Origin of the sequence: Nocardia nova NBRC 15556 (assembly GCF_001613005.1) — a bacterium.
Lineage (GTDB): Bacteria > Actinomycetota > Actinomycetes > Mycobacteriales > Mycobacteriaceae > Nocardia > Nocardia nova.
The window spans coordinates 1-57,671 of the sequence record NZ_BDBN01000065.1 but is presented as its reverse complement, the minus strand read 5'-3'; the positions used below and the strand labels follow the sequence as shown (position 1 = coordinate 57,671).

Genomic DNA, 57,671 nt, shown 5'->3' with positions numbered 1-57,671 from the left:
GAAAGGAGTCTCCCGTGATCGGAACGCGCACGCGGCGAATGGATTCGAGCCGGTGGAGACAATCGTGGTGGACGTTCCCGGCCACCGCCGCCGCCGCGACGGCCGGCTCGGCGGCGACCACGACCGGCTCGCAGTGGTATCAGCGCCTGGAGAAGCCACCTTTCCAGCCGCCGCCCGCGGTCTTCCCGGTCGCGTGGACAACCCTCTACGTCGATATCGCCGCCACGACCGCCCGGGCGCTCAACCGCGCCGATCCGGCCCAGCAGCGACGCCTCCGCACCGCCCTGCTGCTCAACCTGACCCTCAATGCGAGCTGGAGCTGGGTGTTCTTCCGCGCACACCGTCTCGGCGCGGCCACGGCCGTGGCGGCCGCCCTGACGCTGAGCAGTGCCGATCTCACCCGCCGCACGGCCGAGGTGGACCGTGCAGGCCTCCTGCTGGCGGCCTATCCGGCGTGGTGCGGCTTCGCCACCGTGCTGAGCGGTGCCCTCTGGCGCCGCAACCGCGCCGGGTGAGACGCGCCGGGAGCTCAGGGACCTCAGATCTTTCGATCGTGATCGGCCCAATAGGGCGCTCGCAGTTCGCGTTTGAGGATTTTGCCGCTGGCATTGCGAGGCAGCGCGTCGACGAAACGGAATTGCCTGGGGCATTTGTATCCGGCCAGATGTTCGCGGCAGAACCGCTGGATGTCGTCGGCGTCACCGTCGGAGACGAGGATCGCGAGCACCGATTCGCCCCAGACCTCGTCGGGTACCCCGATGATCGCCGCGTCGGTGACGGAGGGATGTGCCAGCAGGACCCGCTCGACCTCGGGTCCGTACACGTTCTCGCCACCGGTGATGATCATGTCCTTGAGCCGGTCCTCGACGTAGAGGTAGCCGTCGGAGTCGACCCGGCCGATATCGCCGGTGCGGACCCAGCCGTCCACGATGGTCTCCGCGGTGGCGTCGGGGCGGTTCAGATATCCGGTCATGCGCTGGTCGGTGTACAACCAGATTTCACCCTCCTCGCCGACGGGAACCTCGGCGCCGGTGGTGATGTCGGCGATGCGGACAGTGACGCCGGGTACCGGCCGTCCTGCCGACAGCAGGCGCCGGTCCGCATTCGGCCCGCGATGGTCGCCGGGGTCCAGCGTGGTGGCCACGCCGGATACCTCGGTTTGCCCGTAGACCTGGACGAAGCGCACGTCGGGGAGGGCGTCGAGGGTTCGGCGCAGGAGTGGGAGCGGCATGGGCGCGGCGCCGTAGCCGAGGTAGCGCAGCTGCGACAACGCGTCGACGGCCGCATCGCCCGCGGCGAGGAATCCGGCGATCACCGGCGGCACGAAGAACGTGTGCGTCGCCCCGGCCAGCAGTGCGGTGATCAGCGCGGCGGGTGTGGGTTCGCGCGTCATGATGCTGTGTACGCCCGCGCGGATGCCGAACAGTGCGTAGCAGACGCCGCCGACGTGGAACATCGGCATCGCGACCAGATTCCGGTCGCCGTCGGTGAACGGGAACTTGGTTCCGACGCAGACGGTATGGCCGACGAGTGCACGCTGGCTCAGCAGGACGCCTTTGGGCCGGCCGGTGGTGCCGGAGCTGTAGATCACCAGCGCGACATCCGATTCCGTTGCCGCCGTGCCGAGTTCGGCATCACCGCTCGCGGCGGCGAGGAAGTCCTCGTACTCGTCGTCGATGGTGATGATGCGTTCCAGCCGGTGCGCCGCGCCACGTGCCTGCTCGGCAGTCGTGCGGAGTTCGCTGCCCGAGAAGAGAATTCGTGCCTCGCTGTCGTCGAGGACGTACGCCAGTTCGTCGCCCGCCAGGCGCCAGTTGAAGATGGCGAGCCCGGCGCCCAGTGCGGCTGCAGCGAACAGCAACTCGAGCCCGGCCGGATGGTTCTTGTCCAGGAAACCGATGCGGTCACCACGGCCGATTCCGGCGGCGGCCAGACCACGGGCGGCGCGGTCGATGCGGTCGTTCCACTGTGCCCAGGTCCAGCGCTGGTCGCCGTAGTCGATCGCGATCCCTTCGGGCCGTTCGGCCGCCCATCCGGTGACGAAGTCTCGCAGCAATTCCGGTGTGCCGGAGCCGGTTCGGCTGATGTGCATATGCGCCTCGGTGCTGGTGGCCAACTGATCGCCCTTTCGCTTCCCGGGTCTCGTCACGAGGACGGAAGTAGCCCGTTCGACAGAACTAGTCCACTTGGACTAGTAGCATGATGGGTGATTCAGTTCACACCTGTCAATGCCCCGAATTCGATAGGAAGCGACCGTGCCGGACCGAACACGAGGAGAACGCGCTCGCGCGGCGGTGATCGACGCGGCGATCACGCTGCTGACGACCGGCGGATACACAGCCCTGACCACCCGTGCCGTGCAGGAGACCAGCGGGCTGTCTCGCGGATCGATGCTGCACCAGTTCCGGACCCGGGAGGATCTGCTGGCCGCGACGGTCGAGGAACTCGTCGCCCGGCGCGCCGCGCGGGCCGAGGAGATGATCGCGAAGTTTCGCGCCGAACCGCCCGGGGATCGCTTGACCGCCGCCATCGTCGCGGTGCGAGAACTGTTCTCGGGCCCCGATTTTCTGGCCGAGATGGAGTTGTGGGCGGCGGCCCGCACCAATCCCACGCTGCACGAGACCCTGGTTCCGGTCGTGGAGCGCATCGGCGGCCGGCTGCGTGAGCAACTGGCCGAATTGTTCGGCGCTGAATTGGCCGCCCATCCCGACTATCCCAAGGTGTCGATGCTGACGGTCGAGGTCGCCCGCGGCCTGGCATTCAGCGCCCCTATTCGCCGCGGCCACGGCGACCCGATACTGCTCGAGTACTGGTGCGCCGCTGCCGCCACCATGCTCGGCCGCCCCGCTCCCGGCACCCCGCATCGCGATTACCGGGTTGTCGTCTGAAATGTGCGGCGGCCGAAGTGGCCGATGGGGGTCGAACCTGTTGTGCCGCCAAATGTTTCGAGATTCGCCGGCGAGTAGTTATCCGAAGAGCCGGCGATGGTCGCGAACGAACTGCTCGAAGCTTCTCGGCGCGTCACCGGTCAGGTCGGTAACGGTCGACAGCACCGAATCGGCTCCGCCGTCGCCGTAGACGGTGCTCACCCGGACCAAGGCTTCTGCCATGAATGCCGGAACGCCGGCGGCGAGCAGGCCGTCACGTGCTTCCGTCGCGGTCAGTGCGTGGTATCGCACGGGCTTGCGCAGAACATCCGAGAAGACGTCGGCCACCTCGTCGTAGGTGAGAGCGCGGGGACCGGTGAGGGCATAGATCCGGCCGTCGTGGCCGCCGGTGGTGAGGACATGTGCGGCGACACCGGCAACGTCACGGGCGTCGACGTAGCTGATGGGCGCCGAACCTCCCGGGCGTGCGATCACTCCGTGCTCGGCGATCGACGCCGCCATCTGCGCGAAGTTCTGCATGAAGAAGTTCGGCCGCAAGAAGGTCCACCGCAATCCGGAGCGTTCGATGGCCTCCTCCACCGGCCGATGCAGGTCGGCGAGGGGAGTGAGGCGTTCGTCGGCCCGCCACAAAGACACCTTGACGACCCGTTCGACGCCGGCTCTGTACGCCTCTTCGACCAGGGCGAGTTCGTCCCGAGTCTGCGTCGCGGTAGTGGCGGTGACCAGGAAGAGGGTGCCGACGCCCGCCATCGCGGCGGGCAGGGTGGCAGGGCGCGTGTAGTCGACGGTGACCGCGTCGTGGCCCGATTCCCTCATCGCGGCGGTGCGTGCGGGATCCCGGTAGGCCGCGCGAACGGGTGCACCCGCCGCGAGCAACGCGGCCACCACGCCCGAGCCGATTCTGCCCGATGCGCCCGTGATCAGCACCGGACGGCCGGATTGCGGCGATAAGGCCGGAAACGGCGCCGAGGGCTCTGTTCCGGTGCGGGGTTGGTTCACATGCCGGACGTTACCGAGAGCCACCGACAAGAATCCGAACGCAGACAGTGACTTTCACCTGGTTCGGCCGAGACCGCAGTCACGCTGATCGGCTCGTCCGCAGTCCCGACCGGTGTCAGCGCAGCGCCGCCGCGAGGTAGGGAGCGGTTGCGCTGTGCGGATCGGTGGCCGCCTCGGCCGGGGTGCCGGTGGTGACGACGCGACCGCCCTCGTTGCCGGCGCCGGGGCCGAGGTCGATGACATGGTCGGCCTGGACCACCACACGCATGTCCAGTTCGGCGACCACGACCGTATTGCCCGCGTCCACCAGTTTCTGCAGGTGCAGCATCAGCCGGTCGGTATCGGCCGGATGTAATCCCGAGGTGGGTTCGTCGAGGAGGTACAGGGCGTCGCCGCGATGTGCGCGCTGCAGTTCGGTGGCGAGTTTGACCCGTTGGGCCTCGCCACCGGACAGTTCGGTCGCCGGCTGCCCCAGCCGGAGGTAGCCCAGTCCGACGTCGTCCAACACGGTCAGTGAGCGGAGGATGTCGGTGTCACCCTCGAAGAACGCCCGCGCCTCGTCGACGCTCATCTCGAGAACCTCGGCGATATTGCGGCCGTGCCAAGTGATTTCGAGTGTGCTCGCTTGATAGCGGGTGCCGTGGCAGTCCGGGCACGGAGTGTAAACGCTGGGCAGGAAGAGCAATTCGACCATCACCCAGCCTTCGCCCTCACAGGTGGGGCACCGCCCGGAGGCGACGTTGAACGAGAATCGGCCCGCGTTGTAGCGTCGGCGCCGCGCCTTCGGTGTGGCGGCGAAACGGCGGCGGATGTGGTCGAACATTCCGGTGTAGGTGGCGACGTTCGATCGGGGAGTGCGCCCGATCGGCTTCTGATCGATGCACACCACACGGCGAAGATCGCCGACTCCGCCGAGGATCGTGCCGTCGACGGCCTGCGAGTCGTCCGACAGCAGCAGATCGTCTCCGGTGTCGTCGGCGGGCGCGCCGACCGGGTGCCCCAGGTACTCACCTATGAGAGCCGGTAGCGCCTGACTGACCAGGCTCGACTTCCCGGAGCCGGACACGCCTGTGACAGCGGTCAGGCACTGCAGCGGAAACGACACCGACACGTCGCGTAAATTGTTGCGGCGCACCTTCTTCAGTCGCACCCATTCCTCCGCGCGCCGCGGCGGCCGGGGTGCGGGCCGTTCGTGACCGAACAGGTAGCGCCGGGTCGCGGATTCGCCGACCTCGGCCAAGCCTTCGGGCGGTCCGCTGTGCAGAATCCGGCCGCCGTTCTCGCCGGCGCCGGGCCCGAGATCGATCAGCCAGTCGGCGGCGCGAACGATGTCGAGTGAATGCTCGACGACGAAAACGCTGTTGCCGCGCCGCTTCAGACCCTCCAGGATGACCAGCAGGGCGTCGCGGTCGCGCGGGTGCAGCCCTGCCGACGGTTCGTCGAGGACGTACACGACTCCGAAGAGCTGTGAGGACAGTTGCGTCGCCAGCCGCACGCGCTGCAATTCGCCGGACGACAGGGTCGGTGTGCTGCGGTCCAAAGACAGATAGCCCAGGCCCAGGTCGGTGACGGGCCGCAGCCGTTCCAGCAGTTCGGCGACCAAACGCTGTGCGGCAGCGCGCTTTTCGACCGACATGTTCGGCGTGCTGCGCACGTCCGGGGCTGCATCGTGTGCCGAACCTCCGGCCGCGACACGCTTGTCGACCGCCGCTCGGCGGGTCGTCTCGTCGAGTACGGCGTCGGAGCCGGTTCCGGTCGGGTGCCAGTTCTCGGCGAGGACCGACGACAACAGTTCGGCGAGGCGGCCCAGGGGAAGGGCGGAGAATTCGGCGATGTCGAGCCCTTCGAACGTCACCGACAGGGCTTCCGGTTTGAGCAGTTTGCCGTCGCAGGTGGGGCACACCGCACTGCTGATGAACCGGGACACCCGCTTCTTCACCGAGGCGCTCTTGGTGTTCGCGAAGGTGTCGAGGACATACCGGCGCGCGCCGGTGAACGTGCCCTGGTAGCTGGGCTCCATCTGCTGTTTCAGCGCACGCCGCGTCTGTGCCGGAGTGAAGCCCGCGTACACCGGCACCGTGGGGTGCTCGTCGGTGTAGAGGATCCAGTCGCGGTCCTTCTTCGGCAGATCTCGCCACGGCCGGTCGACGTCGTATCCGAGCGAGACCAGGATGTCGCGGAGGTTCTGACCGTGCCACGCCGGTGGCCAGGAGGCGATAGCTCGTTCCCGGATCGTCAGCGACGGATCGGGCACCATCAGCTTCTCGGGCACCTCGTACACGCGGCCGATTCCGTGACAGGTGGGACACGCTCCTTGAACGGTGTTCGGCGAGAAGTCCTCGGCGTAGAGCATCGGTTGCTTCGCGGGGTAGTTGCCGGCTCGTGAATACAGCATGCGGACCAGGCTGGACAACGTCGTCACACTGCCGACGGAGGAGCGGGCGCTACCGCCGGCGCGGTGTTGCTGCAGAGCGACCGCCGGCGGCATCCCCTCGATCGAATCGACGTCGGGTACGCCCACCTGATCGATGAGGCGGCGCGCGTACGGGGCCACCGACTCCAGATACCGGCGCTGGGATTCCGCGAACAACGTGCCGAAAGCCAACGACGATTTCCCCGAGCCCGAGACGCCGGTGAATACCACCAGCGCGTCACGGGGAATGTCGACATCGACGTCGGCGAGATTGTGCTCTCGTGCGCCACGCACCTGGACGCAGTCGGGAACGGCGATGGGCGGGTCCCCAACGGGCGCTGGCTTCGCGGGAGAACCTGCCATAACACCTGGCCTCACGTTGACGGGATCGATCCCGTGCCGAAGAGTGCTTCGATCTGTGCCGGATACCCGCGTCCGGCTGCTTTTATCCTGCAACTCGCCCGCACCGAAGTGTAAATGGAAACACCCTCGGTAATGACGACGGTGCCCTCACAGCAAACGCTGTGAGGGCACCGTCGCGTAGTCCGGCAGCGGATTTACTTGTTACTTGCTCGGCGCCGGCTTGAACGGGGCGTTGATGGTGGCGAAGTACTGGATCGCGGCGCCGATGGCGACCGGGGCGGTGATGAAGATCTGTCCGGCGAGCACGCCCAGGAAGCCGACGGCGGCGGCGCCGGCGACACATCCGCCGAGCGGGCCGAGGCCGAACAGGGTGGCCAGCGCACCGGTGGCGACGAGGCCGATGGCAGCGCCCGCGACGCAGCCGATGACCGCGCCACCGATGGCACCGGTGAGGGCACCGATGGTGGCACCGGTGCCGATGGTGTCCTTCAGCCGGTTGAACGCGGCGGTCTCGCGGTCGTAGGGGGTCTTCCAGGGAGCGGAGTCCTCGAAGGGCAGGGCGACCGGCTTGTAGACCGCGTGCTGCAGATCCAGCTGAGGGGTCAGGGTGGCGGTGTTGCCGGAGATGTCGGCGGCGATCGGGAACTCGAAGTCGTTGACCCGGAAGTTCAGCGGGGTGCCGGCGAGTACGGTGCCGTTGGCGGCCTTGATCTTCAGCATGCCGTCTTCGTTGACGATCGAGCCACTGTCGGTCTTGATGACCGCTTTGCTGTCGTCGACGACGCTGGCCTTGTAGTGGACGCTTTCGGGCGCGGCGGGGGCGGCGGGGTCTGCGTTCGCGGTACCGGCCGCGACGCCGACGGCGGCGACCAGCATGGCGGCGGTCGCGGCGAATTTCCTCATCATCATTTTTTGCGGAACCTCGAGACAGAGTGGTTCAGGGACGAAGGAATCACAGACCAGGCCAGCTAACGGATAGTGAACGCCCGGAGTTCATTCATTCAGTTCCTGTTCACCACGTTCGCCCGGCTGTCGGCAGGACAACTGAAACCTTCAGTGCGAGTGATGCTTTCTTGCGAGGCTCGCAATGGAGCGAAACTAGGCTGAACTGCCGTTTGTGGCTGTTATCACAGACTTTTCCCAGGATGACGCCCACATCTTTCGGCGATTTCCTCCGGTGGTCACCTGCGTTGTCTCGTGACTCGAGCGACAATGTGCCCATGGCCGTCCCCGACGAACCCACGACATGGCGTCGCTGACCCGCCCCGGCTCGCGGTCTCGTGAGCGCGACGAACGGCGCGATGCGGTCGAGCGGCGGGTGCTCTCCGCTGTGGACCGGCTGCTGGATACCGGCGTCACCTACACCGAACTTCCGGTGGCCCGGATCGCCGCCGAGGCCGACATCGCCCGCTCCACCTTCTATCGCTATTTCCCCGACAAGAGCCGGCTGCTGATCCGGATGGCTGACCTCGCCACCGACGATCAGTTCCGGACGGCCGAACTGTGGTGGGCCGCAGACCATCTCGACGGAGAGGCGGGGGTCGTCACGGCCATGCGGCTGATGATCGCGGGCACCCGGGCACACCATCGCGTCCTGCGCGCGCTCACCGAGGTGGCGGGCTACGACCGCGATGTGGGCCGCTACTGGCAGGAGCGGGTCCAGCGCTTCACCGAAATCGTCCGCGGGCGGCTGGACCGGGAGCGCGCGGCGGGCCGGATTTCCGCCGATCTGGAGGTCGAGGCCACCGCCATCGCCCTGACCTGCATGGTCGAGCGTGCCATCGACTTCACCTTCGCGGCCGGGAATCCGGTGGACGACGAACAGTTGGCCCGAGCGCTGGGGCGGGCGATCTGGCAGACGGTCTACGGCTCGTGAGCGAGTTGTCGACACATCTGGAGTCCTTGCTGGGCGTACCGGTGGTGTCCGAGCGCACCGCCGGACGCGGGCATGCCTGGACCTTGTATCGCGTGCGGCTCGCCGACGGCCGCGATGCCTTCGTGAAAAGTGCTGTGGGCGAACCGGGTTCGACCGCGGACCATGCCTTGACCGCTGAGGCCGCGGGCCTGCGCTGGTTGCGCGAGGCCGACGCCGCGGACCTGATCCCGCAGGTATCGGCCGCCGACGAGCGCACTCTGGTATTGCCGTGGTTGAGTTCGGTGACGCCCAGCCGTGCTGCCGCAGAGCAGTTCGGTGCAGCGCTTGCCGAACTGCACGCGCACACCGTCGACCGGTACGGCGCGCCATGGGCGGGCTGTATCGCCACGGTTCCGCAGGACAACGCGATGGTCGCGGGGGAGTGGGGGCCCTGGTACGCCCGGTATCGACTGCAACCGCTGTTGCCCGCCGCCGCATCCGTTCTGGGACGCGACGGAACTCGGCTCGTCGAGCGGGTGATCGGCGGGATCGGCGATCTGGCCGGCCCAGCGGAGCCGCCGTGCCGCATTCACGGCGATCTGTGGTCGGGCAATGTGCTGTGGACCGAGCGCGGTGTGCGGCTCATCGACCCGGCCGCCCACGGCGGTCATCGCGAGACGGACCTGGCCATGTTGCGGCTGTTCGGCGCGCCGCATCTCGGCCACATCCTGGGGGCATACCGGGAGCGCTTCCCCCTCGCGCCCGGCGCGGAACAGCGGATCGCACTGCATCAGCTGTATCCGTTGCTGGTGCATGTCGTGCTGTTCGGTGGGGGATACCGGGAACAAGCCATCGCTGCCGCGGAAGAGGCACTGTCCGCACTGTGAAAGCCTGTGCGCGGCAGCCTCTTCGGAGGCGGCCGGTGAGCGGGGCCGGCGTGGTCGGCGGCAACGAACATATTGCTATGGACGTATGCGCATCTACACATGTAAAGTCGCCATGTCGTATCTCGTCGACACACGCTGCTCACCGTCCATAACCACAGCCTCGAGGACTGGCTACGGTCGGGCGATGGAGTTGCGGAGGATTCACCACGCGGCGATCATCGCGTCGGACTATCAGAGATCGAAAACGTTCTATACCGAGGTGCTAGGGCTGCGGGTGGTGGCGGAGCACTACCGGGTCGAACGGCGTTCGTGGAAGCTCGATCTCGCACTGCCGGACGGCGCCCAACTGGAGCTCTTCTCGTTCCCGGATCCGCCGACACGGCCGTCGCGGCCCGAGGCGTGCGGGCTGCGTCATCTCGCCTTCGTCGTCGAAGACGTCGCCGCGGGCCTGGCGGAGCTGCGGGGGAGGGGAGTGGTCGTGGAGGAGGTCCGGGTCGACGAATTCACCGGTCGCCGTTTCGGTTTCTTCTTCGACCCGGACGACTTGCCGCTGGAGTTGTACGAGGCCTGAATCCGTTTCCGTCCTCGGGGTCGAATGCCCCGGCGCTCGAGGAGGTGGCGGCCGGCATTGCGGCGCAATAAAACAATATGTGATGGAGATATGCGCATCTAACTATGTGTATCGTTGAAGCGCGCCGCAGACTTCCAGCTCACGTAACAGAAACTGAAGACAGCACAAGACGACCGAGGCCTATTCGTACGCCCGAGATGAGGGGTTGTCCGCCGGGTGCAGGCGGCTGCCATACGATGACCGGATGACCACAGTGTTGCTCAACACATCAGCCGGGGACATCACCCTCGAATTGGACGAGACGAAGGCGCCGCAAACGGTCGCGAACTTCGTGGACTACGTCAAGTCCGGCCACTACGACGGGACAATCTTCCACCGTGTGATTCCGGGTTTCATGGTGCAGGGCGGCGGTCTGACCGCCGATATGCAGCAGAAGCCGGCGCCCAACCGGGTGCAGAACGAGGCCAAGAACGGGCTGCGCAACGACAAGTACACCGTCGCGATGGCGCGTACGGCGGATCCGCATTCGGCCAGTGCCCAGTTCTTCATCAACACCGCCGACAACGACTTCCTGAACTACCCGGGTCAGGACGGCTGGGGCTACGCGGTCTTCGGGCGGGTCGTCGACGGTAACGCCGTCGTGGATTCGATCGAGGGTGTCCGCACGGGCTCCAAGGCCGGGCATCAGGATGTGCCGGTCGAGCCGATCACGATCGTTTCGGCTCAGCTGGCCTGATCGGCAGGGCGCGCGCCCCGCATATCCCGTCCGCTCAGCACCGCGGTAGCGGTGCCGATGGCCGGTGGTGCGGGGCGCCGCCATGTGCGGGGTGGTTCGTCAGACCAGCCGGTGTCCGCCTTCGACGTGCAGGACTTCGCCGGTCATGAAGTCGTTGTCGAGGACGGCGTGGAACGCGGCCGCGATATCGGCGGGACGGCCGACGCGGCCGGCGGGCAGTCGCGCGGCCATCGCGGTGAGCCGGGCGTGTTTGTCGGGGCCGGCGAAGTCGTCCCAGATCGGGGTGTCGACCCAGCCGGGGGAGACGGCGTTGACCCGGATCGGAGCCAATTCCAGCGCCAGCGCTCGGACCAGGCCCTCCAGAGCGGCATTGGCGGTGGCCACGACCGAGCCGCCGGGTGCGGGACGGTAGGCCGCGATTCCGGAGGTGACGGTGATGGAGTTACGGACGCGATCTGCCGCGTACTTGGCGACCAGCCACGGCCCGAGCACTTTGATGTCGAGGACGGTCCGCGCGTCGCGCGCGGGCAGCTCGGTGAGCGGGCCGTATCCGTGGCGCATGTCGGCGGCGGTGACGACGATGTGATCGACCGCGCCTACGGTGTCGAAAAGTGCTGCGATGGAAGCGTCTTCGGCGATGTCGACGCGCTGTGAGCGGAGCTGGTCAGGATAGCCGAGCCCTGCGGTCGCGGCGGTCAGGCGGTCGGTGTCGCGGGCGGCGATGGTGACTCGATGTCCGGCTGCCAGGAGTCGTTCGGCCAGGGCGAGGCCCATGCCGGAGCTGCCGCCGATGACGAGGGTGTGGGTGGTGTCGGTCATGCATCCACCGTGCGGCGTGGCGAGTGCGGCAGGGAGACCGGCTGTGGCCTGGTCCTGGCGGGGCTACCCCGGCGTGGCTGGGAAGCGGGCACACTGGATGAGTGAGTGATCGTCGTGCCCTGGGAGAGTTCCTGCGTGCGCGCCGCGCGCGGGTGCAGCCGTCGGAGGTGGGTCTGCCGCCGGGCACGCGGCGGCGGCAGACGGCGGGCCTGCGCCGCGAGGAGGTCGCGGCGCTGGCGGGGCTGAGCGTGGACTATTACATCAGGCTGGAACAGGGCCGCGACCGCAATCCGAGCCCGGAAGTGCTGGCGGCGCTGGCCTCGGCGTTGCTGCTGAATGCCGACGAGGCGGCTCATCTGCACCGGGTGGCGCGGCTGGCGGGGGCGCGCTCGGCGGTCACGGCGGCGCCGGTGGAGGTGGCCGGGCGGGGCATGGTGTTGCTGCTCGAATCGGTGCGTCCCACACCGGCTTTCGTCCTGGATCAGGTGAGCAACTTGCTGGCGGCGAATCCGGAGGGGTTGCGGTTGCTGTGGGGTATCGAGCAGTGGGAGCCGAGGCGCCGCAATCTGATTCGGTACGTGTTCACGCATCCGGCGGCGCGGACGGTGTTCGAGGATTGGACGGGGATGGCGCGCGATTGTGTGGCGCATCTGCGGGTGGTGCAGGGCGCGGGATCGCATCCGGTGGAGCTGGCGGCGCTGACGGCCGAATTGTGCGCGGCGACCGCGGATTTCAAGGCGTTGTGGGCGCATTACGATGTGCGGGCCAAGCGCGGTACGCGGCGGATGTTCCGGCATCCGGCGGTGGGCCGGATGGAGTTGACCTCGGAGATTCTGACCGCGGCGGACGGGCAGCGGTTCGTCGCGTTCCAGGCCGAGCCGGGCAGCCCGGACCGCGACGCGGTGACGCTGTTAGGGCTGGTGGGTGATGACGTACCAGAGCGCGGCGAGGGTGCCGAGCACGAACAGTGGTGAGATCACCCAGGTTTCGACCTTGTTGCCGGTGCGGTCGATGATCGGGATGCGGGTGCGGATGTCGAGTGGCCAGAACAGCCGGCAGCCGCGGTCGGTGAGGCAGTCGCCGATGAGGTGGGCGAGGGCCCCGAGGCCGACGGAGAACGGCAGCCAGGCGGGTTTGTCGGAGATCCACTGGTCCATGGCGAAGGTGCCGGCGACGGCGAGTACGGCGATGGTGGCGTAGGAGCGCAGCCCTTCGCCGGGCGGGCAGAGATTCAGCGCGCGGACGGCGAGGGCGAGCAGGAAGAAGACCAGGCCGAGGGTGAACCAGCGGCCGATCCAATGTTCGCCGGCCCAGGTGCCGTAGGTGACGGCCGCGACGAAGGCCAGGGAGTGGGTGGCGTGGCGGTGCCCGCCGGAGACGGTGGAGATGATCTTGCAGGCGGTGTGCGTGATCGGTCCGAGCGCATGCGAGATGGTGCCGCTGGGGTGGTCGGCGTCGGGCAGCAGGGCGGCGCCGGCCGTGAGGAACGTTCCCATCAGCAGGTCGACGGTGCCGAGGTGGCCGATCTGCGCGGCGGGGAAGGTGAGAATCGAAAGTGGTAGCGCGGCAGCGGCTCCCGCCCACGCGAGCGCACCACTGGTCGCATGTGAATGTCCTAGCACCGCCTCGAGATTAGACGATCTTGGTCGGGTGACCGCAGCCGGTCAGGAGTGGGGGTGGGGGTCGAGGATGCGGTCGAGGGCGTTGAGGTCGGATTCGAGTAGGTAGAAGGTGCGCAGGGTGATGAGGAAGGCGAAAAGCCCTCCGACACAGAGCCCGACGATGGGGCCGATGACGGTCTGCTGTTGGTCGGGGGTGAGGAATACGAGGCCGGCGGGGACGCCGATGAGTGGGACGCAGGCGGCGACGCCGAGGTAGATGCGGCTGCGGTGCACCATGCGGCGCAGCATGGCGGCGTCGGCGGGGGTGGTGCCGCCGGCGGCGACCAGGCCCGGGTAGTACCAGCGCAGGACGAAGTAGGTGACGGGGAAGTAGGTGTAGACGACGGCGACGCAGGCGGCGACGAGGTTGCAGGCGATGAGGCTGGTGGTGATGCCGGCGGATACGTCGCCGAGGGTGTGCAGTTTGACGAGGAAGACGCCCAGTGCGGCAAGCCATCCCGCGAAGGTGGCCACGGCGATGCGGTCGCCGCAGGCGAGGGTGTCGGCGCGGGCGCGGGCGAGGGTGGCGGCGTCGAATTGCCTGCCGCGGCGTAATCCGTTGGGTACCACGAACACCGAGCGGCACCAGTACATGAGGGCGGCGATGGCGATCGGGTAGGCGATGGCGATCATGACGATGCCCAGGCGCACCATCTGGTGGGCGGCGTCGGCGCCGAGGGCGTCGCGGATGAGTCGCAGGTTGTGGGAGCCGAGGTAGAGCCCGGCGAGCAGGTGGCCGAGCAGGCTGGAGAGGGTGACGACGGGCATGGGGCGCATGCGCAGGCGGGCGCGCAGGCTGTGGGTGGGCGGGTCGACGAGGTCGCGGGCGGCGCGGTCCTGGCTGAGGTCGAGTTGCTGGGCGAGGTCGGCGCCGGTGGCGTAGCGGTCCGCGGGGTCGGGTGCGAGGCAGGTGAGCAGGGCGTGGCGCAGCAGGGCGGGGGTGTCGGGTGGGAGGTCGGCTTCGAAGTGGTCGGCGATGGGTGTGCGGCGCCGGTCGATCATGGCTTGCAGGGATTCTTCGGTTTCGCCGGCGTCGTGGCCGTCGTCGAAGGGGAGGCGGCCGGTGAGCAGTTCCCACAGGACGACGGCGAGGGCGTAGAGGTCGGCGCGGGTGTCCAGGTCGGCGGCGGTGGTGTCGAGGTTGGGGTGGCAGGCCTCGAGTTGTTCGGGGGCCATGTAGGGCAGGGAGCCGCCGAAGTAGGCGACGGGGTTGGCGCCGGGCAGGTGGCGGCTGAAGCTGATGTTGAAGTCGGCGAGTTTGGGTTGGCCGTCGGCGGTGAGGAGCACGTTGGCGGGTTTGAGGTCGCGGTGCAGGATGCCGCGGTGGTTGGCGTAGTCGAGGGCGGCGGCGAGGCGGCTGCCGAGCCAGGCGACGGTTTCGGGCCAGCTGAGCCGGGCGAGTTCGGATCGGGTGGGCGAGGGCTGGGGTTCGAGGACGCCGCCGGTGGTGGTGGCGGCGTCGATGGCTTCGAGCAGGAGTGTGCCGTCGCGTTGGGCGGGTGGTGTGCGGCGCAGCATGCGCAGGACGCCGAGCAGGGTGCCACCGGGCACGTACTGCATGTACATGAGTTTGAGGCGCTGGTCGGTGATCTGGCGCTGGTCGAAGACGCGCACGATGTGGTCGTGGTCGAGTTGAGCGAGGGTTTGTGGTTCGCTGCCGCGGTCGTGGGAGATCTTGACGGCGACGAGGCGGCCCATGGAGCGTTGGCGTGCGAGGAAGACGCGGGCGAACGCGCCTTGGCCGAGGGGGAGCAGCAGGTCGAAGTCGTCGACGGTCGCGCCGGGGTTGATGGTGTCGAGTGCGTCGAGGGCGGTGGGGTCGGCGAGCATGGTGGTGCGCAGTCCGGGTGCCGAGGGGGGTAGGTCCTCGAATCCTTCGGTGATGCGGGCCATCTGGATGGGGTAGTCCTGTTCGTATTCGCCGAGGTCGACGGCGTGGTGGTCGCGACGGCTGCGGGCGTTGATCTCTTCGTAGACCAGGTCGGGGGGCAGGGGCGCGGCGGCGAGTTCGGGGAATTGTTCGCGGTAGTCGGCCAGTCGCGGTGCGTCGGTGTCGCGTTGCCAGCGTTCGTGCAGGTCGACCTTGATGAGTTCGATGAGTGCGGAGCGGCGCAGCGCGGGTTCGGCGGGCAGGTGGGCCGACAGATCGGGTGGTTCGCCGGAGGTTTGCCATTGCTGGGCGAAGCGGGCGACGAGCGACGTCAGCGCGGTCTGCGTTGCGGTGGCGCGGTCGGCACCGGGGTCGGGTGCGGTCGCGCCGAGGTTGTCGGTCATCCCTCGCTCGCTTCGAAATCGGTGGTACCCGGGCCCGGGCCCGAGAATAGGTGAATCCTCCCATGAATTCTGGGGAACGTGCCGATGCCGTTACGTTATACGGGATTTCGTGCCTACCGTGCGGTGCTGGGAAGCCGGTCGGCTGCGGCGGGGGAATATCGCCGGGGCCGGGTCGGCGGGCTCGCCGGCCGGGGTGGTCGCGGCGTCGTCGCGTGGGCGGGCGGGGTCCGGCGGTGCGATGGTGGATTAGCTCGGGGGTTGTTCGCGGGGGCGGTGGATTACGGCCCGGCGCTGGCATTAGTGGATTGAAGCGAGATAGGCTCCGGGGGATTGTCGAAGGAGCCGAGTGGCCGGATCGGTCGCTCTCGTCGAAAGGGGTCCGCCGTGTCGGTGCCGGCCGCGGTGAAATCCGAGATCCAGACCATCGGGGGCGCGTTCATGTTCTCCCGCGAGGCCAAGGCGTTCGGTGGCACCACCGGCGTGGACGGCTTCATCGGCCCGTATACGCGCGGCCGCGGCGGGGTGCTCGGCGAGGTGGATGCCGATGTGGTGACCGCGGCGTTCGGGTTCTTCGAGCGGGAAACCGTTCGGGCGGCCTGGGATTCGGTGGCGATGGCGCCCGCGCAGGCCGCGGCCGGATATCTGGCGGCGTGCCAGGGTTTCGGTCGCCGCAAACTCGCCGGATTCGATGGCTGCGACCGGTTGGCCGAATTGCTGCGGGTGGTGACCGATGCCGCCGATGTGGCGGGGGTGAGCCTGTTCGCGGGCTGGCGGGCGTTGCCGCTCGCCGACGATGCCGCCGGTCGGGTGTTGCAGTTGATCCATTGTCTGCGTGAGCTGCGGGGCGGCCTGCATCTGATGGCGGTGCGGGCCAGTGGGCTGTCGCCGTTCGAGGCGGTGCTGATCGGTGGCTCGCCGCGTACCGACGGGCCCACCCAGGCGCGGCTGTTCGGGTGGGGTGAACGGGTCGACGTCACCGAGGTGAGCTCGGCGATGCGGCAGCGCTGGGATGCGGCCGAGGCGCTGACCGACGAGCTGATCGCCCCGGCCTTCGCGGCGTTGGACGACACGGCGGGCAAGGAGCTGGTCGAGCTGCTGCGCGGAGCGCAGGCCACCGTCTTCGCGCGGTAGTCGCCGCCGTCCGGGCGCCATACTGCCGTAAGCTATTGGTATGGCGGAGACGAAGAAGGTGACGATCTCGGTCCCCAAGGATGATGTGTCCACCTTGGAGCGCTGGAAGGCGTCGGGGCGGATCGATAATCTGTCCGCCTACGTGTCGGCCGCGTTGCGGGATCGGATGGATCGCGATATTTCGCTGGATGCCATCGAGTCCAGTTTCGGTGGCGTGCCGCCGCTCGAGCTGGTGAATCAGGCCCGGCGTGTGCAGGGCCTGCCGCCGCTGTCGGCGGAGGATCTGGATCGGCGAAGCGCCGGCGCCGCGTGAGCCCGGCCGCACTGGGCGGCGTGGTGTTCGACACCGCCGCCGTGGTGGGCTGGACGCGGCGGCTGCCGTACGTGCACGCGGTGGCATGGGCGACGGCCGAGGCCGGTCATACCATCGTGGTGCCCGCGGCGGTGGCGGCGGCGGGGCAGGCGCTGATCCGGCCGGATCGGCTCGATATTCTCGCGGTGTTGCTGGAGCTGCCGCACACCGTGGTGACCGGACTGGACACCGGCGCGGCCTCCCGGGTGGCGGCGTTGCTGGCCGGACGTTCCGATGCCGATGGGCTGGTGGCCGCCGGACACGCCGCCAGTGAGGCGGTCTCTCGCAATTGGCCGTGTTTGACCGCTCGGCCGGATATGTTGCGACGCATCGACCATCAGGTGCTGGTCGATCCGCTGCCCTGACCGACCGCGGCCGCGGCTGCCGTGCGACGACGAGGAGAGGACCGCGACCATGTCAACGGCCCTGAGCCCCCGGATTTCCCGGCTGCGCCAGCTGATCGATCATCCCGCGACCGGTGCCGCCGAACGCGAGGCCGCCCAGCGCATGCTCGACCGCATCCTGGCCAAGCATCCGCAGGCGGCGGGACCGCGGGGCGATCGTGATTACGGTCCCCGCTATCACCGGGTCGGGCGGCACGCCACGTTGGCGAGCATTGCCGAAATGATCAGTCAGGACATCGTTTTCGCGCAGATCTTCAGCATGCCGCAGCATCGTGCGGAGCTCGCCGAACGTTCGCCGATCCGGGACGCTCCCATCGAGATCTCCTACTCGGTCGCCACCCCGTACGTCGGCAAGATCATCGTCACCATCGAGGGTGTGCCGCGGGAGTGGGGTTGGGTCAGCGACTGCGGCATCGACAATCCGAGCCCGGCGCTGCAGGAGCTGGCCGACGAACTGGCCGAGATAATGAACGCCTACAACCACGACGGCAGCGATATCGGCAAACGCTTCTTCGCGTGTGTGCGGGTGCCCGAGCGGACCCTGATCTGGTGACCGGCTAGCCCGGCGCCCGGGCGGTCCCGTGTACGAAAGGTGTTGCGGCGCTGCGTAACGCCTCGATCACGGCCGCGTTCGGCGGGGTGAGCGGGGCCGGTGTGCGGACCAGCGACAGGCGGCGCAGTTCGGTGGCGGCGCGGGCGTGGGAGCCGGTGACGACGCGCAGCGTGATCACCTCCGGCGGCAGCGCCGGGAACAGGCCCGAGGGGACGGTGGTCACGCCGCAGCCGGCGGCGACGAGGGCGAGTTTGGCGAGCCAGTCACGGGCGCGGTGTGCGATGTGGGGGCGGCCGGGCAACCCCGGCCACACTCCCAGCAGCGGTTCGGTGGTGGCGGCGGGGCTCGCGATCCACACGGCGTCGACGAGTTCGTCGACGGTGACGGTGGTGCGCCCGGCGAAGCGGCCGGTGGCGGGGGCGGCGACGAGCAGTTCCACCTCGCCGAGTTGTTCGACGATCAGCCGCGGTAGTTCGGTGTCGGGTGGCCGGTGCGGCGGCCGCGAGGTGATCACGGCGAGATCGAGGCTGCCGGCGCGGATGGCGCGGACCAGCGCCGGCGTGGTGCCCTCGCGGGTGGACACCTCGAGTGCGGGGTGGGTGCGTCGCAGCGCGGCCAGCGCGGTGGGTACGAGTACCGCGCCCGCGCTGATGAGGCTGCCCAGCCGTACCCGCTGGACGAGATCGCGGTCGTCGAGGTCGCGTCGCGCGGCCTCCAGCGCGTCCAGCACGACCCGTGCGTGGCGCAGCAGCGTCAGCCCGGCCGGGGTGAGGTGGACGCCGGTGCGGTGGCGTTCGAACAGGGGTTTTCCGGCCTCGCGTTCGAGGGCCGCGGCTTGGCGTGAGATGCCGGATTGGGTATAGCCGAGGGCGGCGGCCGCGGCGGTGAACGATCCGCGTTCGGCGACCTCGGCCAGCACCCGCAGTCCGGCCGGTGACAGATCCATGACCGTCCGGCATACCAGATATGCCGGACTTTCGCTGGTGGCATGGCCGGATCGCGTCCTACGTTGGCGAAGAAGAGATTCGGAACCGGAGGAGTGGGCGATGCGTGCGGCGATGTTGGAACAGTTCGGGCAGCCGTTGACGGTGACGACTGTGCCCGATCCGGTGGCCGGGCCGGGTGAGGTGCTGGTGGATGTGCTCGCTACCTGTGTTTTGCCGTATGCGGCAGAGGTTTTCGGCGGTGTGCGCGACTATCCGCTGGAGCCGCCGGTGATTCCGGGAATGGGCGGGGTCGGGCGGGTGGTGTCGGCCGGTCCGGATGCGACCCGGCTGCGGCCCGGGGACCTGGTGTGGTGTGATCCGACGGTGCGTTCCCGCGACGACGCGCGCACTCCCGACATCACGTTGCAGGGCTGGAGTTCGCGTGGTCCGGGCGGGCTGCGATTGTCGCGATACTTTCATCACGGGTCGTTCGCGGAGCGCATGGTCGTGCCGACGGAGAACGCCGTGCCGCTCGGTGACGTCGACGGCGAGGACGTGGCCGGCTGGGCGTCGCTGGCGGTGCCGCTGGTTCCGTACGGGGGTCTGCTGGCGGCGGATCTGCGTGCCGGGGAAACATTGCTGGTGAGCGGGGCGACCGGCAATTTCGGGGGTGCGGCGGTGGCGGTGGGGCTTGCCATGGGCGCGAGCCGGGTAGTGGCTCCCGGCCGCAACCGCGCGGCTGCGACCCGGTTGCGGGACCTGTTCGGAGACCGTGTGCGCCCGGTCGAGCTGACCGGCGACGCGGAGGTGGATCGGCAGGCGATGGTGGCCGCGGGCGGGGGACCGGTGGATGTGGTGCTCGATATTCTGCCGCCCGCGGCGGACACGCGCGTGGTGCGGACCGCGGCGATGACGGTGCGGGAGTTCGGGCGTGTCGTGCTCATGGGCGGGGTGGGGATGCTCGGCGGATCCGATCTGGCGCTGCCGTATCCGTGGCTGATGCGCAACAGTGTGACGGTGCGGGGTCAGTGGATGTGCCCGCGCACCGCTGTTGCGGGGTTGATCGAGCTGGTGCGGTGCGGGCTGCTCGATCTCTCGGTGGAAACGGTCACCACGTTCGGATTGGACGACGTCGCGGCGGCGGTCGAGCACGCCGCGGCCCATCCCGCGGCGTTCGATCGCACGGTGGTGCTGCCGCAGCGACGCTCACCACTGCCGAGGTAGGTAATACGCGGGTATTATGGTGGCTGCGTGGAGTACGCATGGTGGATCGGAATCCACTCGTTCCTGGATCGTGCCGAGGTGGCGCCCTGGGAGGTGATGGAGGTGCTGTATTCGTCGCGGCGCTGGCCGCGCCCGGCCCGCACCCCGGAAGGGTTGCCCGTCACGACCGTGTGGGGCCGCACCGACGCGGGCCGTCCACTGGTGGTGATGCTGCGGATGCGGCCGTCGCCGGAGTCGGCCGGCACCTGGGAGATCGTGATGGCCGCGCAGATGCGCCCGCAGCAGCTCGAGGAGTACACCGCATGGGAGGCGAACCGATGACCGACAAGCACATCTTCGAACCGAAGCCCGGCGCCGACCCGCAGGCGGTCGTGGACGGTTTGGTGTTCGACGACTCCGCCGCGTCGCCCGCGCTGCCGCCGACCGGCGAGGAGATCGAACGCGGGATGGTCACCACCTCCTTGAAACTGCCGAAGGATCTGCGTGACCGGATCCGGGAGGCGGCCGCCGAACACTGCATCACCCCCTCGATGCTGATTCGCCAGTACATCGAGATGGGGTTGCTCGCCGAACAACCCGGCCGGATGATCCCGCTGTCGGATGCGATCCGGGTGCTGAGCAGTCTGCGTCCCTCGGCCTGAGCCCGGTTACCCGAGTTCGGTGGCGGCCCACAGGTCGTAACCGTGACCGCCGGCCTCGGGCGGGCCCGCCACGATGCGGTGGGTGCGCGTGCCGTCGGGTCCGCGTTCGGCGCGCAGGAACAGGTCGCCGGGGTGCGCCTCGGCGTGGCGGGTGCGCGCGTAGTCGTAGAGGTGGGTGACGAACACGACCTTCACTCCGGCCTCGGTGAGCGCCCGCAGCAGGGGCCCGGCGATACGGCCGGCGTCGCGTTCGCCGGTGGAGGCGAACGCCTCGTTGCACAGCAGCAGTCCGCGCGGCCCGATCCGGTCGATCACCGCGTTCATCCGGACCAGTTCGTCGGCGAGTTTGCCGTAGGACAGGGTGTGGTCCTCGTCGCCGACGAAATGGGTGAACACTCCGTCGCGGACGTCGGCGGCGAATTCTTCGGCGAGGACGAACATTCCGGCCTGCATCATCAGCTGCGCGGCGCCGAGGCTGCGCAGGAACGTGGATTTGCCGCCGTTGTTGGCGCCGGTGACGATCAGCAGCGATCGCCCGTCGGCGGCGAGGTCGCTGCCCGCCACGCTCGCGGGTTCCGGGCCCAGCGCCAGGGTGATGTCGCGCAGCCCGCGGCAGCGTAGCCGCGTCGTGCCGGACGGGTGGGGGTGCGGCAGGCAGTAGGGGATCGCGATGCGGTCGAGGCGCTCTCGCAGGATCAGGCAGCCGAGGTAGAAGGCGGTCTCTTCGCGTAACCGCAGGAAGAAGGCGTGCAGCCGGTCGGCGGTAGCGGCGACCACGTCCGCGAGTTCTGCCAGCGCGTGGTCCTTCAGCTGCATCACCGGATCGGCCTCGGCATCGCCGTCGGCGATCGCTTCGAAAACGCTTGTGCTGCGGGGGAATCCGAATCGTGGCCGGCGTGCGGGTGGCCGGTGGACCACGACATCGGTGATCTTGTTGCCGGTGCCCAGGCCCGCCTCGATGTCGACGCCGTGGTCGAAGCGCAGCACGCTCAGCTCGTCGCGCACCGCTCGCAGGTAGGTGTCGTCGAACTGTTTCGTCGTCGCGATCAGGTCGGTCCAGCCCGCGGCGGTGAGGCGGTCGCCGTCGCGTTCGAGCAGGGTGCGCAGCCGGCGCAGCTGCTCGAGCTGTGCGGTGAACGGTGGCAGGGTCAGAACCAGTGTGCCGTTGGCGCGCCGGCGTGCCGCCGATGTCCAGCGCCGCACCGACGTCGCGGCGGCGGCGATGTCGTGGACGGCGCGCACGAGGTCGGGGTGGGCGCAGCAGTCGGTGAGCACGGCGTGGCGGTGTGTGATCACGGCCGGATCCGCCGGGGTCGCGGTGATGACTGCCCGGACCGTGTCGGCGATCGCCGGGTCGCGCTCGGCGATGGTGTCGATCAGTGCGGAGATGCCCAGATCCGCGACAGCGGTGTTGCCGAGCGCGGCCGGTGCGGGTGCGGTGTCGGCGGGGAACAGCAGCCGGACCCTCATCGCGCCAGCCTCGCGGCCACCGCGTGGTAGCCGAGTCCGTAGCGTTGGGCGAGTTCGGTGGCGTAGGCGTTGCCGTCGGCGGGGCGGCGCACGATGCGGTAGGTGCGGTGTGCTCGGTCGGCCGGGTCGGTCGATGCCACCATCGACACCACCTCGGGTCCGGCGTCGGCGAGGTCGTCGAAGAAGCTCACCCACACCCCCCAGGCGCCGAGCCGCACGATGTGGGCCAGGACCTCGCCGGCGATGCGCGCGCCGTCGTGTGTGGTGGTCGTGGAGAAACTCTCGTTGAGCACGACCAGGGTGTCCGCGCTCGTGGTCCGCAGGATTTCGCGCATGGAGCGCAGGTCCGCCAGCAGCCTTCCGTCCGGGTCGCCGGCGTGTTCGGCGCGTTCGAAGTGGGTGTGGATGCGATCGGGCAGCGGCAGCCGCGCCGCCTGCGCGGGGACCGGGCCGCCGAGCGCGGCGAAGTACACCAGTTGCCCGATCGCGCGCGCGAAGGTCGTCTTCCCGCCCTGATTGGGGCCGGTCACCACCGTCATTCGTTCCGGGGGTTCGAGGCGGAAATCGTTGCACACCAGCGGGTTCGGTGAGCGGGTAGCGAAGGCGAGGTCGTAGGCACACTCGGCGTGGATCGGTTCGCCGGGTGCGGCGATCTCGGGCAGGCACAGACTGCGGCCGGTGCCGGCGGCGCGGTGGGCGAACCGGCGGTAGCGCAGATAGAACTGCATGCCTCGATCGAATTCGGTCACCTCGGGGGCGGTGAAATCTCGATGGCGGGTGGCGAATTCGGCCAGTCGCTCGAACGGCGCCGGGTACAGGTCGGCGACCCGGTCGAGGATATGTTCCTCGGTCTGGTTCATGTCCGGCCACTCCGGTTGCGGGTGTGGGTCGCGGCGGTGTGGTGCGCCGAAGCGGGCGAGCAGTCGCGTCACGGCGGCGGTGTAGTCGGGTGCGGGGCGTGCGGGGCTCACCTCGAGGGTGCGGTCGACGATCCGCAGCCGGTACCGCACGCGGGCCAGCGCGGCTCGTACGGTGTCGATGTCGTGGGCCAGTGTGCGCAGATCCGCACCGGCGCAATAGGTGTCGAGGTAGGTGCGCCACCGCAGCAGTGCCCGCGATCGCAGTGGCAGCCGTGCGGTCGCCGCGTGCAGTGCGGTGACCGCGGCCACGTAGCCGGCGGCGGCGTCGAGGTGGGCGCGGTGGCGTTGATGCCGGTGATACAGCTCGCCGGCGATACGCAGCCGGCGCCGCACCCGCCACATGGCGATCACGAATTCCTCTGCGGCGGCGTATGTTTCGTGGTCGTCGAGGTCGGTGAACACCTCGTGGCGGAATCGGACGGTGTCGGGGTCGCGGACGGGGCGGCGCAGCAGGGCGGTGAGGTCGTGGTCGTCGGTATCGCCGACGATCGCGGCGAGCAGCGGTTCGATTTCCAGGTCGGTCAGCGCGTCCTCGCCGACTTCGACGGTCGCGACGCGCTCGGCCGGCACCGGCCACAACACACTGACGGTTTCCATCCCCACCCACTTCCCGCGCCGGCCGGATCGAGTAAACGACCCGGTAGGGGGCTTTTCGGTCAGGCTAGCGACATTACTTACCGGCCGTCAAGTAATCACACTCGGCGAAGGCCGAGTCGCATCCGAATGTATACAGCCAGCTGTACAGTTAGCTTAGTAAATGATACGGTGGAGTCGTGTCCGGAAAGCCTGCGCCCACCCCCGCCGCGGTGGCGGCCGATCTGCGTGTCGCCGTCAGCCGGCTGCTGCGGCAGCTGCGCGCTCAGGCCGAGGGCAGCGACCTCACCAAATCTCAGAGCTCGGTCCTCATCCGCCTCGAACAGGGCGGGCCCGCCACGGCCACCCAACTGGCCCACGCGGCGGGAATGCGCCCGCAGTCGATGGCGAAAATCGTTCGCGCGCTGGAAGAGGCGGGTCTCATCGCGGGCACACCCGATCCGGCCGACGGCCGCAAAACCGTCCTGGACCTGACCGAGGCCGCCCGCGACGAATTCCGCACCGGCCGCCGCGCGAAAGAGGACTGGCTCACCCGCGTCATCGAGGCCGAATTCACCGACGCCGAAATCCGGCAACTCGCCGATGCGGTCGGGCTGCTCGACCGCATCGGCCGCGCCGGCTGATCCAAGCGCCCACAACCGAAATCCGCGACCCGGCCACCGGGTTCGCGCGATCCGGCGCGCGCCGACCCCGGTGCGTCCGAAACCGCACGCCAGCAAAGGAATTCGTCATGCCCGTCACCACCCTGGATCCGGCCACCGCCCTCATCGTGATCGATCTGCAGCAGGGCATCGTCGGCCGGCCGCTGGCGCATCCGGTCGAACCCGTGATCACGCGCGCGGCCACACTCGCGCACGCCTTCCGCGACCGGGACCTGCCGGTCGTGCTCGTCAACGTCGCCGGCACCCCGCCGGGGCGCACCGACGCCGGCGCGATGACCATGACCGATCTGCCGCCGGACTGGACCGCCCTCGTTCCCGAGATGGCGCCGCAGCCCGGCGACATCCAGGTCACCAAGCACGCCCGCAGCGCCTTCGCCGGCACCGGGCTCGCCGACCGGTTGCGTGCCGACGGCGTCACGCAGGTGGTGGTCGTGGGCATCGCCACCGGCGCCGGCGTCGAATCGACCGCCCGCGACGCCCACGAACAGGGTTTCCACGTCACGCTGCCGGTCGATGCGATGACCGATTCCGACGCCGAACGCCACGACCACAGCATCGCCCACATCTTCGGCCGCATCGCCGAAACCGGAACCACCGACGACGTGCTTCGGACATTGGCGGCCCGCTCGTGACAGCCGCCCCCGCCGACACCGCGCCCGCCCGCAGCGACCCGTTCACCGTCCGTTTCGTCGGGCCGCTGCTGCTGGGCTCGACCCTCAATCCGATCAACACCTCCACCATCGCCACCGCCCTCGTCGGCATCGGCGTCGACTTCCACCGGGGCCCCGGCACCACCGCCGTGCTCATCTCGGTGCTGTATCTGTGCAGCGCCGTCGCCCAGCCCACCATGGGCAAACTCGCCACGCTGTTCGGGCCGCGCCGGGTGTTCACCGGCGGGTTGATCATCCTCATCGCCGCCGGCGTGATCGGCGCCGCCGCACCGGCATTCGGGTTCCTGGTGGTGTCGCGTGCGCTCATCGGGATCGGGACCTCGGCGGCGTTTCCCACCGCGATGGCGCTGGTGCGGCGGCGCGCCGACGACGCCGGGACGGGGGTGCCGGCGCGAGTGCTGGGCAACTTCTCGATCGCCGCGCAGGTCACCTCCGTGGTGGGGCTGCCGCTGGGTGGTCTGCTGGCGGGTGTGTTCGGTTGGCGCGCAATATTTTTCGTCAACATCCCGCTCGCGCTGGTCGCGCTGGTGGCGACGGTGACCGGTGTGCCGAAGGATGCACCGCGCGACCGCGATCAGGGGTCGCTGCCGGCCGCGGTCGACCTCGTCGGCATCGGCCTGTTCGCCGGCGCCGTGATCGGCATGCTGAGGTTTCTGTCGGATCTGCGCTCACCGCTGTGGTGGTTGCTGCCGGTGACGCTGGGACTGGTCGCCGCGCTGGTGGCGTGGGAGTTGCGGGCCCGCAGTCCGCTCATCGATGTGCGGATGCTGACCCGCAACGGCGGCCTGTTGCGCACGTATCTGCGGCAGGCGGTGGTGTCGCTGGGCACCTACACCGCCCTCTACGGGACCAGTCAGTGGATGGAACAGGCCGCCCACTACAGCGCCTCCCAGGTGGGGTTGATCCTGCTGCCGCTGTCGGCGATCAGTATCGTCATCGCGCGGCTGGTGTCCAATCGCGGCTGGGTGCGGGTGCCGCTGACCGCGAGCGGTGCGGCGTTGATCGCGACCGGGCTGGTCATGGCCGTGATCACGCACAACTCGCCGGTGATCGTGCTGATCGCGATGTCGCTGCTGTTCGGAGTGGCCAGCGGCGCCAGCGGGTTCGCCAACCAGGCCGCGCTGTATGTGCAAGCGCCCGCCCGGCAGGTCGCGGTGGCGTCGGGGTTGTATCGCACCTTCGCCTATATGGGGGCGATCTTCTCCTCCAGCCTGATCACGCTCACCTTCGGTTCGGCCACCACCGATGCCGGGCTGCACGCCATCGCCTGGGTGATCGTTGCCCTCGGTGTCCTCGTCGCGCTGATGACGGTGCTGGACACCACGATTCCGGCCCGCACCGGCCGCACGCCCGCGCAGTGACTCAGCTGTAGGTGGCGGTCAGTTCGGTGACCCGCTGCTCGGGCCACGGGCACCGAATCTCGCCCTGGGTCGCGGCGAAGAACAGTTCGATATGCACCTGCCAGGCGGCCAGCAGTCCGGCGCGGTGCTCGGCGAGCCGTTGGGGCAGGGTGTGGGCGAACTCGACCCGGGTGCCCAGTCGCGGATCGGCGATGATCTCCCACCGCGCCCGTCCCGCCGGCTGCCCGGCCACCGACACCTCGTATTCCAGCAGCCGCGGCGGATCGAATGCGGTGACCGGTCCCGGCTCGATCGCCGGATTGGTCGCGCGCGCCGGTGGTAGCGCGCCGACGCGCAGGGGGTGGTCCTCGATCAGGATCGCCCAGATCGTGTCCGCGGGCCGCCACACCAGGTCCCGCGAAAACCGCAGCACCACATCGGATTCGGGGCCCACGCCGGGTTCGGCGCTGCCGCGGGCCAGCCCGAACTTCTCGGCGTAGGCTTCGGCCCGGGCCAGCCATCCGGCTCTCGGGTCCTCATCTTCGGCGCGGTCGTCGAGTGCGGCGGCCAGGCTGGTCAGGCAGCCGTCCCATCCGGCGGCGGTGCGGGCGGCGCCCAGGCGGCCGGTCGGGCCGTCGCCGAGCGCGTGGGTGAACACCAGCCGGCAGCCGTCGCCGTCGGCGATCAACTCGAATCGCAGCACATCCCGGTTCCAGCGGAACATGAACACCTTCGGCGGATCGACCTCGAGGACCTCTCCGTCCCAGGTGTCCTCGACCGGGGCTTCGTCGTCGAAGACGAATCGCATCGGCGCGCCGGGGCGCAGGTCGGTGTGCACCGCGGCCGGAAACCACGCCTTCATCTGCTCGGGATCGCTGATCGCCCGCCACACTCGTTCCCGGGGATGGGCGAAGCGGCGCTCGAACCGCAACGTGGGCGTGCCGTCGATCGTGGTCAGTTCGGCGGACGGGTCACTCATCGTCATCACTCCTTGCGGTTTCGGCTTCGGTGAGGGTGGTGCTGTCGTCGGCGGCCAGCGCGTCGAGGTGGCGGGCCAGCGCGTCGAGGCTGGTGTCCCACAGCTGCCGGTAGGGGGCCAGCCACAGGTCGATCTCGGTGAGCGGCTGGGGTCGCAGCCGGTACCAGCGCCGTTGCGCGTCCTGGCGGACCTCGACCAGGCCGGCGCCGCGCAGGATCTTCAGGTGTTTCGACACCGTCGGTTGTGCCAGGCGCAGTTCGGTGACCAGTTCGCCGACCAGGTGTTCGCGCCGGCGCAGCAGGTCGAGGATTTCGCGGCGCCGCGGTTCGGCCAGCGCCTCGAACGTAGATGCCATATCGGCAATATAGCCGAAACGGAATATAAAGGGGAGGGGTTCGACGGTCACATCCGCAGGGGCAGGCCCGCGCGGATGCGCTCCATGCGGTCCTCGTGCACGACGTGCGCGCGGTCCAGAAGCGTGGTCAGGTCCTCGGCGCGGAACCGGTGCACATATTTGTCCGGCAGCCCGGCCATGGTCCGTTCCGCTGCCAGCATCCGCCCGTAGGTGTGTTCGCGCACGGCCTGATCGGCCTCGTAGCCCAGATCGAGGTACCGGGTGGCGTAGCGGCGCGCCCCGGCGACCGCGGTCTGCGCGCGCCCGGCCGGGCTCCACAACGAGACCACCACCGTCACAACGAGTATCGCGACGATCACGACCAGCGACCACACGGTGGGAATCTCGGCCACCGGCACCGGGTCGCCGTCGTTGACGAACGGCACGCTGTTGTGATGCAGCGCGTGCAGAATCAGCTTCACGCCGATGAAGCCGAGTACGGCGGCCAGCCCGAAACCCAGATAGATCAACCGGTCCAGCAGCCCCTCGAGCAGGAAGAACAACTGCCGCAACCCCAAAAGCGAGAACGCGGTGGCGGTGAACACCAGGAATACGTTCTCGGTGAGGCCGAAGATCGCGGGAATCGAATCGAGGGCGAACAGCACATCGGTGCCGCCGATCGCGATCATCGCCGACACCATCGGCGTCAACCGGCGCCGACCGTCCACGATCGTGGTCATCGCGTCACCGTCGTAGGAGTCGGTGGTGCGCAACAGTTTCCGGGTCGCGCGCACCACCAGCCCGTCGCCGGAGTGGGTGTCCTCGCTCTCGGGACGCAGCATATTGCCCGCGGTCACCAGCAGCACCCCGCCGAACAGGTAGAACACCCACGCGAAACGGTTGATCAGCGTCGCTCCGAGGAAGATGAATCCGGTGCGCGCCAGCAGCGAGATCACGATCCCCACCAGCAGCACCTTCTGCTGGGCGGCCGCGGGCACCCGGAAGGCGGTGAAGATCACCAGGAAGATGAACAGATTGTCCACCGACAACGCCTTCTCGGTGATGTAGCCGGCGAAGTACTCGACCCCCATCTCGGAACCGCCCAGACCCAACACCACGAACCCGAACGCCACCGCCACACCGATATAGGCCGCCGACCACGCCGCCGACTCGCCCAGGGTCGGCGAATGCGCGCGACGCACGTGGAAGACGAAGTCGAACACCAGTAAGACGACGATCAGCGCCAGCGCACCGGCCCACGCCAGCAGCGGAACGGTCACGGCGGCCTCCTGTGCCCGAGTGGTCTCGGGTGACTGTAGCGTCCGCGGCCGAACGACCGCCCGAACCGGCATGCTCCCCGGACGTGCGGATGCCCCGCGCACCGGCGGTGGTGCGCGGGGCATCCGGGCGACGGCGGATCAGGCCAGGTCGAACCGATCCAGGTTCATCACCTTGTCCCAGGCGGCGATGAAATCGTCGACGAACTTGCCCTTGGCGTCGTCGGTGGCATACACCTCGGCCAGCGCCCGCAGCTGCGAGTTCGAGCCGAAGACCAGATCGACGCGGCTGCCGGTCCAGCGCTGCTCGCCGGTGGCCCGGTCCGAGCCGACGTAGGTGCCGTCGTCGGCGGGAGAGGGCTTCCACTCGGTGCTCATGTCGAGCAGATTCACGAAGAAATCGTTGCTCAGCACTCCGGGGTTGTCGGTGAGCACGCCCAGCGGCGACTGCTTGTAGTTGGCGCCGAGCACCCGCAGACCGCCCACGAGCACGGTCATCTCCGGCGGGGTCAACCGCAGCAGGTTCGCCTTGTCGACCAGCAGATACTCCGCCGACAGCCGGGTGCCCTTGCCGAGGTAGTTGCGGAAACCGTCGGCCTTGGGTTCGAGCGCGGAGAACGACTCCACATCGGTCTGTTCCTGGGTGGCGTCGGTGCGGCCGGGGGTGAACGGGACGCTCACCCCGAAACCGGCGTCGCGGGCGGCCTTCTCGATCGCCGCGACACCGCCGAGCACCACGACGTCGGCGAACGAGACACGCACGTTGCCGGACTGTTCGGTGTTGAACGCCTCCTGGATCGCTTCCAGGGTGCGGATCACCTGGGCCAGCTCGTCGGGGTCGTTGACCTCCCAGCCGTTCTGCGGTTGCAGCCGCAACCGGCCGCCGTTGGCGCCGCCGCGTTTGTCGCTGCCGCGGAACGAGGCCGCCGCCGCCCAGGCCGTCGACACCAGCTGCGGCACCGTCAGGCCCGAATCGAGGATCCGCGCCTTGAGGGTGGTGATCTCGGCGTCACCGATCAGGTCGTGATCGACGGCCGGGATCGGGTCCTGCCACAACAGGGTCTCCTCCGGCACCAGCGGACCCAGATACCGGGACTTGGGTCCCATATCGCGGTGGATCAGCTTGTACCAGGCCTTGGCGAACTCGTCGGCCAGTTCCTCGGGATGGTCGAGCCAGCGCCGCGTGATCGGCCCGTAGATGGGGTCGAATCGCAGCGACAGGTCGGTGGTCAGCATCGCCGGGGCCTGGGTCTTGGACGAATCGTGGGCGTCGGGCACCGTGCCCGCGCCGGCGCCGTCCTTCGGCACCCACTGCCACGCCCCGGCGGGACTCTTGGTCTGCTCCCATTCGTAGCCGTAGAGGGTTTCGAGGAAGCTGTTGTCCCAGCGGGTCGGGGTCGGGGTCCACGTCACCTCGATGCCGCTGGTGATCGCGTCCTTGCCGACACCGGTGCCGAACGAGCTCTTCCAGCCCAGGCCCATCTGCTCGAGCGGCGCGGCTTCCGGTTCGGGGCCGACGTTGTCGGCGGGGCCGGCGCCGTGGGTCTTGCCGAAGGTGTGCCCGCCGACGATCAGCGCCGCGGTTTCCACATCGTTCATCGCCATCCGGCGGAACGTCTCGCGGATGTCGATCGCGGCCGCCAGCGGATCCGGATTACCGTTGGGCCCTTCGGGATTGACGTAGATCAGGCCCATCTGCACGGCCGCGAGCGGGTTCTCCAGATCGCGCTGCCCGGAGTAGCGGGCATCGCCGAGCCATTCCATCTCCGGACCCCAGTACACCTCCTCGGGCTCCCACTCGTCGACGCGGCCGCCGCCGAAACCGAAGGTCTGGAAACCCATGTGCTCGAGGGCGACGTTGCCGGTGTAGACGATGAGATCGGCCCACGACAGTTTGCGGCCGTACTTCTGTTTCACCGGCCACAGCAGCCGGCGCGCCTTGTCCAGGCTGGCGTTGTCGGGCCAGCTGTTGAGCGGGGCGAAGCGCTGCATCCCGGATCCGGCGCCGCCGCGGCCGTCCTCGATGCGGTAGGTGCCGGCCGCATGCCAGGCCATGCGGATGAACAGTGGCCCGTAGTGGCCGAAATCGGCCGGCCACCAGTCCTGCGAGGTCGTCATCACCTCGATGATGTCGGCCTTGACCGCGGCCAGATCCAGGGTGGCGAATTCGGCGGCGTAGTCGTAGTCCGCGCCGAAGGGATTGATTTCGGCCGGATTGTGCTGCAGCACTTTGAGATTGAGCTGTTCCGGCCACCAGTCGCGGTTGCCGCCACCTTCGACGGGTCGCTTCATGCGGCCGACGACGGGGCATCCGCTCTCGGGCGGTTCGGTATTGGCCTCGGCGATAGGTGGATGTTCCTCAGGCACGGTCTTTCCTTTCCGAGTGAGTGAAACGGGCTGTGATCACGGGGTCGATCGAGCAGTCGGCAGGGAACAGGAGGGGCACAGGCCCCAGTAGATGACCTCGGCCTCGTCGAGGACGAAGCCGTTGTCGTCGGCGGCGGTCAGACACGGTGCGTCGCCGACCGAACAGTCGACATCGGCGATGACGCCGCAGGAGCGGCACACCAGATGGTGGTGATTGTCGCCGACGCGGGTCTCGTAGCGGGCGACCGAGCCCATCGGCTGGATCCGGCGCAGCAGACCCGCCTCGGTCAGCGCCCGCAGCACGTCGTAGACGGCCTGATGGGAGACCGTGCCCAGGGTGCCGCGGACGAGGCCGAGGATGGTGTCGGTGTCGGAGTGCGGGTGGTCGGCCACAGCGGTCAGCACCGCGATCCGCGGGGCCGTCACCCGCAGCGCGGCCCGGCGCAGCATGCGCTCGAAATCCGCCGTAGTGGACACGGTCCGAAGTATGACTCATTCAAGTAACCGGTAGGTGCGGTTTTGAGAACCAAATTTCCGAACACTTCGGATCCGGCCGCCGTCCGAGGGTCGCCCCCGCGCTCGCGCGGCCGCACCGGTGCGGCCGGCGGTCACATCCGTGTGGTGCCTCGAGTTTTGTGATTGTTGTGATTTCTGTGGTTTCTGATGCCGGTGACCACACCGAAATTCAGACCTTCTCGGGGCTCGATTTCATAACGACCGTCACGAAAACCGCGGGCGGCAACCGGAAGTGTCTCGTTCTTCCTGCGCTCGAGCGGGCGAAAGTCCGGCTATCTGGTACCGAGGAAACTGCGTAGTTATCAAAAAATTACTTTTTATCCGGGCGCGCCCGCCCACCGAATCTACCTACGACACACTGCCGTGAGGTGCTTCACGTGCCAGAAGGTGATCCGGTGAACGCGATGAATTCCAACGATGTGGGTAACCCGCCCGCCCCGCCAGGCCCGGATACGGGCCGCGCCGCCCCGCACGACGCGATGTGCGGCGGCGGGCACGGCGACGGTGACGGCTCCGAACCCCGGGGCGGCGTCGAATCCGCGGACCGGCGGTCGCGCGATCACCGGCTCCGCTGCAAACACGCGGACTGACCTGGGTCGACGGCCCACGCGGGCGGTCGCCGCGACGTGTCGGGGCGTCGTGACCACCGCCTTCGCGCCCGCCGGCCGCACCACCAGACGAATATCCGCCCAGGGCGACGAGGGCGCTGTTCGTCGCGCTCGAGAAATCGCGGCGCACATTTCGACGTGCTTCACGCAATACGACCGACGTCGTTTCGAGGAAACGGTCCGGCGTCGTGTCACTGCGTCGAAGTAAAGAGATCCGATGGAGGACCGGTGACCCAATTCAAAAGCAACTTCGGCGGCGATTCACAGGCACCGAAGTCACCGCGGATCGGCCCGGCGCCACTCGGCGGTCACCAGGCACCAGGCAACGGAACACGCGCACGCACTTCGGGGCACGGATTCCCGCGCCCGGCGCCGGACGGCGTATTCAAGCTCACCGCGGCGCAGCGCGGAATATGGTTCGCCCAGCACCTCGCGGGCGAATCCCCGATTTCGGTGGCGCAATACGTGGAAATCATCGGGGAATTGGATACCGATCTGCTCATGGAGGCCTGCCGCACCGCGAGCCTCGAATTCGGGTCCGGACATCTGCATCTGATCGAGGTCGACGGCGAACCCTGCCAGTTCGTCGACCACTTCCGCGGCGGCCCGATCTCGGTGGTGGATCTGCGCCGTCACACCGACCCGGTGGCCACCGCGCACCGGCTGATGACCGAGGACTACGCCGCACCGCTCGATCTGCTGCACGACCACCTCATGGTGTGCGTCATATACCAGGTCGGCGACAACCACTACCTGTGGTACCAGCGCGCCCACCACATCGCTCTCGACGGATTCGCCGCGGTGACGATGCTGCAGCGCATCACCGAGCTGTACAACGCGTGGCTGCGCGGTACCGAACCCTCCCCGGCCGCGGCGAAGGACCTGGCCGAGATCACCGAACAGGACCTGGCCTATCGCGGGTCGACGCGATTCGACAACGACCGCAAATACTGGACCGAACATCTGGCGGACGCACCGCCCGTGGTCAGCCTGGCCGGACGTGTCGGCAAACCCACCATCCACCCGGCACTGGTCAGCGAAGCGCTCGCACCCGAGACCGCCGCACTGCTGGATGCCGTGGTCGCCGAACGCAGCACCAGCGTCACCCCGATCGTCGTCGCCGCCTTCGCCGCCTACCTGGCCCGCATGACCGGAAGCACCGAGGTGCTGCTGAGCCTTCCGGTGTCGGGCCGCCACTCCGCGATACTGCGCCGCTCCGGCGGCATGGTCGCCAACGTGGTGCCGCTGCGCGTGCGGGTCGGCTCCCGCAGCGTCGGTGAACTGATCGACGCGGTGCAGGGCGAGCTGACCAGCGCGCTGCGCCGCCAGCGCTACCGGCAGGAAGACATCTTCCGCGATATGGGCATCGCCCGCGACGAGACCGCCTCCTTCGGTCCCGCCGTGAATTTGATGATGATCGACAACGACGTGGTCCTCGGCGACACCACCGGCCGGTTGCACGTGCTCACCTCCGGGCCCACCGCCGACCTGTTCGTCAACATCTATCCCGGCGCCGGCCGCGACAGCACCCACATCGACTTCCAGGGCAATCCGAACATCTACCGGCCCGACGAACTCGCCGCCCACCACGGCCGCTTCCTGATGTTCCTGCACGAATTCCTCGACCGCGGAACGCAATACCGCATCGACCGGCTGCCGCTGCTCGCACCGTCCGAACAGCAGCGGCTGCTGCCCGTGCGCGGCGACGACGCGGTCGCGCCCCGGCTGCTGCCCGACATCCTGGCCGACAGCGCCGGGCGCCACCCCGCCTCCGACGCGATCTCCACACCCGGCGCCACCGTGACCTACGGTGAACTCGACGCCCGCTCCTCACAGCTGGCCCGCCAACTGATCACACGCGGCTGCGGCCCCGACACCACCGTCGCGATCATGCTGCGCCGCTCGGTCGAATCGATCGTCGCCGCCTGGGCGGTCGCCAAATCCGGCGCCGCGATCGTGCAGGTCGATCCCGACTATCCGGCCAAACGCATCGAGCACATGATCGCCGACAGCGGCGCCCGGGCCGGCATCACCGTCGACGCCTACCGGGGACGGCTGCCGCACACGGTCACGCCGGTGGTGCTCGACGATCCGGACACCGCGGCCGCCTGCCGCGACACCACCGGCGCCCCGATCGGCGACAGCGAACGCCTGCGCCCGCTGCGCCCCGACGACCTCGCCTACATCACCTACACCTCCGGATCCACCGGCATCCCGAAAGGGGTGCAGGTGACCCATGCGGGGCTGGCCAACCTCATCGCCGACCGCAGCGAGGTCTGCGGTGTGGACGCCACCGCGCGGGTGTCGTATGCGCTCTCGCCCAGTTTCGACGCCTCACTCGAGCAGTTCCTGGTGTGCTTCGCCAACGGCGCGACCCTGCTGGTCGTCCCGCCCGAGGTGATCGGCGGCGACGAACTGACCGACCTGCTGGCCGCCCAGCACGTCACCCACCTCACCCTCACCCCGGCGATGCTGGCGACGGTGGATCCGCGGCGCCTGAGTGAGCTGCGGGTGGTCGTGGTCGGCGGTGACGTGTGCCCGCCGCACGTGATCGAACGGTGGACGCGCTCGGCGGCGATGTTCAACGAGTACGGGCCCACCGAAACCACCGTCACCGCCGCCAGCGCCGCGGTCACCCCGGGCGGGGACCTGACCGTCGGCGGCCCGATCCGCGGGGTCTCGGCGATGGTGCTCGACCGCTGCCTGCAAGCGGTGCCGACCGGCACCCCGGGTGAGCTGTATCTGGCCGGGCCGGGGGTGGCGCGCGGCTACAGCCACCGGTTCGCCGAAACCGCGGCCCGCTTCGTCGCCGACCCGCACGGCGGGCCCGGAGCGCGCATGTACCGCACCGGCGATATGGCCCGCTGGGTCGGCGACGGACCCGTCCCCGAGCTGGAATTGCTGGGGCGCACCGACTTTCAGGTCAAGATCCGCGGCTACCGCATCGAACCCGGCGAAATCGACGCCGCGCTCACCGCCCACGACGATGTCGACATCTCCGTCACCGTGCCGGTGCGCAACAACGCCGACGCCACCGTGCTGGCCTCCTATGTGGTGCCGGTGCGCGGACGCCACATCGACCCGCTGGACCTGCAACGCTTCGCCCGCGACACGCTGCCGCCGCATCTGGTGCCCGCGGTCATCATGGCGTTGGACGCCCTGCCGGTCAACGCGTTCGGCAAACTCGACCGCGCCGCCCTGCCCGCACCCGCCTTCGGTACCGCGGCCGCGGGGCGGGCGCCGTCCACCCCGCGGGAACAGCGGGTGGCGCAACTGTTCGGCGAAATCCTCGATGTGGCCACGGTCGGCGCCGACGACAGCTTCTTCGCCCTCGGCGGCGACAGCATCCTGTCCATTCAACTCGTGGCGCGCGCCAAGGCGGAGGGGCTGAGTTTCTCCACCCAGGACGTGTTCGAACACAAGACCGTCGCCGCTCTGGCCGCGGTCGCCACCGACGCCGGCGGCGGCCCGCAGCTGCCCGAACTGCCCGGCGGCGCGATCGGGCCGATGCCGCTGACCCCGATCATGTACGCGATGCTCGCGCGCGACCGCTTCGACCGCTTCGCGCAGGCCACCCTCGTCGAACTGCCGCCACACGTCGACGACGCCGACCTGGTGGCCGCGCTGGCGGCGGTGCTGGACCGCCACGACATGTTGCGCGCGGTGTTGCGCGGCGCCCACTCCGCCGACCGGTACATCGACGTGGCCGCCCCCGGCACGGTCGACGCCGCGGCCGCCTACGAATCGGTGCGGCTGCCGCGCCGCGACGCCACCGAGATCGACGCCCGGTTGCAGGCGGCCGCCGACCGGCTCGATCCCGCCGACGGTGTGCTGGTGCAGCTGGTGCGGATGAGCGACGACACCACCGGGCCCGACCTGATGTGGGTGGTGATCCACCACCTCGCCGTCGACGCGGTGTCGTGGCGCATCCTGCTCACCGACCTCGCCGGGGCATGGCAGCAGATCAGCGCCGGCGCCGAACCCGCCTTCAGCGCCGCAACCACCTCGGTGCGGCGCTGGAGCCACGGACTCACCGAGCACGCCGCCGGCCGCCGCGCCGGCGAACTGGAGCTGTGGAAGACCGTCCTCGCGCCGGGGGAGAAGCTGCTCGGTACACGACCTCTCGATCCCGCACACGACACCGCGGCCACCGCGGGCCGCGTCGAGGTGCACGTACCCGCCGACGTGTCCGAAGCGATCCTCACCACCGTCCCCGCCCGCTTCCACGGCACACCCAACGACCCGCTGCTGGCGGCGCTGGCGCTCGCACTGGGGGAGTGGCGTCGCCGCCGCGGCGTCGACCCGGACACCGAACTGATCTCCCTCGAGGGACACGGCCGCGAGGAACACGCCGTACCGGGCGCCGACCTCAGCGCCACCGTCGGCTGGTTCACCACCCGCTTCCCGGTGCGCCTGGACCTGCGCGGCGTCGACGCCGACGACGCGTTCGCCGGCGGCCCCGCCGCGGGCACGGCGATCGTGGCAGCCAAGGAACAGTTGCGCGCGATCCCCGGCAACGGCATCGGCTACGGGATGCTGCACTGCCTCGACGCCGAGGCCGGCGCCGAACTGGCCGGCGCGCCCGAACCGCAGATCGCGTTCAACTACCTCGGTCGCGTCGGCGTCCACGAACAGTCCGGGCCGTGGACACCGACCACGGAATTCACCTCCCTCACCGCGACCGGCGACCCGGCGATGGCGCTGCCCGCCGTCCTGGATGTCAACGCGATCGCCGAACCGGGACCCGACGGCCTCGAACTCGACGCCACCTGGGAATTCGCCACCGACGTGCTGAACAGCGCGGACGTGGAGGAACTGGCCGGACTGTGGGTGCGGGCGCTGCGCGGGCTCGCCGACCACGCCCGCGGCGAAACCGCCGGCGGCTTCACCCCGTCGGATTTCCCGCTCGTGGACCTCACCCAGGACGAGATCGACCGCTGGCAGCTGGAATATCCGACCATGACCGACGTGTGGCCGCTGACCGCACTGCAGTCCGGTCTGCTGTTCCACGCCGTCTACGACACCGACCGCGTCGACGGCTACACCGTGCAGGCGACACTGACCCTCGCCGGGAACGTCGACACCGCCCGCATGCGGGCCGCGGCACAAGCGGTGATCGACCGGCACGACAGCCTGCGCACCGCATTCGTCGAAAGCGCTGCCGGGCCCCGCCAGATCGTGATGAGCGGCGTGCGCGCCGACTGGCACGACAGCGACCTCACCGAAATCGCCGACGCCGGGGAACGCGACCGCGAACGACGCCGCATCATCGACGCCGCGTCGGCCCCCTTCGATCCGGCCCGGCCGCCGCTGCTGCGTTTCCACCTGATCCGCACCGGCGCAACCGAATTCGAACTGCTGCTCACCAACCATCACATCGTGCTCGACGGCTGGTCGATGCCGCTGCTGATCCACGAACTGCTCACGGTGTACGCCGCGGACGGCGATCCGGCCGCACTGGCACCGGCCGGCACCTACCGCGACTACCTGCACTGGCTGCACAGCCAGGACCGCGACGCCGCGATCACCGCCTGGCAGAGTGTGCTCGCCGGCATCGAAAGCCCGACCCTGGTGACCGGGCGCCCGGACCGGACCGTGCCCGCCGACAACGCCGAAGTCAGCCGCAACCTCTCCGCCGAGACGACCGCCGCGATCACCGACCTGTCGCGCGCCTACGGTGTCACCGCCAACACCACCGTGCAGGTGGCATGGGCGCTGCTGCTGACCACCTTGACCGGCCGCTCCGACATCGTGTTCGGCAACACCGTCTCCGACCGCCCACCCCAGCTGCCGGGAGTCGAACGCATGGTGGGGCTGTTCATCAACACCCTGCCCGTGCGGGTCCGGCTCGAACCCGCCGAAACCGTCGCCGACCTGCTGGCCCGGGTGCAGTCCGAACAGGCCGCCACCCTCGATCACCGCCATCTCGGGCTGGCCGAACTGCAACGCGCCACCGGATTCGCCGACATGTTCGACACGGTGACCGTGCTCGAGTCCTATCCGCTCGACCGCGAACAGCTGACCCACAATCTGCGCGAGGCCGGACTGCGGCTCGTCGACGTCGACGCCCACGACGCCACCCCGTATCCGCTGAGCCTGCAGGTGACCCCGCCGCGGCCCGGCCGCGCCGGCGACCCGGATTCGGCCACCTCCGCCACCCACACCGTGATGTTGCGCTTCTCCTGCGACCGGCTCGACATCGACACCGCCCGCATCCTGCTCGACCGCTACGAACGGATCCTCGACCAGATCGCCGCCGACCCCACCGCCACCGTCGCCGCCATCAGCCCCTGCGCGAATGCCGAACTCGCCGAACTGATTCCGGCACCACGCAGTGCACCGGCCGGACGCACCCTGCGCGACATCCTCACCGACACCGCCCGCACCCACCCGGACGCGGTGGCCGTGCGGTCGGGAACCACCACGCTCACCTATCGGGCACTCGCCGCGCGGGCGCACCGGCTCGCGCAACGGCTACTCACCCGCGGCGCACGCCCGGAAACCGTTGTCGCCGTGGTCGTTCCGCGTTCGATCGAGCTGGCCGTCGCGATCTGGGCGGTCGCCGAAACCGGCGCGGCGTTCCTGCCACTGGATCCGGCCAACCCCGGCGAACGCCTCGCCGAACTGCTCGCCGATTCGGGCACCGCCCTCGGCGTCGCCACCCGCGCCCTCACACAGGGGCTTCCCGCCACCGTCGACTGGACCCTCGCCGACACCGACCTGCCCGCCGAACCCGACACCACCGCCGCGCCCGACGAGCTGCGGCTCGACCACGCCGCCTACCTGATCTACACCTCCGGATCGACCGGAACCCCCAAAGCCGTGCACCTGACCCACCGCGGCCTCGCCGGCCTGGCCGCCGCCCACGCCGACGCGTTCGGCGTGAACACCACCTCGGCCGTCTTGCAGGTCGCCTCACCGGGATTCGACGCCTGCCTGTCGGAACTGCTGCTCGCCCACGGCCACGGCGCCTGCCTGGTGATCGCACCGCCCGACGTCTACGGCGGCGCCGCACTCGAGGAACTGCTGCGCGCCCAACGGGTGACCCATGCCATCATCACCCCGTCGGTGCTCAACACGATGAACCCCACGCAGCTGCCCGCACTGACGACGATCGCGGTCGTCGGGGAGGCCACCGCTGCCGACCTCGTCACCCGCTGGGCGCCCGGGCGGCGGCTGATGAACCACTACGGGCCCACCGAATGCACCGTGTGGGCCACCGGATCCGACGCCCTCACACCCGGGCAACCCGTCACCATCGGCACCCCGATCCCCGGACTGTCGGTGACCGTGCGCGACATGTGGCTGCGGCCGGTCCCCGCCGGCGTCGCCGGCGAACTGTATGTGCGCGGCCCCGCCCTGGCCCGCGGCTACCTCGACCGACCCGCCACCACCGCGGCCCGCTTCGTCGCCGACCCGGAATCGGCTCGCGGAGAACGGATCTACCGCACCGGTGACAGCGTGCGCTGGCTGCACACCTCCCGCGGACCGCAACTGGAATACCTGGGCCGCAGCGACCAGCAGGTCAAAATCCACGGCCTGCGCATCGAACCGGGGGAGATCGACGCCCGCCTGGCCCGCCACGACACCGTGGCCGTCGCCGCCACCGTCGACCGCCCCGGACCCGCCGGCGAACCCGTGCTGGTGTCCTACGTCGTCGCCGCACCGGGGGCCACCCTCGACCCGGCCGCGCTGCACACCGACCTGGAACGCGAACTGGCCCACTACATGAACCCCGCCGCCATCGTGGAACTGGCGGACATGCCCCGCACCCCGGTCGGCAAGATCGACCGGAAAGCGTTGCGCGAACTGGACTTCCGATCCGAGGAGACCGCCGGACGGGCGCCGGCCACCGCCGACGAACAGCTCATGGCGAAACTGTTCGCCGAAGTCCTGCACCTGGACACCGTGTACGCCGACAGCAACTTCTTCACCCTCGGCGGCGACAGCATCGTATCCATGCGGCTGGTGGCATTGGCCCGCTCGGCCGGGCTCACCCTCACCCCGCGCGACGTCTTCGAAGCCAAAACCGTTGCCGCACTGGCGGAACTGGTCGGCGGCACCGTCGCCGCCGACCCGTCGCCGACCCGGGAACCGGCCCACCGCGCCGAAGGCCGCCCCCCGCGCCCATCGGACTTCCCGCTGGTCGAGCTGACTGCCGCCGACGTCGAACGGCTCGACCACCGCTACCCGGACCTGGCCGACGTGTGGCCGCTGTCGCCGATGCAGGCCGGAATCCGATTCCACTCCACCTACAACCCCGGCGCCGGCGACAACTACACCGTGCAAACCGCGATCGGCTTCACCGGCACCGTCGACGCCGGACGCCTGCGCCGCGCCGCCCAAGCCCTCGTCGACCGCCACGACATCCTGCGCGCCGCCTTCACCGACACCAGCGCCGGACCCTGCCAGATCGTGCTCGGCCACGCCCCCGTCCGCTTCCGGCACATCGACCTCACCTCCGGCGCCGACAACGCCGGCCTCGATCAGGTCGCCGCCGACGACGCCGCCGAAGGGTTCGACCTGTCGGCGCCGCCGCTGATCCGATTCACCCTGATCACCGTGCGCCCCGACCGCTACCGGCTGCTCGTCACCAACCACCACGTGATCCTCGACGGCTGGTCCATGCCGCTGCTGATGAGCGAACTGCTCGCCGACTACAGCACCCCCGCCCACATCGACACCGCCGAACCCGCACCCAGCTACCGCGACTACCTAGCCTGGCTGCACCGCCAAGACCTCGCCGCCTCCACCGCCGCCTGGACCGACGAATACGCCGACGTCGAATCACCCACCCGCGTTGCCCGCGCCGACGCCGCCCACCGCGACACCTCCGCCGGCGAAATCGACACCCTGCTACCCGCCCACCGGGCCGCGGACCTGCGCCGCGTCGCCGCCGACGCGGCCGTCACCGTCAACACCGCCGTCGCCGCGGCATGGGCGCTGACCCTGCGCGAACTGACCGGCGACACCGACGTGATCTTCGGATCAGCCGTCTCCGGCCGGCCCCCCGAACTCCCGCAGGTCGACCGCACCCTCGGCATGTTCCTCAACACCGTCCCCGTGCGCGTCCCCCTCGACCCCACCCACACCGTCGAGCAGCTGCTGACCCGCATCCAGCAACACCAGGCCCGCATGCTCGACCACCACCACATCGGACTGGCAGACATCCACCGCGCCCTCGGAATGACAGCCCTGTTCGACACCGCCGTCGCCTTCCAGTCCTTCCCCGTCGACCGGCCCGCCCTGCAGCACCTCGTCGACGCCGCGGGCCTGCACATCGACGACATCACCGGCGTCGACGCCACCCCCTACCCGCTCAGCCTCGTCGTCGCCCCCGAATCCGACGACACCGCACACACCGACACCACCCACACCGACCCGGCCACGGCACCGGGACTGCGCATCACCCTGCGCTACCTCGACGACGAATTCGACACCCACCGCGCACAGTGGATCCTCGACCGGTTCGTCGCACTCCTGCACCACATCGCCGACGACCCGGCCACCCCGCTGGCACGGCTCACCGCCGCCGACGACACCGAACCCGTCCACCCGGCCCGCGCGCACCGCCGGCCGCGAACCTTCGACGACATCCTCACCGCCACCGCCGCCACCCACCTCGACGCCGTCGCCGCCACCTGCGGCACCGACACCCTCACCTACCGCGACCTCGACCAGCGATCCAACCGGCTGGCCCGGCTGCTGCTGCACCGCGGCCTCACCCCGCACACCGTGCTCGCCAGCGCCCTGCCACGCTCCCTCGACGCCGTCGTCACTGTGTGGGCAGCCGCGAAAACCGGCGCCGCGTTCGTGCCCATCGACCCCCGCCTGCCCGCCGACCGCATCGCCTTCCTGCTCGACGACTCCGGCGCCACCCTCGGCATCACCCACACCGGCAACGCCGACACCGGCACGATCCACCCGCACCGGCACATCGACCGGCTCGTCCTCGACGACCCCGACACCGTCCACGCCCTCGACACCGAATCCGCCGCACCGATCACCGACACCGAACGCGGCGCGACACTCACCCCCGACCGCACCGCCTACCTCATCTACACCTCCGGATCCACCGGAACACCCAAAGGCGTGCTGGTCACCCACCGCGGCCTCACCGACCTCGTCGCCGCCCAGCAGCGCATCCTCGGCGTCACCGCCGACTCCGCGGTGCTGCAGGTCGCCTCACCCAGCTTCGACGCCTCGATCTTCGAACTGCTCATGGCCCACGGCGCGGGCGGCCGGCTCGTCGTCTCCCCACCCGACGTGTACGGCGGGCCCGAACTGGCGAAACTGATTCAGCGCGAACACATCTCGCACGCCGTGCTGACACCGTCGGCGCTGGCGACCATCCCCGGCGACCACGTCGACACCCTGCGGGTACTGGCCACCGCCGGCGAACCCGTCGGCCCCGAACTGGTCGACCGGTGGGCACCCGGACGCACCATGGTCAACCTCTACGGACCCACCGAATCCACCATCTGGGCCACCGCGAGCGCACCGCTGACCCCGGGCGCACCGATCACCATCGGCGCCCCCGCCGGCCCCGTCACCACCACCGTCCTCGACACCTGGCTGCGGCCCGTCCCGCACGGCGTCGCGGGAGAGCTGTACCTGCTCGGCCCCGGACTCGCCGACGGCTACAAGGACCGCACCGCACTGACCGCGACCCGATTCGTCGCCTGCCCGTTCGGCGCACCCGGCACCCGCATGTACCGCACCGGCGACATCGTGCGCCGCACCACCGGCGGCGACCTGGAATTCGTGGGACGCAACGACTTCCAGGTCAAAGTCCGCGGCAACCGCATCGAACTCGCCGAAATCGACGCCGCCCTCGCCGCCCACCCCGGCGTCGCCTTCGCCGTCACCGTCCCACGCACCGACGACGGCCGCCCCACCACCCTCGTGTCCTACGTGACCCCCGCCGCCGGCGCCACCCTCTCCGACACCGACCTGAAAACCGCACTCGCCCAGGCACTTCCGCCCTACATGGTGCCCGCCGCCGTCATGATCCTCGACGAGGTGCCGCTCACCCCGACCGGCAAACTCGACCGCGACCGACTACCCCGGCCACCCGCCACCGCCCGCGCCTTCCGCGCACCCACCACCTGGCAGGAAGACGTCGTCGCCCGCGCCTACGAACAGGTCCTCGACGCCGAACACGTCGGCGCCGACGACGACTTCTTCGCCCTCGGCGGCGACTCGCTCAGCGCCGCCCTCGTCGCCGCCCGCATCGGCGCCGCCCTCGACGTGCGCATCCCCGTGCGCACCATCTTCGAAGAACCCACCGTCGCCGCCCTCGCCCGCCGCGCCCGCACCCTGCACGGCACCGCCCGCCTCCCACTCACCGCAGGGGAGCGCCCCGAACCGCTGCCGCTGTCGCTGGCCCAGCAACGCATGTGGTTCCTCAACCGGTTCGAACCCGAATCGGCCGCCTACAACATCCCCGTCATGCTGCACCTGTCCGGGCGCCTCGACACCACCGCACTGAGCGCCGCCCTCGACGACGTCATCGCCCGCCACGAAGTACTGCGCACCATCTACCCCGAAACCGACGGCGAACCACGCCAGCTCATCCTCGGCCGGGCACCGATCGCCCTCGAAACCGGCCACCCCGCCCGCGACACCCTCCCACATCTGCTCACCGAATTCGTGCGCCGCGGCTTCGACGTCGCCACCCAGGTACCGATCCGCGTCGCCCTGTTCGACATCACCACCGACACCGACGACACCGGTCAGTACATGCTCGTCCTGGTCGTGCACCACATCGCCGGCGACGGACAATCCATGGGCCCGCTGGCCCGCGACGTCATGACCGCCTACGCCGCCCGCCACACCGGACAACCCCCGCAGTGGCAGCCCCTGCCGGTGCAGTACGCCGATTTCGCGCTGTGGCAACGCCGCATCCTCGGCGCCGCCGACGACCCCACCTCGCTGATGTCCACCCAGCTCGATTACTGGCGCACCACCCTCGACCGGGTACCCGACCTGCTCGACCTGCCCACCGACCGGCCCCGCCCCACCGTCGCCACCCTCACCGGCGGCCGCGTCCCCCTCGACATCCCCGCACCCCTGCACCGGCAACTGCAGACAGTGGCCCGCGACCACGGCACCTCCCTGTTCATGGTCGTCCACGCCGCACTCGCGGTGCTGCTCGGGCGGCTCGCCGACACCGACGACATCGTCATCGGCACCCCCGTCGCCGGCCGCGGCGAACCCGGCCTCGACGACCTCGTCGGCATGTTCGTCAACACCCTCGCCCTGCGCACACCCATCGACCGCAGCGAACCGTTCACCCAACTGTTGGCCCGCACCCGCGACACCGACCTGCACGCCCTCGACCACGCCGACGTCCCCTTCGAACGCATCGTCGAAGAACTCAACCCGCACCGCACCACCGCCGCGCACCCCCTGTTCCAAGTGGTGCTCGCCTTCCAGAACACCGGCGCCATCGACATCGCCCTGCCCGACGTCGCCGTCTCCCGCGCCGACGTCGACACCGGCACAAGCCAATTCGACCTCCAGCTCGTCATCTCCGACACCAGCACCGAAACCGGTGCCGCCCAAGGCCTGTCCGGCATGATGATGTACGCCCGCGACCTATTCGACCCCGACACCGTCACCAGCTTCGTCCAGCGACTGCTGCGGATCCTCGACACCGTCGCCACCAGCCCCGACACACCCGTCGGCGACATCGACTGGCTGCACCCCCGCGAACACCACGCCCTGCTCACCAGCATCGGCCCACGCACCGCACCCACCCCCGAATCACCACTGCTGCCCGACGTATTCGCCGACGCCGTGCGCCGCAACCCCGACGGCCTCGCCGTCCGCACCGGCGACACCGGCCTCACCTACACCGAACTCGACCAGCGCTCCAACCGCCTGGCCCGGCTGCTCATCGAACACGGCGCCGGACCCGAAATCCCCGTCCTGGCCGCCGCGCCCCGCTCCGCCGAATCCGTGCTCATCTGGTGGGCCGTGGTGAAAACCGGCGCCACCTACGTCCCCGTCGACCCCGCCTACCCGGCCCACCGCATCGACCACATGATCACCGATTCGGCTGCCGCACTGGGCATCACCGTCACCACCGCACGCCCCGCACTACCCGACACCGCCGACTGGATCATCCTCGACGCACCCGAAACCACCGCACACCTGCACACCCGCCCCGACAGCCCCCTCGACGACCACGACCGGCTGCGGCCCCTGCGCGCCACCGACACCGCCTACGTGGTCTTCACCTCCGGATCCACCGGACGCCCCAAAGGCGTCGCCGTCACCCACACCGGCATCGCCGACCTCATCGCCACCCAACGCGCCGACTACCACATCGAACCCGGCTCCCGATTCCTGCACTTCGCCTCACCGTCCTTCGACGCCGCACTGATGGAGATCCTGTTCGCCACCGCCGGCGCCGCCACCCTCGTCATCGCACCCACCGGAACCTACGGCGGCGAGGACCTCGCCGACCTGCTGCGCACCCAGCACGTCACCCACGCCTTCGTCACCCCCGCCGCCCTCGCCTCCGTCGACCCCACCGGACTCGACGACCTGCAACTGGTGCTGTCCGGCGGCGAAGAAGTCCCCGCCGAACTCGTCAAACGCTGGGCAGGCACCGACCGCCGCGGCACCCGCGAATTCCGCATCCTCTACGGACCCACCGAAACCACCATCCTCGCCACCGCCACCCGGGCCCTGCACGCGGGGGACCGGCCCACCATCGGCACCCCACTACCCGGCATGCAAGCCTTGATCCTCGACACCCGCCTGCATCCCGTCCCCGCCGGCGTGGTCGGCGAGCTCTACCTCGCCGGCCCCGCACCCGCCCGCGGCTACCTCAACCGCCCCGCCACCACCGCCGCCCGATTCGTACCCTGCCCGGCCGGCGAACCCGGCACCCGCATGTACCGCACCGGCGACCTCGTCCGCTGGAACACCCACGGCGACATCGAATTCGTCGGACGCAACGACTTCCAGGTCAAAGTCCGCGGCTACCGCATCGAACTCGGCGAAATCGACGCCGTCCTCGACGCCCGCCCCGACACCGCCTTCGCCGTCACCATCGCCCACCGGCAAGGCAACGCCCCCGCAATGCTGGTCACCTACGTCGTGCCCGCACCAGGCGCCACACCCACCGCCGCCGAACTCACCACCGCACTCGCCGACGCGCTCCCGCCCTACATGGTGCCCGCCGCCGTCATGATCCTCGACGCGATCCCACTGTCGCCCAACGGCAAACTCGACCGCAACGCACTACCCGAACCCATCCTGCACACCGAAACATTCCGCGCACCCGCCTCACCGGTCGAAGAAATCGTCGCCGGCATCTTCGCCGACCTCCTCGGCCTCGACACCACCATCGGCGCCGACGACAACTTCTTCGACCTCGGCGGCAACAGCCTCGTCGCCACCCGCGCCGCCGCCCGCATCGGCGCCGCCCTCGACACCCGCGTCCCCGTGTCGATGATCTTCGACGCGCCCACCGTCGCCAAACTCGCCGCCCGCGCCGAATCGCACGCCGACACCCGCCGCATCGCCCTCACCGAACAACCACGCCCACAACACATCCCACTGTCCTACGCACAACAGCGGATGTGGTTCCTCAACCGCTTCGAACCCGACACCCCCGCCTACAGCATCCCCATCGTCATCCGGCTCACCGGCCGCCTCGACACCCACGCCCTGCACACCGCCATCGGCGACGTCATCACCCGCCACGAAGTACTGCGCACCATCTACCCGGCCGTCGACGGCGAACCCACCCAGAAAATCCTCCCGGCCACCGAAGCCGTCCCACCCCTCACCATCACCCGCATCCCCGAAACCGAACTCCCACACACCCTCTCGGCGCTACTGGCCACCGTCTTCGACGTCACCACCACCGTGCCGCTGCGCATCCGGCTCTACGAGATCGCCGACGACACCTGGATCCTCGCCCTCGTCGTCCACCACATCGCCGGCGACGGATCCTCCCTCGCACCACTGGCCCGCGACCTCACCCTCGCCTACACCGCACGACTCGACGGCGACGCCCCCGCCTGGCCGCCGCTGCCCGTCCAATACGCCGACTACGCCCTCTGGCAACGCACCGTCCTCGGCGGCGACGACGACCCCGACTCGCTGCTGCACGCCCAAATCGACTACTGGACAACCCAACTCGCCGACGTGCCCGCCCTGCTCGCCCTGCCGACCGACCGGCCGCGACCGCCCGTGCAAACCTACGCCGGCGCCACCGTCCCCCTCACCGTCGACCCCGAACTCCACGCCCGGCTGCAACACACCGCCCGCGCCCACAACACCACCCTGTTCATGGTGTTCCACGCCGCACTCGCCGCCGTCCTCGCCCGCCTCGCCGGCACCGACGACATCACCATCGGCACCCCCTACGCCGGACGCGGCGAACCCGAACTCGACGAACTCGTCGGCATGTTCGTCAACACCCTCGTCCTGCGCAGCCACCTGCGCACCGACATGACGTTCACCGACCTGCTCGACCAGGTCCGCGACACCGACCTCGCCGCCTTCGGACACGCCGACGTCCCCTTCGAACGACTCGTGCAAGAACTCAACCCCGCCCGCTCCCACGCCCACCACCCGCTGTTCCAGGTGATGCTCGCCTTCCAAAACCTCACCGGCACCGAATTCGAACTGCCCGAACTCACCCTCTCCGCCGTCGAAGCCGACATCGACACCTCACTGTTCGACCTGCAGATCACCGTCTCCGACAGCTACGACGACCACGGCGGCCCCGCCGGCATCACCGGCGGCATCACCTACGCCCGCGACCTGTTCGACCCCGACACCGTCACCGGCATCGCCGCCCGCCTCGACCGGATGCTGCGCGCCCTCGTCGCCGACCCCACCGGCCTCGTCTACGACGTCGACCTGCTCGACGCCGACGAACGCCACAACGTCGTGGACCGCTGGAACACCACCCACCACACCCTGCCCACCGACGAAACACTGACCTCCATGTTCGCCGACGCGGTACCGGCATACCGCGACCGCACCGCCGTCACCTACGGCGACCTGTCGCTGACCTACGCGCAGTTCTCCGCCCGCGTCAACCGGCTCGCCCGCTGGCTCATCACCCGCGGCGTCGGCCCGGAAAAGCTGGTCGCCGTGCGGATGCGCCGCTCGCTCGACCAGGTCACCGCCCTCTACGCCGTGCTCGCCGCCGGCGGCGGCTACGTCCCCGTCGACCCCGACCTGCCCGCCGACCGCATCGACTACATGCTTGCCACCGCCACACCCGTCGTCGTCCTGTCCACCCTCGACGACATCGACCTGTCCGCATTCGACGACACACCCGTCACCGACCACGACCGCCACGCCCCACTGCGACCGACCAATGTCGCCTACGTGCTGTTCACCTCCGGATCCACCGGCCGCCCCAAAGGCGTCGCCGTCCCGCACGGCGCCGCAGTCAACCAGATCCGCTGGCTCAGCGACGAATACGGCCTCGACGCGGACGATGTGGTCCTGCAGAAGACACCGGCCACCTTCGACGTCTCGGTGTGGGAACTGTTCGCCACCCTGGGCGTGGGCGCCCACCTCGTCATCGCCCGCTCCGACGGCCACACCGACCCCGCCTACCTCGCCGAAACCATTGCCGCACAACAGATCACGATCACCTCGTTCGTGCCGTCCATGCTCGCCGTCTTCGCCGAAGCCGCACCCGTCCGCACCCTGACCTCGCTGCGCGCACTGCTCATCGGGGGAGAGGCATTCGGGTCCGACACCGTGGCCGCCGTCCGGCGCGTGCTGCCCGACGTCGAACTGCACAACCTGTACGGGCCCACCGAATTCACCGTGCACGTCACCTCCCACCACGTCACCGACACCGACCAGGGCAGCGTGCCGATGGGCATGCCCGTCTGGAACGCGCGCGCCTACGTCCTCGACGCCCGGCTCAACCCGGTACCGCCCGGCGTGGCGGGGGAGCTGTACCTCGCCGGCACCCAGATCGCGCGCGGCTACCACGCCCGCCCCGTCCTCACCGCCGAACGGTTCGTGCCCGACCCCTACAACAACGGCGGACGCATGTACCGCACCGGCGACCTCGTGCGGCGCCGCCGCCGCGACGGCGAACTGGAATACCTGGGCCGCACCGACTTCCAGGTCAAACTGCGCGGACTGCGCATCGAACTCGGCGAAATCGAAACCGTGCTCGCCGAACACCCCGGCGTCGCCCGCGCCATCGCCGTCGTCCACTCCAGCGAGATCGCCGCCCAGCTCGTCGGGTACCTGGTGCCCGCCGCCGGCGCCACCGTCGACACCGCCGCGGTCCTCGCCCACGCCGCCGCCGAGTTGCCCAACTACATGGTGCCCAGCACCCTCATGGTGCTCGACACCGTGCCGCTCACCGCCTCCGGCAAACTCGACCGCGCCCGGCTGCCCGAACCGGTGGCCGCGGTAGGGGAGTTCCGCGAACCCTCGACCTGGCTCGAAGGTGAGGTCGCGCGCGCCTTCGAACACGTCCTCGGCCTCACCCACGTCGGCGCCGACGACGACTTCTACGCCCTCGGCGGCAACTCGCTGCGCTCGGTGCAGGTCGCCAGCGAACTCACCAAGGAACTCCACTTCGCGGTCCCGCTGGGGTGGATGCTGTCGGATCCGAATCCGGCCGACCTGGCCAAGCGCATCGAAACCGGAATGAGCAACGGCCACCACGAATCCGGGCCGGCGGCATTCGGTCTGGACGTCGTGCTGCCGATCCGGACGGGCGGCAGCCGGCCACCGCTGTTCTGCATCCATCCCGCGTCGGGCCTGTCGTGGTGCTACTACACCTTCGGCGACCACCTCGCCGGCGACCGCCCGATCTACGGTCTGCAGGCGCCGCAGATCGGTGGGGAAGTGCCGGGCCCGCAAACGTTCGAGGAGATCGCGCGCCGCTACTTCCAGGAAATCCGCGCCCTCCAGCCGCACGGGCCCTACCATCTGCTCGGCTGGTCGCTGGGCGGGCAGATCGCACACGCCGTCGCCGCCGAAATGCGTTCGGCCGGTGAGGAAGTCGCATTGCTGGCGCTGCTGGACGCCGAGGCCGAAGGGATCGACGCCACGGAGGTCACCGAGGCCACGCCAGGGGAGCTGATCAGCAATCTCGGTCCGGTCATGGGCATCGACGTCGTCGGCGCCGACGCGACCGCGGAAGAGGCCGCCGAACTGATCCGGCAGCAGCTGGGGGACAGCTTCGCCATCGACGCCGCGACCATCGAACGCATGACCGACGCCTACAACCTGTCCATCCGCGCCGCGAGCGCCTGGCGGCCACCGGTCATCGATGCCGACATGCTGTATTTCACCGCCACGAAGGACCGGCGCACCGACGCCGCGGGCCACGAGGGTTGGGCACGGTTCGTCACCGGCCAGATCTCCAACGTCGACATCGCGGCCGAGCATCTGGCGATGACCGAACCCGGGGTGGTCGCCGAGATCGCGAAGATCCTCAACCGCCGGCTGGATCGGTGAGGGGATCGGGCCAGACCGGCGTTACTTGACATAATGTAGATTATCGGCGCAATGGAACGGGTGCCGGCGGCTGCATTTACCCTTGCGTGTCAGCATGTTTCGGCATCCGCATTCCGTGTCACGGCCGCGCTGCTCGGCTGTCCCGCATTCCGCCGGCATCGGTGTTCGGCGCCGCCGTCTCGCGTAAATCTGCCGAATCCCTCCTGATGAACTTTTTCGCCGCCGGTCCAATTTGCCGGAAAATTTACTGGCGCGTCCATCGGGTCGATCCCGCTCCTATCGGCCACTTCCCCGGCGTCCCGGATTCCCGGCGCGAAACGTCACAGTGACGGAATGAGGGTGCTTGGCCGGGTCTGCCGCCGACGGATCCGATACACATCACCGCGCGCCTCCCGCACGTCTTGTGATTCGAAGGCAGTGCGCACCGCCCGGTTTGGTACCCGCCACGAGACCGTCGCGGCCGCGGTGGTGACTTGTTAGCGTCCTCGGTAGGAGGTGTCATGAAGGCAGCGCGGCCTTTCGATGTCGATGTGGTGATCGTCGGATCCGGATTCGGCGGCAGTGTGACGGCATTGCGATTGGTGGAGAAGGGATATTCGGTCGCGGTACTCGAGGCCGGGCGACGCTACGAAGACGCCGACTTCGCCACCACGAGCTGGGATCTGCGGCGATATCTGTGGGCGCCGGCACTGGGCTGCTACGGCATCCAGCGAATCCACCGGCTGCGCGACTGCTTCATCCTCGCCGGCGCCGGAGTCGGCGGCGGCTCGCTCAACTACGCCAACACCCTCTACAAACCGGGACGCGCGTTCTTCGAGGACCGGCAGTGGGCCGAGATCACCGACTGGGACGCCGAACTCACCCCGCACTACGACCAGGCCCGGCGCATGCTCGGTGTCGTGGAGAATCCGCACACCACCCCGGCCGATGAGATCATCCGCTCGGTGGCCGAGGATATGGGCGTCGCCGATACTTACGTCCCGACGCCGGTCGGCGTGTACTTCGGCGAGCCCGGAGTCGTGAGCGCAGACCCCTATTTCGGTGGCGTCGGACCGGAGCGCACGGGGTGTATCGAATGCGGCGAGTGCATGACCGGTTGCCGGCACGGCGCGAAGAACACGCTGGTCAAGAACTATCTCGGGTTGGCCGAAAGCGCTGGGGCGCAAATACATCCGATGACGACGGTGACCGCGCTGCGACCGCAGGACGACGGCAGCTGGCGCGTCGAGACGCGCCGGACGGGCCGATTGCGGGGTGGCAAGCGCAGCTTCTCGGCGCGGTACGTGGTGCTGGCGGCGGGGACCTGGGGTACGCAGCGATTGCTGTTCCGGATGCGTGATACGGGGGTGCTGCCGGCGCTCTCGCCGCAGCTGGGCGTGCTGACCCGCACGAATTCGGAGGCGATTCTGGGCGCGGGCCGCACCCGGGTGCACACCGGCCTGGATCTGACGGCGGGTGTGGCGATCACCTCGTCGTTCCATCCGACCGCCGATACCCATATCGAGCCGGTGCGCTACGGCAAGGGCTCGAACACGATGGGGTTGTTGCAGACCTATCTGGTCGACGGCGGGAAGGCCGTGCCGCGGTGGGTGCGGGTGCTGGCGATCGCGGCCACCCATCCGGTGCGGACGGTGCGGTTGCTGCGGACGCGGCGCTGGAGTGAGCGGACGTTGATTCTGCTGGTGATGCAGAGTCTGGACAATTCGATCACCACGTTCACCCGGCGCGGGCTGTTCGGTCGCCGCTACACCAGCAGACAGGGCTACGGCGAGCCGAATCCGTCGTGGATTCCGGCCGGGCACGAGGTGACGCGGCGGGTGGCCGGCAAACTCGGCGCCACGGCGGGCAGTACCTGGCCGGATATTTTCGGTGTGCCGATGACGGCGCATTTCATCGGTGGGTGCGTGATCGGCGGCGACCGCGAGCATGGTGTGATCGATCCGTATCACCGTGTGCACGGTTATCCGACGTTGAGCATTGTGGACGGGTCGGCGATTTCGGCGAATCTCGGTGTGAATCCTTCGTTGACGATCGCCGCTCAGGCCGAGCGGGCGGCGTCGATGTGGCCGAACAAGAACGAGCGGGATTCGCGTCCGCCGATGGATCTGCCCTACCGGCGCATCGATCCGGTCCCGCCGGTGGCGCCGGTGGTTCCGCCCTCCTCCCCTGCCGCGTTGCGGTTGCCGATCGTGGAGGTCCGTCACACGGCCGCGGATGGTCGCCCGGCTTGAACCGGCGCGGCTGCGGTTCTGGGCGTCAACGTGTGAGGCGCCCCAACAGTGCTGAGGCACAGGCGATTCCGAGGAGGGCGGCCAGGACGAGGACGCCGAAGTCGGTCCACAGGTCGGCGGCGCCGCCGACGAGCAGGCCGCGCAGGGCGTCGACCTCGTAGCTGAGCGGGTTGACGTGGCTGACGGCGTCGCGGTCCCAGATCAGTTGGATGCCGTAGAAGATCGCGATGAACAGCGCCGATTGGGCGATGATGCCGGGTGCGAGGAAGTCCAGGTAGGGCATGTCGCCGTATTTTCCTGTGAGTCTCCCCCGGGTTCCGGGGCGGCTCCGGCGATCACTCCTGTGTTACGTTGTGAGCGACATCACGCGGCCGGCGGTGTTCCGGATTGGACGCCAGTGATCTCGGACGGCCGGTCGCCCATCGCACGGACCGGAAGGAGATCGCTGTGGCCACCGACCGGATTCTGGTCATCGTCACCAATGCCGGAGAGTACGAGAAGGTCGGCTATCGCACCGGGCTGTGGCTCGGCGAGCTGACCCATTTCTACGACTATGTCACCGAACAGGGCTATACCGTCGACATCGCCAGTCCCGCAGGCGGATTCGTGCCCATCGACCCGGAGAGCCTGGCGCACGACGTCCTGGCCGACCTCGGCACCGACCGCCGTTACCGCGACCGGGAATTCATGGATCTGCTCGACCGTACGCGCAGCATCGGCGAGGTCGAGGTCGAGGATTACGACGCGATCTACTTCACCGGCGGGCACGGGGTCATGTTCGACTTCGGCGGCGACGATCTCGGCGCGCTGACCGCGGCGTTCCACGACAGCGGCCGTGTGGTGTCGGCGGTGTGCCACGGGCCGGTCGGTTTGCTGAACGTCCCGCTGGAAAGCGGGGCCGCGCTGATCGCCGGGCGGCGGGTGACCGGGTTCTCGTGGCCGGAGGAGGAAGCCGCCCAACGTGCGGACGCGGTACCGTTCAACCTTCAGGACGAACTCGTGAAAGTGGGCGCCGACTACAGCATGGCCGACGAGCCGTTCGGGGTTCACGTCGTGACGGACGGGCGGCTGATCACCGGTCAGAATCCCGCCAGTGCCCGCGGCGTGGCCGAAGCTGTGGTCGCGGCCCTGAGAGGAGATCAGCGGTGAGCGATTCCGGCAGCGATATCGATGTCGAGGTGCCCGCCAGCGGGACCGGTTGCGCGGAGTGTGTGGCCGCCGGCGGCTGGTGGGTGCATCTGCGTCGGTGCGCGCGCTGCGGGCACGTGGGTTGCTGCGACACCTCCCCCGCCCAGCACGCCACCGCCCACTTCCGCAGCACCGGCCATCCGATCATCCAGAGCTTCGAACCGGGTGAGGACTGGTTCTACGACTACCGCGACGGTGCGGTCGGTGAGGGTCCGCAATTGGCGCCGCCGACCAGCCGTCCGGAGACGCAGCCGGTGCCGGGGCCGGCGGGGAAGGTGCCCGCCGACTGGCAGGACCATATCCACTGACGCAGGCGCGGCGCCGGGCCCCGGTGGTGTGGCGAGGCCGCCCACTGGGGACGTTCGTCCTCATCGCATGAGGTACGCCGCCTCTGGGAGGGGTCGCGCGCCGGGGTGCAGGCTCGACGTATGACTCACGAAACTGTTCGCATCGCAGTCGTTTTCGCCACCGCGCAGGGCTCGACCCGTGAGATCGCCGACTATATCGGGGCGGCGCTGGCCAACCGCGGAGCGGATGTGGAGGTCGCCGATGTGGCGCATGCGCCCGAGTTGTCGCGGTTCGACGCGGTGATCCTCGGCAGTGCCGTGCACAACATGGATGTGCTTCCCGAGATGTCGGGGTTCGTTCGGAGTCATCGCTACGAGCTGGCCGCGACGAATGTGTGGCTGTTCACCGTGGGGCTCGGACCGGCGCTGCGGGGGCCGCTCGGGCGGCGGATGGGCAGAATCGTGCCGCCGAAGATCGCCGCGTTGCGCGATTCGATCCATCCGGTCGGCTACCGCGCCTTCGCGGGCCATTTCGAGAACGTGGGGGTGTCGTTGAAGGCGCGGATCATTTACCGCCTGCTCGGCGGGGGTCGCTTCGGTGACCTGCGCGACTGGCCCGCGATCGGCGAATGGACGGCCACGATCGGCCGGATCCTGCTTCTGCCCCAGCCCGCCGCGAATATCGCCTACCCGTAGTCCGCCCCTTGCGGCCGGTGAGAGGAAGGTGCGCCGTGACATCGGAACCTGTTCTCGTGGCGTACGGCTCCACACGGGGCGGTACTGCCGAAATGGCGGAGTGGATCGGCGAGTCGCTGCGCTCGGCCGGTGTCGACGCCGAGGTCCGCAATGCGCGTGAAGTCCGCTCCCTCGACGGCTATGGGGCGGTGGTCCTCGGCGGTGCGCTCTACACCGGTCGCTGGCATCGTCACGCCCGCCGCTTCGCCCGTCGTTTCGCGCGGCAGATGCGCATGCGGCCGGTCTGGCTGTTCGCCAGTGGGCCGCTGGACGACTCGCTCACCTCCGGCGGTCCCGAAAAGGTGCCGGGGGTCAAAGCCGTCGAGCGAGCCGCCCGTCGCGTGAATGCCCGGGATTACACGATTTTCGGTGGCCGCCTGCAGGCCGATGCCCACGGTTTCCCGGCCGCGGCGATGGCCAAGACGATGGCGGGCGATTTCCGTGACCCCCAGCATGTGCGCGAGTGGGCGAGCGGTCTGGCCGCCGAGCTCGTTCCGGGCCCGCGTTGATCGCTGCGCCGGGCCCGTATCGGGCTGTCGTTCAGGACTCCTCGTAGCGGATGCTGTGGGCCGCGGCGATGGGGTTGATCTTGCGTGGGTCGAGCGCGCCGTCGGTGAGCACGGTGGGTCCCGCGTCGAACAGATCTTCCAGATAGCATTCCCATCCGCCCGGTGACGATATCTGGATCACTGTGGGCGGCGGGTTCGAGACCGCGCGCAGGGCGTGCGGGATGCCGTGCGGCAGCAGGACGAACGTTCCGGCGGGCGCGACGTACGACCGGTCGTCGAAGTCGACGCCGAGTTCACCGCTGAGCACATAGATGGCTTCGTCGGCCACCTCGTGGGTGTGTCGCGGGATGTCGCGGGCCAGGGTCACCTCGAGCAAGGAGAACCGGCCCTCGGTGTCGGCGGTGGTGGCCTTGACCGCGAAGGCGGGGGGCATCGGAATCCGGCCCGGGCGTACCTGGCCCGGGGCCAGTCGGAGAAATCTGTTGTGCGGCATCGTGTGCTACCCTTCCGGCGACAAAACGGAATCGGAATCCGCTTCCGTCTAGATGGTAGCCGGAAAGGACGCACGGATGTCAACGCCCGCGACGCCACGAAAGACGCGCGCCGACGCGGCACGCAACCGCGACCGCCTCCTCGAGGCTGCTCGGGAATTGTTCGCCGAGAAGGGCTCTCAGGTGCAGTTGCCCGACGTGGCACGCGCGGCGGGTGTCGGGGTCGGCACGGTCTATCGCCACTTCCCCACCCTCGCGGAACTGGTCGACGCGGCCGCCGAACAGCGCTTCGCGCAGATCGAGAACTACGCGCGCACAGAATGTCTCACGCATGCCGGTGCCGGCGAGGGGCTGCGACGCTATCTGATGCATGTCGGTGAGCTGCTCAGCGCCGATCGCGGCCTGTCCGCAGCCGTCGAAGCCGCCCGCCGCTCGCCCGGTAGCGAGCCGCGCGGAATGTCTCGCGCCCGGCTGGAAGCCGTTGTCGGCGAGATCATCGCGGGCGATCGCGAGGCCGGTGCGCTGCGGCAGGACTGCACCGCCGCGGACGCCTACCTGCTCGTCGGTGCGATCTCGGCGACGATCCGCACGGGCAGCGGGGACTGGCGGCGCCTGCTCGACCTGATGCTCGACGGCCTACGGCCGCGTACGTCGTAGCCGTCGCGGATCAGCCGAGTTGTCGTGCGGCCGAGGGGTTCACGGGGACACCGCGGTCGACGAGGTCGGCGGCGAAGCGGCGCAGCAGTGGATCGGCGGGGGTGGCGAGCAGGCAGACGAGATCGCGGGACACGCTGGGGTGCAAGCGTTTCAGGGTCGCGGGCAGGCCGGGGCCCAGGGCGGTGACGGGGACCAGGGCGATGCCGAGTCCGGCCGCGGCCAGTTGTGCCGCGGTGCCGGCCTGCCGGGTGCGCATGACCGGGCTGAGGGTGACGCCGTGGACCGCGGCTCGGGCGTCGAGCCAGCCGGCGAGGCCGTTGTCGGGGTGGTAGTGCACCACCGGTTGGTCGTGGAGGTCGTCGAAGCCGAGCCGATCCTGCCGGGCCAGGGCGTGGTCGGCGGGGAGGACCGCCACGATCTCCTCGGTGCCGACGAGTTCGGATGCGCCGGTCCAGCGAGTCGGCCGCGGCCCCAAAGCCAGGTCGGCCGTTCCGGATTCGAGGTGGCGGACGAGGTCGTCGGCGCTGGTGGCCTCGGTGAGCGTCACGTGCACCGCGGGGTGGCGACGCAACCAGGTACGCAGTACGGGAGCGAGCAGACTCGCGGTCAGGCTCTCCGCACAGGCCAGTCGCAACAGGCCGCCTTCGCCCCGGGCCGCGGCCCG

At 69.4% G+C, this 57,671-nt stretch carries 42 protein-coding genes and 1 pseudogene; 25 read left to right on the top strand and 18 right to left on the bottom strand.

What is annotated here, in order from left to right:
* Positions 1–14: 14 nt before the first annotated feature.
* Positions 15–515: a TspO/MBR family protein gene (locus NN2_RS24390; RefSeq protein WP_369817547.1), complete on the top strand. Its 501-nt coding sequence runs from the start codon at positions 15–17 to the stop codon at positions 513–515.
* Between the two features lie 23 nt (positions 516–538).
* Here NN2_RS24390 and NN2_RS24385 read toward each other — a convergent pair whose 3' ends face one another.
* Entirely contained in the window at positions 539–2,092 is a 1,554-nt protein-coding gene (locus NN2_RS24385; protein ID WP_063016218.1) for an AMP-binding protein, read from the bottom strand.
* A gap of 163 nt (positions 2,093–2,255) precedes the next feature.
* On the opposite strand from NN2_RS24385, the gene NN2_RS24380 reads away from it, so the two are divergent.
* The gene (locus NN2_RS24380; protein WP_082857227.1) at positions 2,256–2,888 is read left to right on the top strand and encodes a TetR/AcrR family transcriptional regulator; all 633 of its coding nucleotides are present in this window, start codon (positions 2,256–2,258) and stop codon (positions 2,886–2,888) included.
* Positions 2,889–2,966: 78 nt separating this feature from the next.
* Here NN2_RS24380 and NN2_RS24375 read toward each other — a convergent pair whose 3' ends face one another.
* The 3 genes from NN2_RS24375 to NN2_RS24365 all read right to left on the bottom strand — a co-directional run bounded on the left by NN2_RS24375 (position 2,967) and on the right by NN2_RS24365 (position 7,572).
* Positions 2,967–3,887 (bottom strand): SDR family oxidoreductase, encoded by a 921-nt coding sequence (locus NN2_RS24375; protein ID WP_082857226.1) that lies wholly within the window; start codon positions 3,885–3,887, stop codon positions 2,967–2,969.
* A gap of 115 nt (positions 3,888–4,002) precedes the next feature.
* Positions 4,003–6,663 (bottom strand): excinuclease ABC subunit UvrA, encoded by a 2,661-nt coding sequence (locus NN2_RS24370; RefSeq protein WP_174555008.1) that lies wholly within the window; start codon positions 6,661–6,663, stop codon positions 4,003–4,005.
* Between the two features lie 201 nt (positions 6,664–6,864).
* Positions 6,865–7,572 carry a DUF8020 domain-containing protein gene (locus NN2_RS24365; RefSeq protein WP_063016193.1) on the bottom strand — a complete coding sequence of 236 codons (708 nt, stop codon included), beginning with the start codon at positions 7,570–7,572 and terminating at the stop codon, positions 6,865–6,867.
* Positions 7,573–7,909: 337 nt separating this feature from the next.
* Between NN2_RS24365 and NN2_RS24360 the strand changes: the two genes are divergently transcribed.
* From NN2_RS24360 to NN2_RS24345, 4 genes are all read left to right on the top strand, one after another.
* Positions 7,910–8,539 carry a TetR/AcrR family transcriptional regulator gene (locus tag NN2_RS24360; protein ID WP_063016191.1) on the top strand — a complete coding sequence of 210 codons (630 nt, stop codon included), beginning with the start codon at positions 7,910–7,912 and terminating at the stop codon, positions 8,537–8,539.
* Positions 8,536–9,405 carry a fructosamine kinase family protein gene (locus NN2_RS24355; protein WP_082857225.1) on the top strand — a complete coding sequence of 290 codons (870 nt, stop codon included), beginning with the start codon at positions 8,536–8,538 and terminating at the stop codon, positions 9,403–9,405. Before NN2_RS24360 ends, NN2_RS24355 begins: the two co-directional genes overlap by 4 nt.
* Positions 9,406–9,589: 184 nt before the next feature.
* Positions 9,590–9,976: an SMU1112c/YaeR family gloxylase I-like metalloprotein gene (gloA2, locus tag NN2_RS24350; RefSeq protein WP_063016189.1), complete on the top strand. Its 387-nt coding sequence runs from the start codon at positions 9,590–9,592 to the stop codon at positions 9,974–9,976.
* A gap of 244 nt (positions 9,977–10,220) precedes the next feature.
* A complete protein-coding gene (locus tag NN2_RS24345; protein ID WP_030516987.1) occupies positions 10,221–10,712 on the top strand; it encodes a peptidylprolyl isomerase in 492 nt (163 codons plus the stop codon).
* Positions 10,713–10,811: 99 nt separating this feature from the next.
* On the opposite strand, the gene NN2_RS24340 is transcribed toward NN2_RS24345, so the two are convergent.
* A complete protein-coding gene (locus tag NN2_RS24340; protein WP_063016187.1) occupies positions 10,812–11,531 on the bottom strand; it encodes an SDR family oxidoreductase in 720 nt (239 codons plus the stop codon).
* Positions 11,532–11,632: 101 nt separating this feature from the next.
* On the opposite strand from NN2_RS24340, the gene NN2_RS38995 reads away from it, so the two are divergent.
* Positions 11,633–12,505: a helix-turn-helix domain-containing protein gene (locus tag NN2_RS38995; RefSeq protein ID WP_063016185.1), complete on the top strand. Its 873-nt coding sequence runs from the start codon at positions 11,633–11,635 to the stop codon at positions 12,503–12,505.
* On the opposite strand, the gene NN2_RS24330 is transcribed toward NN2_RS38995, so the two are convergent.
* Both NN2_RS24330 and NN2_RS24325 read right to left on the bottom strand, forming a co-directional pair.
* Positions 12,443–13,153, bottom strand: a complete 711-nt coding sequence (locus NN2_RS24330; RefSeq protein WP_063016183.1) for a metal-dependent hydrolase — start codon at positions 13,151–13,153, stop codon at positions 12,443–12,445. The two genes, NN2_RS38995 and NN2_RS24330, sit on opposite strands and share 63 nt — an antisense overlap.
* A gap of 42 nt (positions 13,154–13,195) precedes the next feature.
* Positions 13,196–15,466 (bottom strand): serine/threonine-protein kinase, encoded by a 2,271-nt coding sequence (locus tag NN2_RS24325; protein ID WP_063016181.1) that lies wholly within the window; start codon positions 15,464–15,466, stop codon positions 13,196–13,198.
* Between the two features lie 384 nt (positions 15,467–15,850).
* Here NN2_RS24325 and NN2_RS24320 point away from each other — a divergent pair, with 384 nt between their 5' ends.
* From NN2_RS24320 to NN2_RS24305, 4 genes are read left to right on the top strand one after another with little or no spacing between them, the layout of a single operon-like run.
* Positions 15,851–16,597: an SCO6745 family protein gene (locus NN2_RS24320; RefSeq protein WP_063016179.1), complete on the top strand. Its 747-nt coding sequence runs from the start codon at positions 15,851–15,853 to the stop codon at positions 16,595–16,597.
* Between the two features lie 40 nt (positions 16,598–16,637).
* A complete protein-coding gene (locus NN2_RS24315) occupies positions 16,638–16,910 on the top strand; it encodes a hypothetical protein (RefSeq protein ID WP_030516981.1) in 273 nt (90 codons plus the stop codon).
* Entirely contained in the window at positions 16,907–17,314 is a 408-nt protein-coding gene (locus NN2_RS24310) for a hypothetical protein (protein ID WP_036508401.1), read from the top strand. Before NN2_RS24315 ends, NN2_RS24310 begins: the two co-directional genes overlap by 4 nt.
* A 49-nt stretch (positions 17,315–17,363) precedes the next feature.
* Entirely contained in the window at positions 17,364–17,906 is a 543-nt protein-coding gene (locus NN2_RS24305) for a hypothetical protein (RefSeq protein WP_030516979.1), read from the top strand.
* Between the two features lie 4 nt (positions 17,907–17,910).
* On the opposite strand, the gene NN2_RS24300 is transcribed toward NN2_RS24305, so the two are convergent.
* Entirely contained in the window at positions 17,911–18,852 is a 942-nt protein-coding gene (locus NN2_RS24300; RefSeq protein ID WP_063016177.1) for a LysR family transcriptional regulator, read from the bottom strand.
* Positions 18,853–18,952: 100 nt separating this feature from the next.
* On the opposite strand from NN2_RS24300, the gene NN2_RS24295 reads away from it, so the two are divergent.
* From NN2_RS24295 to NN2_RS24285, 3 genes are read left to right on the top strand one after another with little or no spacing between them, the layout of a single operon-like run.
* Entirely contained in the window at positions 18,953–20,056 is a 1,104-nt protein-coding gene (locus tag NN2_RS24295; RefSeq protein ID WP_063016175.1) for an alcohol dehydrogenase catalytic domain-containing protein, read from the top strand.
* A gap of 27 nt (positions 20,057–20,083) precedes the next feature.
* Positions 20,084–20,377 carry a hypothetical protein gene (locus tag NN2_RS24290; RefSeq protein ID WP_051025322.1) on the top strand — a complete coding sequence of 98 codons (294 nt, stop codon included), beginning with the start codon at positions 20,084–20,086 and terminating at the stop codon, positions 20,375–20,377.
* Positions 20,359–20,697 carry a ribbon-helix-helix domain-containing protein gene (locus tag NN2_RS24285; RefSeq protein WP_063016174.1) on the top strand — a complete coding sequence of 113 codons (339 nt, stop codon included), beginning with the start codon at positions 20,359–20,361 and terminating at the stop codon, positions 20,695–20,697. Before NN2_RS24290 ends, NN2_RS24285 begins: the two co-directional genes overlap by 19 nt.
* A 6-nt stretch (positions 20,698–20,703) precedes the next feature.
* Here the strand turns inward: NN2_RS24285 and NN2_RS24280 are convergent, their stop codons facing one another.
* Positions 20,704–22,167: a MutS-related protein gene (locus NN2_RS24280; protein ID WP_063016172.1), complete on the bottom strand. Its 1,464-nt coding sequence runs from the start codon at positions 22,165–22,167 to the stop codon at positions 20,704–20,706.
* On the bottom strand, positions 22,164–23,684 hold the full coding sequence (locus NN2_RS24275) for a MutS-related protein (RefSeq protein ID WP_063016170.1): 1,521 nt from the start codon (positions 23,682–23,684) through the stop codon (positions 22,164–22,166). Before NN2_RS24275 ends, NN2_RS24280 begins: the two co-directional genes overlap by 4 nt.
* Positions 23,685–23,860: 176 nt before the next feature.
* Here NN2_RS24275 and NN2_RS24270 point away from each other — a divergent pair, with 176 nt between their 5' ends.
* The 3 genes from NN2_RS24270 to NN2_RS24260 all read left to right on the top strand — a co-directional run bounded on the left by NN2_RS24270 (position 23,861) and on the right by NN2_RS24260 (position 26,375).
* Entirely contained in the window at positions 23,861–24,304 is a 444-nt protein-coding gene (locus tag NN2_RS24270; RefSeq protein ID WP_063016168.1) for a MarR family winged helix-turn-helix transcriptional regulator, read from the top strand.
* Positions 24,305–24,411: 107 nt separating this feature from the next.
* A complete protein-coding gene (locus NN2_RS24265) occupies positions 24,412–24,975 on the top strand; it encodes an isochorismatase family protein (protein WP_063016166.1) in 564 nt (187 codons plus the stop codon).
* A complete protein-coding gene (locus tag NN2_RS24260; protein WP_063016164.1) occupies positions 24,972–26,375 on the top strand; it encodes an MFS transporter in 1,404 nt (467 codons plus the stop codon). The genes NN2_RS24265 and NN2_RS24260 overlap by 4 nt, the downstream gene beginning before the upstream one ends.
* 1 nt (position 26,376) lies before the next feature.
* Here NN2_RS24260 and NN2_RS24255 read toward each other — a convergent pair whose 3' ends face one another.
* The 5 genes from NN2_RS24255 to NN2_RS24235 all read right to left on the bottom strand — a co-directional run bounded on the left by NN2_RS24255 (position 26,377) and on the right by NN2_RS24235 (position 31,761).
* Positions 26,377–27,333 carry an SRPBCC family protein gene (locus NN2_RS24255; protein ID WP_063016162.1) on the bottom strand — a complete coding sequence of 319 codons (957 nt, stop codon included), beginning with the start codon at positions 27,331–27,333 and terminating at the stop codon, positions 26,377–26,379.
* Positions 27,326–27,688 carry an ArsR/SmtB family transcription factor gene (locus tag NN2_RS24250; RefSeq protein ID WP_063016160.1) on the bottom strand — a complete coding sequence of 121 codons (363 nt, stop codon included), beginning with the start codon at positions 27,686–27,688 and terminating at the stop codon, positions 27,326–27,328. Before NN2_RS24250 ends, NN2_RS24255 begins: the two co-directional genes overlap by 8 nt.
* A gap of 47 nt (positions 27,689–27,735) precedes the next feature.
* Entirely contained in the window at positions 27,736–28,947 is a 1,212-nt protein-coding gene (locus tag NN2_RS24245) for a TerC/Alx family metal homeostasis membrane protein (RefSeq protein WP_063016212.1), read from the bottom strand.
* Positions 28,948–29,085: 138 nt separating this feature from the next.
* On the bottom strand, positions 29,086–31,311 hold the full coding sequence (gene katG, locus NN2_RS24240) for a catalase/peroxidase HPI (protein WP_063016158.1): 2,226 nt from the start codon (positions 31,309–31,311) through the stop codon (positions 29,086–29,088).
* A gap of 36 nt (positions 31,312–31,347) precedes the next feature.
* A complete protein-coding gene (locus NN2_RS24235) occupies positions 31,348–31,761 on the bottom strand; it encodes a Fur family transcriptional regulator (protein WP_036525450.1) in 414 nt (137 codons plus the stop codon).
* A 461-nt stretch (positions 31,762–32,222) separates the two neighbouring features.
* On the opposite strand from NN2_RS24235, the gene NN2_RS24230 reads away from it, so the two are divergent.
* From NN2_RS24230 to NN2_RS24220, 3 genes are all read left to right on the top strand, one after another.
* Positions 32,223–32,417, top strand: coding sequence for a hypothetical protein (locus tag NN2_RS24230; RefSeq protein WP_146098563.1), 195 nt, complete (start codon positions 32,223–32,225; stop codon positions 32,415–32,417).
* Between the two features lie 246 nt (positions 32,418–32,663).
* Positions 32,664–50,909, top strand: coding sequence for a non-ribosomal peptide synthetase (locus NN2_RS24225; protein WP_063016155.1), 18,246 nt, complete (start codon positions 32,664–32,666; stop codon positions 50,907–50,909).
* 500 nt (positions 50,910–51,409) lie between these two features.
* Positions 51,410–53,140, top strand: a complete 1,731-nt coding sequence (locus NN2_RS24220; RefSeq protein WP_063016153.1) for an FAD-dependent oxidoreductase — start codon at positions 51,410–51,412, stop codon at positions 53,138–53,140.
* Positions 53,141–53,165: 25 nt separating this feature from the next.
* On the opposite strand, the pseudogene NN2_RS24215 reads toward NN2_RS24220, so the two are convergent.
* Positions 53,166–53,429: pseudogene (locus NN2_RS24215) on the bottom strand (hypothetical protein); the annotation flags it as partial.
* 158 nt (positions 53,430–53,587) lie between these two features.
* Here NN2_RS24215 and NN2_RS38235 point away from each other — a divergent pair.
* The 4 genes from NN2_RS38235 to NN2_RS24195 all read left to right on the top strand — a co-directional run bounded on the left by NN2_RS38235 (position 53,588) and on the right by NN2_RS24195 (position 55,859).
* Complete coding sequence (locus NN2_RS38235; RefSeq protein ID WP_082857229.1) at positions 53,588–54,289, top strand: type 1 glutamine amidotransferase domain-containing protein; 702 nt, start codon at positions 53,588–53,590, stop codon at positions 54,287–54,289.
* Positions 54,286–54,636, top strand: coding sequence for a UBP-type zinc finger domain-containing protein (locus NN2_RS38230; protein ID WP_063016149.1), 351 nt, complete (start codon positions 54,286–54,288; stop codon positions 54,634–54,636). The genes NN2_RS38235 and NN2_RS38230 overlap by 4 nt, the downstream gene beginning before the upstream one ends.
* A 120-nt stretch (positions 54,637–54,756) precedes the next feature.
* A complete protein-coding gene (locus tag NN2_RS24200; RefSeq protein ID WP_063016147.1) occupies positions 54,757–55,311 on the top strand; it encodes a flavodoxin domain-containing protein in 555 nt (184 codons plus the stop codon).
* A 35-nt stretch (positions 55,312–55,346) separates the two neighbouring features.
* Positions 55,347–55,859 carry a flavodoxin domain-containing protein gene (locus NN2_RS24195; RefSeq protein WP_063016145.1) on the top strand — a complete coding sequence of 171 codons (513 nt, stop codon included), beginning with the start codon at positions 55,347–55,349 and terminating at the stop codon, positions 55,857–55,859.
* Between the two features lie 31 nt (positions 55,860–55,890).
* On the opposite strand, the gene NN2_RS24190 is transcribed toward NN2_RS24195, so the two are convergent.
* Positions 55,891–56,292 carry a cupin domain-containing protein gene (locus tag NN2_RS24190; protein WP_245658836.1) on the bottom strand — a complete coding sequence of 134 codons (402 nt, stop codon included), beginning with the start codon at positions 56,290–56,292 and terminating at the stop codon, positions 55,891–55,893.
* Between the two features lie 136 nt (positions 56,293–56,428).
* Between NN2_RS24190 and NN2_RS24185 the strand changes: the two genes are divergently transcribed.
* Entirely contained in the window at positions 56,429–57,007 is a 579-nt protein-coding gene (locus tag NN2_RS24185; protein ID WP_063016208.1) for a TetR/AcrR family transcriptional regulator, read from the top strand.
* A gap of 10 nt (positions 57,008–57,017) precedes the next feature.
* Here the strand turns inward: NN2_RS24185 and NN2_RS24180 are convergent.
* Positions 57,018–57,671 (bottom strand): LysR family transcriptional regulator substrate-binding protein (locus NN2_RS24180; protein WP_063016141.1); only part of this gene is annotated, 654 nt, incomplete at its 5' end.

What these genes read in the sequence shown, in the direction of transcription:
- NN2_RS24365 (WP_063016193.1), bottom strand. Translation starts at nt 7,572, where the DNA reads ATGATGATGAGGAAATTCGCCGCGACCGCCGCCATGCTGGTCGCCGCC.
- NN2_RS24295 (WP_063016175.1), top strand. Translation starts at nt 18,953, where the DNA reads ATGCGTGCGGCGATGTTGGAACAGTTCGGGCAGCCGTTGACGGTGACG.
- NN2_RS24385 (WP_063016218.1), bottom strand. Translation starts at nt 2,092, where the DNA reads ATGCACATCAGCCGAACCGGCTCCGGCACACCGGAATTGCTGCGAGAC.
- NN2_RS24255 (WP_063016162.1), bottom strand. Translation starts at nt 27,333, where the DNA reads ATGAGTGACCCGTCCGCCGAACTGACCACGATCGACGGCACGCCCACG.
- gloA2 (WP_063016189.1), top strand. Translation starts at nt 9,590, where the DNA reads ATGGAGTTGCGGAGGATTCACCACGCGGCGATCATCGCGTCGGACTAT.
- NN2_RS24275 (WP_063016170.1), bottom strand. Translation starts at nt 23,684, where the DNA reads ATGGAAACCGTCAGTGTGTTGTGGCCGGTGCCGGCCGAGCGCGTCGCG.
- NN2_RS24235 (WP_036525450.1), bottom strand. Translation starts at nt 31,761, where the DNA reads ATGCTGCGCCGGGCCGCGCTGCGGGTGACGGCCCCGCGGATCGCGGTG.
- NN2_RS24265 (WP_063016166.1), top strand. Translation starts at nt 24,412, where the DNA reads ATGCCCGTCACCACCCTGGATCCGGCCACCGCCCTCATCGTGATCGAT.
- NN2_RS24280 (WP_063016172.1), bottom strand. Translation starts at nt 22,167, where the DNA reads ATGAGGGTCCGGCTGCTGTTCCCCGCCGACACCGCACCCGCACCGGCC.
- NN2_RS24370 (WP_174555008.1), bottom strand. Translation starts at nt 6,663, where the DNA reads ATGGCAGGTTCTCCCGCGAAGCCAGCGCCCGTTGGGGACCCGCCCATC.
- NN2_RS24185 (WP_063016208.1), top strand. Translation starts at nt 56,429, where the DNA reads ATGTCAACGCCCGCGACGCCACGAAAGACGCGCGCCGACGCGGCACGC.
- NN2_RS24190 (WP_245658836.1), bottom strand. Translation starts at nt 56,292, where the DNA reads ATGCCCCCCGCCTTCGCGGTCAAGGCCACCACCGCCGACACCGAGGGC.
- NN2_RS24300 (WP_063016177.1), bottom strand. Translation starts at nt 18,852, where the DNA reads ATGGATCTGTCACCGGCCGGACTGCGGGTGCTGGCCGAGGTCGCCGAA.
- NN2_RS24220 (WP_063016153.1), top strand. Translation starts at nt 51,410, where the DNA reads ATGAAGGCAGCGCGGCCTTTCGATGTCGATGTGGTGATCGTCGGATCC.
- NN2_RS24250 (WP_063016160.1), bottom strand. Translation starts at nt 27,688, where the DNA reads ATGGCATCTACGTTCGAGGCGCTGGCCGAACCGCGGCGCCGCGAAATC.
- NN2_RS24285 (WP_063016174.1), top strand. Translation starts at nt 20,359, where the DNA reads ATGGGAGGCGAACCGATGACCGACAAGCACATCTTCGAACCGAAGCCC.
- NN2_RS24325 (WP_063016181.1), bottom strand. Translation starts at nt 15,466, where the DNA reads ATGACCGACAACCTCGGCGCGACCGCACCCGACCCCGGTGCCGACCGC.
- NN2_RS24200 (WP_063016147.1), top strand. Translation starts at nt 54,757, where the DNA reads ATGACTCACGAAACTGTTCGCATCGCAGTCGTTTTCGCCACCGCGCAG.
- NN2_RS24315 (WP_030516981.1), top strand. Translation starts at nt 16,638, where the DNA reads ATGGCGGAGACGAAGAAGGTGACGATCTCGGTCCCCAAGGATGATGTG.
- NN2_RS24345 (WP_030516987.1), top strand. Translation starts at nt 10,221, where the DNA reads ATGACCACAGTGTTGCTCAACACATCAGCCGGGGACATCACCCTCGAA.
- NN2_RS24305 (WP_030516979.1), top strand. Translation starts at nt 17,364, where the DNA reads ATGTCAACGGCCCTGAGCCCCCGGATTTCCCGGCTGCGCCAGCTGATC.
- NN2_RS24340 (WP_063016187.1), bottom strand. Translation starts at nt 11,531, where the DNA reads ATGACCGACACCACCCACACCCTCGTCATCGGCGGCAGCTCCGGCATG.
- NN2_RS24360 (WP_063016191.1), top strand. Translation starts at nt 7,910, where the DNA reads ATGGCGTCGCTGACCCGCCCCGGCTCGCGGTCTCGTGAGCGCGACGAA.